The organism is Vreelandella sp. EE27 (assembly GCF_968206495.1).
Map to the genome: position 1 here is coordinate 3,108,997 of NZ_OZ309109.1, position 57,671 is coordinate 3,166,667.

At 54.3% G+C, this 57,671-nt stretch carries 46 protein-coding genes and 2 pseudogenes (2 of these 48 only partly in view); 5 read left to right on the forward strand and 43 right to left on the reverse strand.

What is annotated here, in order from left to right; all coding sequences use genetic code 11:
• The 39 genes and pseudogenes from ACWHVV_RS14525 to ACWHVV_RS14715 all read right to left on the reverse strand — a co-directional run.
• Positions 1-103, reverse strand: partial view of a hypothetical protein gene (locus ACWHVV_RS14525; protein WP_447926867.1) — the 5' portion only. The gene continues 299 nt to the left of window position 1, outside the view; 103 of the gene's 402 nt are visible here — the first part of the coding sequence; the start codon lies at positions 101-103; its stop codon lies beyond the left edge, outside the window.
• Between the two features lie 75 nt (positions 104-178).
• Complete coding sequence (locus ACWHVV_RS14530; RefSeq protein WP_447926868.1) at positions 179-1,309, reverse strand: hypothetical protein; 1,131 nt, start codon at positions 1,307-1,309, stop codon at positions 179-181.
• A 42-nt stretch (positions 1,310-1,351) separates the two neighbouring features.
• Positions 1,352-2,464, reverse strand: a complete 1,113-nt coding sequence (locus tag ACWHVV_RS14535; protein WP_447926869.1) for a hypothetical protein — start codon at positions 2,462-2,464, stop codon at positions 1,352-1,354.
• A 29-nt stretch (positions 2,465-2,493) separates the two neighbouring features.
• Entirely contained in the window at positions 2,494-3,855 is a 1,362-nt protein-coding gene (locus ACWHVV_RS14540; protein ID WP_447926870.1) for a hypothetical protein, read from the reverse strand.
• A 72-nt stretch (positions 3,856-3,927) separates the two neighbouring features.
• Entirely contained in the window at positions 3,928-4,920 is a 993-nt protein-coding gene (locus tag ACWHVV_RS14545) for a hypothetical protein (protein WP_447926871.1), read from the reverse strand.
• A complete protein-coding gene (locus ACWHVV_RS14550) occupies positions 4,913-5,755 on the reverse strand; it encodes a hypothetical protein (protein ID WP_447926872.1) in 843 nt (280 codons plus the stop codon). The genes ACWHVV_RS14545 and ACWHVV_RS14550 overlap by 8 nt, the downstream gene beginning before the upstream one ends.
• 329 nt (positions 5,756-6,084) lie before the next feature.
• On the reverse strand, positions 6,085-6,807 hold the full coding sequence (locus ACWHVV_RS14555) for a hypothetical protein (RefSeq protein WP_447926873.1): 723 nt from the start codon (positions 6,805-6,807) through the stop codon (positions 6,085-6,087).
• Between the two features lie 324 nt (positions 6,808-7,131).
• The gene (locus tag ACWHVV_RS14560) at positions 7,132-8,247 is read right to left on the reverse strand and encodes a hypothetical protein (RefSeq protein ID WP_447926874.1); all 1,116 of its coding nucleotides are present in this window, start codon (positions 8,245-8,247) and stop codon (positions 7,132-7,134) included.
• A 4-nt stretch (positions 8,248-8,251) separates the two neighbouring features.
• Complete coding sequence (locus tag ACWHVV_RS14565; RefSeq protein ID WP_447926875.1) at positions 8,252-9,367, reverse strand: hypothetical protein; 1,116 nt, start codon at positions 9,365-9,367, stop codon at positions 8,252-8,254.
• A 4-nt stretch (positions 9,368-9,371) separates the two neighbouring features.
• Positions 9,372-10,487 carry a hypothetical protein gene (locus ACWHVV_RS14570; RefSeq protein ID WP_447926876.1) on the reverse strand — a complete coding sequence of 372 codons (1,116 nt, stop codon included), beginning with the start codon at positions 10,485-10,487 and terminating at the stop codon, positions 9,372-9,374.
• Positions 10,488-10,491: 4 nt separating this feature from the next.
• Positions 10,492-11,607, reverse strand: coding sequence for a hypothetical protein (locus ACWHVV_RS14575; RefSeq protein WP_447926877.1), 1,116 nt, complete (start codon positions 11,605-11,607; stop codon positions 10,492-10,494).
• Positions 11,608-11,611: 4 nt separating this feature from the next.
• Positions 11,612-12,727, reverse strand: coding sequence for a hypothetical protein (locus ACWHVV_RS14580; RefSeq protein ID WP_447926878.1), 1,116 nt, complete (start codon positions 12,725-12,727; stop codon positions 11,612-11,614).
• A gap of 333 nt (positions 12,728-13,060) precedes the next feature.
• Positions 13,061-14,194, reverse strand: coding sequence for a hypothetical protein (locus tag ACWHVV_RS14585; protein WP_447926879.1), 1,134 nt, complete (start codon positions 14,192-14,194; stop codon positions 13,061-13,063).
• A gap of 645 nt (positions 14,195-14,839) precedes the next feature.
• The gene (locus ACWHVV_RS14590; RefSeq protein ID WP_447926880.1) at positions 14,840-14,965 is read right to left on the reverse strand and encodes a hypothetical protein; all 126 of its coding nucleotides are present in this window, start codon (positions 14,963-14,965) and stop codon (positions 14,840-14,842) included.
• Positions 14,966-15,027: 62 nt separating this feature from the next.
• Complete coding sequence (locus ACWHVV_RS14595) at positions 15,028-16,020, reverse strand: tetratricopeptide repeat protein (RefSeq protein ID WP_447926881.1); 993 nt, start codon at positions 16,018-16,020, stop codon at positions 15,028-15,030.
• Positions 16,020-17,042 carry a tetratricopeptide repeat protein gene (locus tag ACWHVV_RS14600; RefSeq protein ID WP_447926882.1) on the reverse strand — a complete coding sequence of 341 codons (1,023 nt, stop codon included), beginning with the start codon at positions 17,040-17,042 and terminating at the stop codon, positions 16,020-16,022. Before ACWHVV_RS14600 ends, ACWHVV_RS14595 begins: the two co-directional genes overlap by 1 nt.
• A 7-nt stretch (positions 17,043-17,049) precedes the next feature.
• Positions 17,050-20,370, reverse strand: coding sequence for a hypothetical protein (locus tag ACWHVV_RS14605; protein ID WP_447926883.1), 3,321 nt, complete (start codon positions 20,368-20,370; stop codon positions 17,050-17,052).
• Positions 20,367-21,179, reverse strand: a complete 813-nt coding sequence (locus tag ACWHVV_RS14610; protein ID WP_447926884.1) for a DUF4123 domain-containing protein — start codon at positions 21,177-21,179, stop codon at positions 20,367-20,369. Before ACWHVV_RS14610 ends, ACWHVV_RS14605 begins: the two co-directional genes overlap by 4 nt.
• A pseudogene (locus ACWHVV_RS14615) lies at positions 21,164-22,246 on the reverse strand (type VI secretion system Vgr family protein); the annotation flags it as partial. The gene ACWHVV_RS14610 and the pseudogene ACWHVV_RS14615, both read right to left, overlap by 16 nt.
• Positions 22,247-22,304: 58 nt before the next feature.
• Positions 22,305-23,297, reverse strand: coding sequence for a hypothetical protein (locus ACWHVV_RS14620; RefSeq protein ID WP_447926885.1), 993 nt, complete (start codon positions 23,295-23,297; stop codon positions 22,305-22,307).
• Positions 23,290-26,835: a hypothetical protein gene (locus ACWHVV_RS14625; protein ID WP_447926886.1), complete on the reverse strand. Its 3,546-nt coding sequence runs from the start codon at positions 26,833-26,835 to the stop codon at positions 23,290-23,292. The genes ACWHVV_RS14620 and ACWHVV_RS14625 overlap by 8 nt, the downstream gene beginning before the upstream one ends.
• Positions 26,832-27,626 (reverse strand): DUF4123 domain-containing protein, encoded by a 795-nt coding sequence (locus tag ACWHVV_RS14630; RefSeq protein WP_447926887.1) that lies wholly within the window; start codon positions 27,624-27,626, stop codon positions 26,832-26,834. Before ACWHVV_RS14630 ends, ACWHVV_RS14625 begins: the two co-directional genes overlap by 4 nt.
• Positions 27,602-28,675, reverse strand: a pseudogene (locus ACWHVV_RS14635) (type VI secretion system Vgr family protein); the annotation flags it as partial. The gene ACWHVV_RS14630 and the pseudogene ACWHVV_RS14635, both read right to left, overlap by 25 nt.
• A gap of 67 nt (positions 28,676-28,742) precedes the next feature.
• On the reverse strand, positions 28,743-29,738 hold the full coding sequence (locus tag ACWHVV_RS14640; RefSeq protein ID WP_447926888.1) for a hypothetical protein: 996 nt from the start codon (positions 29,736-29,738) through the stop codon (positions 28,743-28,745).
• Complete coding sequence (locus tag ACWHVV_RS14645; RefSeq protein ID WP_447926889.1) at positions 29,731-30,573, reverse strand: hypothetical protein; 843 nt, start codon at positions 30,571-30,573, stop codon at positions 29,731-29,733. Before ACWHVV_RS14645 ends, ACWHVV_RS14640 begins: the two co-directional genes overlap by 8 nt.
• A gap of 375 nt (positions 30,574-30,948) precedes the next feature.
• Positions 30,949-31,683: a hypothetical protein gene (locus ACWHVV_RS14650; protein ID WP_447926890.1), complete on the reverse strand. Its 735-nt coding sequence runs from the start codon at positions 31,681-31,683 to the stop codon at positions 30,949-30,951.
• Positions 31,684-32,009: 326 nt separating this feature from the next.
• Entirely contained in the window at positions 32,010-33,125 is a 1,116-nt protein-coding gene (locus ACWHVV_RS14655; protein WP_447926891.1) for a hypothetical protein, read from the reverse strand.
• 4 nt (positions 33,126-33,129) lie between these two features.
• A complete protein-coding gene (locus ACWHVV_RS14660) occupies positions 33,130-34,245 on the reverse strand; it encodes a hypothetical protein (RefSeq protein WP_447926892.1) in 1,116 nt (371 codons plus the stop codon).
• A gap of 537 nt (positions 34,246-34,782) precedes the next feature.
• Positions 34,783-35,775, reverse strand: a complete 993-nt coding sequence (locus ACWHVV_RS14665; RefSeq protein ID WP_447926893.1) for a tetratricopeptide repeat protein — start codon at positions 35,773-35,775, stop codon at positions 34,783-34,785.
• Positions 35,775-36,770, reverse strand: a complete 996-nt coding sequence (locus ACWHVV_RS14670; protein WP_447926894.1) for a tetratricopeptide repeat protein — start codon at positions 36,768-36,770, stop codon at positions 35,775-35,777. Before ACWHVV_RS14670 ends, ACWHVV_RS14665 begins: the two co-directional genes overlap by 1 nt.
• Entirely contained in the window at positions 36,770-37,855 is a 1,086-nt protein-coding gene (locus tag ACWHVV_RS14675) for a tetratricopeptide repeat protein (RefSeq protein WP_447926895.1), read from the reverse strand. Before ACWHVV_RS14675 ends, ACWHVV_RS14670 begins: the two co-directional genes overlap by 1 nt.
• The gene (locus ACWHVV_RS14680; protein ID WP_447929165.1) at positions 37,758-38,747 is read right to left on the reverse strand and encodes a tetratricopeptide repeat protein; all 990 of its coding nucleotides are present in this window, start codon (positions 38,745-38,747) and stop codon (positions 37,758-37,760) included. The genes ACWHVV_RS14675 and ACWHVV_RS14680 overlap by 98 nt, the downstream gene beginning before the upstream one ends.
• Positions 38,748-38,796: 49 nt before the next feature.
• Complete coding sequence (locus ACWHVV_RS14685) at positions 38,797-39,828, reverse strand: tetratricopeptide repeat protein (protein ID WP_447926896.1); 1,032 nt, start codon at positions 39,826-39,828, stop codon at positions 38,797-38,799.
• A gap of 1 nt (position 39,829) precedes the next feature.
• Entirely contained in the window at positions 39,830-43,144 is a 3,315-nt protein-coding gene (locus tag ACWHVV_RS14690) for a hypothetical protein (RefSeq protein WP_447926897.1), read from the reverse strand.
• Positions 43,144-43,962: a DUF4123 domain-containing protein gene (locus tag ACWHVV_RS14695; protein WP_447926898.1), complete on the reverse strand. Its 819-nt coding sequence runs from the start codon at positions 43,960-43,962 to the stop codon at positions 43,144-43,146. The genes ACWHVV_RS14690 and ACWHVV_RS14695 overlap by 1 nt, the downstream gene beginning before the upstream one ends.
• Positions 43,947-46,058, reverse strand: coding sequence for a type VI secretion system Vgr family protein (locus ACWHVV_RS14700; RefSeq protein ID WP_447926899.1), 2,112 nt, complete (start codon positions 46,056-46,058; stop codon positions 43,947-43,949). Before ACWHVV_RS14700 ends, ACWHVV_RS14695 begins: the two co-directional genes overlap by 16 nt.
• A gap of 142 nt (positions 46,059-46,200) precedes the next feature.
• Entirely contained in the window at positions 46,201-46,419 is a 219-nt protein-coding gene (locus tag ACWHVV_RS14705) for a DUF1653 domain-containing protein (RefSeq protein ID WP_447926900.1), read from the reverse strand.
• Positions 46,416-47,240, reverse strand: coding sequence for a tRNA cyclic N6-threonylcarbamoyladenosine(37) synthase TcdA (gene tcdA, locus ACWHVV_RS14710; protein WP_447926901.1), 825 nt, complete (start codon positions 47,238-47,240; stop codon positions 46,416-46,418). Before tcdA ends, ACWHVV_RS14705 begins: the two co-directional genes overlap by 4 nt.
• Positions 47,241-47,281: 41 nt before the next feature.
• The gene (locus tag ACWHVV_RS14715; RefSeq protein ID WP_447926902.1) at positions 47,282-48,058 is read right to left on the reverse strand and encodes a pseudouridine synthase; all 777 of its coding nucleotides are present in this window, start codon (positions 48,056-48,058) and stop codon (positions 47,282-47,284) included.
• 162 nt (positions 48,059-48,220) lie between these two features.
• On the opposite strand from ACWHVV_RS14715, the gene sodC reads away from it, so the two are divergent.
• From sodC to ACWHVV_RS14730, 3 genes are all read left to right on the forward strand, one after another.
• Positions 48,221-48,769 carry a superoxide dismutase [Cu-Zn] SodC gene (gene sodC / locus ACWHVV_RS14720; protein WP_447926903.1) on the forward strand — a complete coding sequence of 183 codons (549 nt, stop codon included), beginning with the start codon at positions 48,221-48,223 and terminating at the stop codon, positions 48,767-48,769.
• 208 nt (positions 48,770-48,977) lie between these two features.
• Positions 48,978-50,444: a carbon starvation CstA family protein gene (locus tag ACWHVV_RS14725; protein ID WP_447894207.1), complete on the forward strand. Its 1,467-nt coding sequence runs from the start codon at positions 48,978-48,980 to the stop codon at positions 50,442-50,444.
• A gap of 562 nt (positions 50,445-51,006) precedes the next feature.
• Complete coding sequence (locus ACWHVV_RS14730) at positions 51,007-51,843, forward strand: manganese catalase family protein (RefSeq protein ID WP_447926904.1); 837 nt, start codon at positions 51,007-51,009, stop codon at positions 51,841-51,843.
• Between the two features lie 60 nt (positions 51,844-51,903).
• On the opposite strand, the gene bfr is transcribed toward ACWHVV_RS14730, so the two are convergent.
• The 4 genes from bfr to lptF form a co-directional block, all read right to left on the reverse strand.
• Positions 51,904-52,389 (reverse strand): bacterioferritin, encoded by a 486-nt coding sequence (bfr, locus tag ACWHVV_RS14735; protein WP_447529779.1) that lies wholly within the window; start codon positions 52,387-52,389, stop codon positions 51,904-51,906.
• Between the two features lie 189 nt (positions 52,390-52,578).
• Positions 52,579-52,785, reverse strand: a complete 207-nt coding sequence (locus ACWHVV_RS14740) for a bacterioferritin-associated ferredoxin (protein ID WP_447529780.1) — start codon at positions 52,783-52,785, stop codon at positions 52,579-52,581.
• A gap of 210 nt (positions 52,786-52,995) precedes the next feature.
• Positions 52,996-54,075 carry an LPS export ABC transporter permease LptG gene (lptG, locus tag ACWHVV_RS14745; RefSeq protein ID WP_447926905.1) on the reverse strand — a complete coding sequence of 360 codons (1,080 nt, stop codon included), beginning with the start codon at positions 54,073-54,075 and terminating at the stop codon, positions 52,996-52,998.
• Entirely contained in the window at positions 54,075-55,154 is a 1,080-nt protein-coding gene (gene lptF, locus ACWHVV_RS14750; RefSeq protein WP_447529782.1) for an LPS export ABC transporter permease LptF, read from the reverse strand. Before lptF ends, lptG begins: the two co-directional genes overlap by 1 nt.
• A 121-nt stretch (positions 55,155-55,275) precedes the next feature.
• Here lptF and ACWHVV_RS14755 point away from each other — a divergent pair, with 121 nt between their 5' ends.
• Positions 55,276-56,796 (forward strand): leucyl aminopeptidase, encoded by a 1,521-nt coding sequence (locus tag ACWHVV_RS14755; protein ID WP_447926906.1) that lies wholly within the window; start codon positions 55,276-55,278, stop codon positions 56,794-56,796.
• A 136-nt stretch (positions 56,797-56,932) separates the two neighbouring features.
• Positions 56,933-57,671, forward strand: the 5' portion of a protein-coding gene (locus tag ACWHVV_RS14760) for a branched-chain amino acid aminotransferase (RefSeq protein WP_447926907.1). Its footprint extends 374 nt past the window's final position; 739 of the gene's 1,113 nt are visible here — the first part of the coding sequence; the start codon lies at positions 56,933-56,935; its stop codon lies beyond the right edge, outside the window.

The window sequence follows — 57,671 nt, forward strand, 5'->3', positions numbered from 1 at the left end:
ATTGCGATTCCTCACTGAAGCAAGAAGCACATGAGGGGCACTTAAAATCAATATTTTCGATTAAGACTTTTTCCTGTTGATCACTTACTACTTTTTCACTCACTTCTTTACTCTCCACTACTGGTTTATTGATATAGCGTTATGGAACTCGCTGACTGTAGTGTTAGCTACCATTGCCTCATGTTATGGGCAACGTTTCGTTTGCATAAACCTCGGCAAAGATAGCGGTAATAGGCCGATTCGGCTGCCGGTCATGGCGCTGTTTGACTTCTTTTGATAGCCGCGTTAGCTCTTCACTGGGCTTGGCCCACTGCTCTTCAGGCAGAGGTTGTGACCACTCATCAAGGCTCGTCGGTAGTGTCTTCTGACCTGCCTTCTGGATGGTGCGGATTTCCCATTCCGCAAGGTGAAAAGGTATCGTCCATAGGTCGATAATGTGCCACAGGTACCACATGGTGACCGTGAACAGGCCTATTTCGCCCTCGCGGTAGCGGCGGTGCAATCGGTGCCGGGCATTGTGGAAGGTGTGCACGCCCTCGTAGGGCGGATCGCCGGGGCGACGCAGTCCTTGTGGGTCTTGGAGCTCTTCGCGGGTGTTGACCTCGTATTCCATATAAGCCCGCACGGCTTCCCAAAGCCCCAACGCCAAGGGCATGCCCGGCTGTGATAATTCAAGAAAGTGCTGTTGTCCGGTTTCAGGCTCGATAAAGCCTATCCCCAAGCCATACTGGCGCTGTACACCGTATTGCGTTACCCCCTGCGCCTGCGTCACCCAGGCCGCCACGCTTTCCCAGGGTACAATGATGGGTGGCTTGCCATCCCCCGGCGCGAAGGCGACCTCGCGGCGTTGGCGATGAAAGCGAGTGGGGACAGCTTCTCGGAACTTGAAGTGGTAGTGGGCTTTAATGGACAAGGCCAAGGCAAGAGTCAGCCCACCTCCCCATGCTCCCATTGGGAATCCCGCTTCAAAGAAAAACATTTTAAATTCATTGGAGAACGAATATTCAGAATTCGACGTTATGATGACCGCAGAAAACGTTGGAAATACTAAAACCATTATCAAAAATCCAATAAAGGGTATCCCTAATGTGAACTGCCAAGTAAAAGGGGTGGGAAGGCTTCCCCCAAAGTCCAAGCAGGTATCATTTAACTCTCCAATCGCCTGATTGAAATCCAAGGGGGCCGCCCCTGTGGGCAAGGGGGCTGGCGACAGGTAAATAACCTTGCCACCTGGAAATGACTCAACATCTCCAGCCCGGTGGGGCTGGAGGATATCCGGGCGCGGCGTTGGGTTTTGTTTGGCCGACATAGGGCTGCCTTACATGAAAGATATATACTTGGGTAGCCGTTGTCAGGCCTCTATACCTAGATGACGATACGCCTCCGCGAAAACTTCTTCGATGGGCCGCTGTGGGTTGGCGTTACGAATCCGCCTGGCTTCTTCAGAAAGCCTTACCAACTCGTCGCTTGGCTTGGCCCACTGCTCTTCGGGCAGTGGTTTTGACCATTCGATCATCTCAGGCGGCAGCAGGTTAGGGCGCGCCTTGCTCAAGCGGCGGTTGTCCCACTCGGTCAAATAGCCCGGCAGATTCCAAAGCTGAATAATATCCATTGCGTACCAGGCGCCCCAGTAGAGCCAGCCGATCTCGCCGCTGGCACGGCGTTCATTCATTCGCTGGCGCGCCCGGCGCTGGGTATGTACGCCTTCCCAGGGGGGATCGTTTTCTTCGCGCGCGGTTAGCGGGTCCTGTATTTCGGCATGAGCGTTAACCTCATACTCCATGTAGGCACGCACAGCTTCCCATTGGCTGATCGCCAGCGGTTTGGCGACGGTCATGAACTCGATTTTTAGCCAATGCCCCGTTTCAGGATGCGCGTAGCCCATGCCCACACCAAACTGTTGCTGTACACCGTACTGAGTAACGCCGCGCGCCTCGACTACCCAGGCCATGAGGGACTCCCAGGGCACAATGACTGTTTCTTTTGTTTCTTCTACTACAAAGCAGACTTCGCGACGTTGGCGGTGCAAGCGAACGGGTGGCGTATTGCGTAAAAGCCTCAACGCCGAACTATGCCCCCAGAACATGGCCAAGGAACCGATTCCCCCCACCGTGATTCCAACCCAAAATCCAAATTTATAGTTACCTAAAATAAAATCAAATGAGGCCTCAGGTAGCAGCAGCCAAAAAATAGTTGGGAAAACTAACGAGGATAATAAAAAAAAACCAAAAGTCGCCCCGGTCAGTAGCTGCCAACCAAAAACATCCATGTATCCACCGCCTACATCCAGGCACGTCTCATTAAGGCTACTAATCGAACCATTTAAATCCAGCGCCTGATGGCCAGTGGGCAACGGTTTGGGAGAAAGATAGGTAATACGCCCCCCAGGGAGGGATTGGGTCTCTCCTGCCTGATGAGGTTGATTAGTATCTGGCTGTGGCAGATCCGGTGCCTTTAAACTCATTGTTCATATCCTGATTTTCCGCCATACCTTTATTTGTTCTGTCCTGGTCCAGCCAATCTCTTCATATCGCCTGCCTCGCGCCCGAAAGGAAACGTGGGATAAGGCGTTTGCTGAGGCACTTCAGACGTTATACCAAAGCGTTTTTCGATATCGCCCATCGTGCTGAACGTTTCGCCACGCCGGTAGGCGGCGCGTACGATGGTGCTGAGCTGGACCTGAGACGCCGAGGGGGTGGCCCGCTCTTCGGGCGGCAGGGGTTTGGACCATTCGGCAAGCCAGCCCCTGGGTACCGCCTGGGGCAGAATATGCTGCTCGCGATAGTCGGCATACCAGTGCGCAAAGCGGGCGAGCTCCCACCGTTTGCCGCGCCGAAAACGTCGCCACTTTTTCGGCTCGTTGGTACGCTCGAAATACGCCTTGGCCTGCGTCATCTCGTCGTTGTATTTTTCCGTCCAGGATTTGTCACTTCGGGCAGAGATGGAGCTGGGCCCCTCCTCCATAAAGCAACGTATATATTCCCACTGCGCCAACGCCCCCGGATAGCCGCCTACCCCGCACGAGATCCCGCCACCGGGCAGCGCATAGCCCGGGCGCTCGGGGTCGGGGGCCAGAAGCTCAAACTCCCAGCCAATGCCGGAGATACCATAGGCTGATAGATGTTGGCTGACCCCTGCCAGCGCCACCACGTCTTCCCAGGGAACAATGACCGTGCGGCGCTCGCGTTTGCACCAACGCGATACCGTGTCGTAAATGAAAGGGTAAACGAACATTAGCGCGACTATCGTTATATGTAGCAGCACCAGCCCAATAGGGAATTGTTCGGTTCTGCCATAGACCCATTTCTCAATCTCGATAATGGCTATTCCCACGCTAATGGCGGAAAGGATCGTAAATACGGACCACCACACCAAATTTTCCGGTGCTGGCATCCAAAAACGCCCCCTGGGCGCCACGACAAACGCCACTTCTCGGCGGTGGCGATTCAAGCGTACCGGCGGCGTTCTTCTAAGAGCGGTGTTCATGAAAGGGATAGCAAAATTACCTACTAACAAAAGAACCATATACGGGAGTAAAAATATGACTAAAAACACCGCTATATAGCTCCCCCCCTTCATCGCAGCAACCCATAACCCGAACAGAGACACGAAAATCATAACAATGCCCCCGCCTGTCACAAAAGTCCCAGCCATCATGGTTGCTTCCGGGCTTGACCCTGGGCGAAGATCCATCACGGCATCGTCGTGGTACACATCGACTTTGGTTACGTCGTGGGCAAGCTCACTATCGGTGGGCAGGGGTAGCGGGCTCAAGCAATACTGCACACTGCCGCCTTGTCGTGCCCACTGGCCCGCGCGCAGCGACGCGGGGCTGGTTGATTTATGTTGTTTCAATCAGGGTCTCCTGAGAATGAGAAGAAGGTTTCCTGAGCTATTGATAGCTCGTCATCACCTTATGGCGGCCTACTACCGGCGAATATTGCGGCGATACTTCTCTTCCTGGATCTGCTTCACCTCAGCTTCACTCATATCCCGCCAGTAGCGAGGGTTGCGGCCCTTGCGCTCATCCACTTCCGCCGTTTTAGGGTCGTTGGGTCGATGAATTTCCAGCGCAGGCACATCCGGCAAAGGCTGGGAGACATCCATATAGCGCTGGATAAACTGCCACGCGGCAATTATTTCGCCACGCATATTGCCGGGTGGAAATTGCGCATCCAGCGCCTGGCGAACACCCGCCTCGGGGTGGAAAAGCTGTAGCGAATAGGTCGAGCTGCCTTGAGTATCCGGTGAGCTGGTAAGATAGGCATCAAACTCGTAGAACGGTGCCGACACGCGCTCCTCCCAGGCTTTTTTGGGGCTATACACCGTAAACAGGCCGGTTTGACGGTTGAGCTGCCAGATAGGCGCCTTGCGCATATTGTAAAAGAATCGGGGGAATTTTTTTTCAATAAAGCGGCCTCCTTTCCAAACAATTAGCGACACTAAAAATGAAGGAGCGCAGAGGACACCTAAAGAATTTGCCCCATTTAAAACGTCCTTCCACCCCCAATCGTCGAAAGGAAAGTGAAAAATAGAAAGCAAAAAGAAGAGCAAATAAACTCCTGGAAAAAAATATGCCCCTCCTTTACCAAAGGCCATGCCGACAAAAAAAACCTGCGACATAAAACTATAATTGGGCGGCATAATAGAGCAGTGATTATAGATCACACGCATCACGTCAAAAATACTGTCGCCCGGTTTAACACGACTAGTTTTCTGTTCAGACCAGTTTTCCGAGACTATAATATTTATGTAACCATACTCTTCACTGTTAGCGTTATCCTGCGTGCGTTTGTACCAACTAAGTTCCGTTCCAGTGATATGCGTACGGTCGGCGTTGGATTGATCCCACTCAATACGTTTCTTGGGATCATAGGCCGTATTGGCATACACATTATCAGTAGCTTCAGAGTTAGACATACATCGACTCCGTTTTCCAAAAGTCTTTGTCCAGCGACTCTCTATTAAACACCTTATTCAAATCACTTGGCATTTCATCCAATGGTTCAGGGGCCGGGTAGAACTCGTCAACCTCAAACGGCACATGCACACTTTTACGAAACTGGACACTCACTTCCAGTCCATAACGTATAAAAGCAAGACCACTTAGATGATTCTCTGGAGTATGTATACAATAATTAACTTTATTAGCGAATAACTGGGTAAGCGCAGGAATAATATTTACGGGGCGGGTATTACTCCCGAGATTCGCATCACTCACGTGAGATTCGAACAAGCCTATCACTACCACATCCTGCAATTCACTCCCCATGCCTGGTAAGGCGCTTTGCACCTCGATGACGGTGTTGACACTACTTGCTTGGAGCTGCCTCTGCCAAAGTTCACCCATTAAAATTGATGATGGATTGGGTCTGTTATGGGTCACAGCTACATTAGCACTTAAAGCAGCTTGCTCTTGTGTGGTAAGGCGACGTGCGGTGATAGAAATATTGGCCAGCAAACTTTGAAGCCGATAGTAAGCCTCGTCAGGCTCCAGCAGCCAAGGGGCTGCCCCACGCTGCATGCCAAAGGGCCCGTTTTTGAGCCACTGCACAAAGGGGCCATCCGTTAATAGAGTGCCTATCGCGGCACCACCTACCAGCAGAGCAAGCCCAACCCAGCCCACCGGGCTGGAAAAAGCAAGCACAGTAAGTACGGCGCCTACCGCGGCAAAACCAAAAGCGATGGCGGCATCATTATTGCCACATTGATGACGCTCAACTGCCTCCAAGAACGTTGTTACTGCGGCGAGCACACCAGCTCCTTTGAAAGCCACTCTAGTCACTCGAACCAGTTTGGGGAAAAATCACGTTATCATATTAGTTTGACCATACTAACCTGAATCTATCGCCAAGCGCCCAAAATCCCTCTCGGCCGATCTCCGAGATACTAGCAGTATCCCCCGCTAGAGAAGCAGGAAAGGAGATTTGTAGCCACTAGCCATATGGAGTCTAGGCGACTACCGGCGCTGGCCACGCTTTTCTAACATATTCTCCAAAATGCTGCAGTGGCTCCATGAAGTAGTTTTAAAAAACGGCACGGCCGGTAAGGTAAGTTCGTGTTGCATCAGCAACCAAATCAGCATCACCAAAGATGAAACTTCTCTTCTACCACCTCAACATCTGGCAATCTTTCTTTAAAGAATCTAAACACTTCTTGTCGTTCGCCCTCTTTGCAATATATTGCGTTCATTCCATTAGGAATAATTGTTCTTTTTCCAGGGTGATACCAAGGAGTATTCAAACCTATAATATTTCTATCAGGATAAAGATAGATTTTATTGGTATCTTGCCAATAAAATGAATGATGTTTTCTACTCTCCTGCTTTGTCTGTCGAGACCCCGCTGTCAAGGCCATCAGCCCTATCCCCAAGGGGCCAATACCCGCTACTATCAAGGCTGGCTCAAATAATGCTAGTACGCCTACCACAGGTAGCAAAATAATCGCGGACCACTTCAAGAATGCGCTAGCTGCAGCATCCTGCGGCTTCCAGGAATGCACCTCTACTAACGTTTCAGTAAAACGGTAAACAAAGATGGTAGTGTAATGGGTTACACTTAAGCCAAGTAAAAAGAAAGGTAGAAACATACCAAATCCTAGCAAAAAAGAGGCTAACAACGACTCAACGAATAAAGACATTACATACCCCCCTCCCGATGCCATAATCACGAACACCATTAACTCCAAGCTACTCTTGGAAATATCATAGTTTCGTGCTCTGACTTGCCAGCTCATTACGGCATTTTCATTCGTATACCTCCAGGGTATTTCGGCAATGAAGTCCTGCTTGGGCTGAATAAACCACATATAAGTATCCTTAATTTTCTGGTGTTAGGGAAACCGTCAGGGCAAAGCGGGCAGGCACTGATACCCCGAGCCTTCTCACCATTGGGTTCGATCTCTTTTTTTCCTGCGGAAGCGTCAGACTTGTAAAAGGTGAAACGTAAGCAGTCTTCGCCTGGTGAGAGTAACGTTTCGGTGTACTCTACTCCTCATGCCGAACCTCATTGTGGCAATAACTCGCGCCCAGGCGGAAATGCGGGCAAGGGGGTTACCACAGCGCTTCGTGCGTGATGCCAAAGAGCTTTTCTATATCACCCATCTCACTGCACGTTTAGCCACGCTCGCAAGTCACCGCTGACATCTCATCCTCTTATAGGCGTCTGTAAATACCTCTTCGATGGGCCGCTGTGGGTCGGCTTTACGGATCCGCCAAACTTCTTTAGAGAGGCTTATCAGTTCCTTGCTTGGCTTGGCCCATTGCTCTTCAGGCAATGGTTTTGACCACTCCACCATCTCTGGAGGTAACGCTTTGGTACCCGAACGACGAACGAGTCTATTTGTCCATTCAGCCAAGTAACCTGGAAGTGTCCAGAAGGTGAGCAGGTGGTAGAGATACCAACCCAGAGTGTAGAACCAACCTACTTCCCTGTTGCGACGACGCCGATGAAGACGACAACGGGCATTACGGATGGTATGTGATCCTTCCCATGGAGGGTCGCCTTCTTCTCGAATGGCAAGGGGGCTCTGAATTTCATCCAGGGAGTTGATTTCATACTCCATGTAACCCCGCAAGGCTTCCCACTCGGCCAGGGCCAGCGGCAATCCAGACGTCATAAACTCGGTTTTCACCCATTGATCGGTGCCAGGCAGTACATAGCCGATCCCCATGCCGTACTGTTGTTGCACACCATATTGCGTAGCGCCACGAGTCTCGAAAATCCATACACGAAGCGACTCCCAAGGGATGAAAACCGGCTTTTCATGGCCATCACCTCTCTTCTTTTCCGGCACAAAACAAACTTCGCGGCGCTGGCGGTGAAAGCGTGTCGGGATAGCTTTTTTTCTGAGATGGACGTGTTTTATCGTCACTAATACTCCAAATATCAGAGCAATAGATGCCATATAGAGACCATTTCTTATAAAACCATCAGAGAGAGCATTAAATAGCCTTTGCGACATAAAAGGCGAGAGCAATATCGGTGCCACAACAGCCATAAAAAGAAAAGACCAAAATGACAAGGCTATAATCAGCTGGTTGCCAAACACTCCGAACCATCCGGCACCATAATCCAGCCAGGCATCGTTAAGCTCGCTAACCGCACCCTCGTTTAGCGCTGGCTCACCCGTGGGGAGGGGATGAGGTGCCAGAAATATAATCTTTCCGGCTGGTAGGCGCTCCACATTACCCGCTTGCTGCGGCTTGGTCGGGTCAGGCCCCATAAGGCCCTTATGTTTTTTGGCCATAAAATCAGGTTTCTAACCCCTGCCGCCGGTAAGTCTCAGCAAATACTTCTTCGATGGGCCGCTGTGGGTCAGCGTTACGAATCCGCCTGGCTTCTTCAGAGAGCCTTACCAACTCGTTGCTTGGCTTGGCCCACTGTTCTTCGGGCAATGGTTTCGACCACTCCACCATCTCAGCCGGCAGTGTCTTTTTACCAGAGCGCCTAAGTAGCCACGTCTCGAGCTCGGCCAGATACCCCGGAAGCGTCCAGAAAGTGAGCAGGTGATAGAGATACCAACCCAGCGTGTAGAACCAGCCAACTTCACCGTTGCGGCGGCGTCGATGCAAACGGCGGCGGGCATTACGGATGGTATGTGCCCCCTCCCAAGGCGGATCACCTTCTTCTCGAATGGCAAGGGGGCTCTGAACCTCATCCAGGGAGTTGATTTCATACTCCATGTAACCCCGCAAGACTTCCCACTCGGCCAGGGCCAGTGGTAATCCAGACGTCATAAACTCGGTTTTCACCCATTGATTGGTGCCAGGCAGCACATAGCCGATCCCCATGCCGTACTGTTGTTGCACACCATACTGCGTAGCACCACGAGTCTCAAAAACCCACACACGTAGTGACTCCCAGGATACAAACACGGGCGCTTCGTAACCGTTACCGTTTTTACTTTCCGGAACAAAGCACACTTCGCGGCGCTGACGATGGAAGCGCGTCGGTATAACTTTTTTGCGCTTGGAATATGAGGTTAAAACTGCATACAGACATATTAAAGCCACGAAAAAGGTGGTAATAGTAGTAGTTTTTAAAGCCTCATCAGAAATGGATCGATACAATGCACTGGAGATAAAGGGGGCAACAGATAACGGGAGCAGATAAGTCATTACTAAAAAAGAGACAAATATACCCCCTAAGACTAACTGATTACCAAATACGCTTGGCCATCCTGCACCATAGTCCAACCAAGTACCGTTAAGTTCGCTGACCGCTCCTTCGTTTAGTGCAAGCTCACCGGTTGGAAGGGGGTGAGGTGCCAGAAATACGATTTGCCCAGCTGGCAGGCGCTCTACATTACCCGCTTGCTGTGGTTTAGTTGGGTCTGGCCCTGTAAGGTCCTTATGTTTTTTGGCCATAAAATCAGGTTTCTAACCCCTGCCGCCGGTAAGTCTCAGCAAATACTTCTTCGATGGGCCGCTGTGGATCGGCGTTACGAACCCGCCTGGTTTCTTCAGAGAGCCTTACCAACTCGTCGCTTGGCTTGGCCCATTGCTCTTCAGGCAATGGTTTCGACCACTCCACCATCTCTGGAGGTAACGCTTTGGTACCCGAACGACGAACGAGTCTATTTGTCCATTCAGCCAAGTAACCTGGAAGTGTCCAGAAGGTGAGCAGGTGGTAGAGATACCAACCCAGCGTGTAGAACCAGCCAACCTCCCCGTTGCGACGGCGTCGATGCAAACGGCGGCAGGCATTACGGATGGTATGCGCCCCCTCCCAAGGCGGATCACCTTCTTCTCGAATGGCAAGGGGGCTCTGGACCTCATCCAAGGAGTTGATTTCATACTCCATATAACCGCGAAGCGCTTCCCACTCGGCCAGAGCCAACGGCAAAGCAGGGGTCATAAATTCGGTTTTCACCCATTGATCGGTGCCAGGCAGTACATAGCCGATCCCCATGCCGTACTGTTGTTGCACACCATATTGCGTAGCGCCACGAGTCTCGAAAATCCATACACGAAGCGACTCCCAGGGGATGAAAACCGGCTTTTCATGGCCATCGCCGCTCTTCTTTTCCGGCACAAAACAAACTTCGCGGCGCTGGCGGTGAAAGCGTGTCGGGATAGCTTTTTTTCGGATATAAAAGTGTTTCACTGTCAAAAAAAAGCCTAATGCTGATATTAATAATATTACCAACATAGTATTTCTTACGGCTTCATCTAAAAATTCTTGAAAGGCACGTTCTGACACGAAAGGATAAACAATTATTGGGAATAGAATTAGTATCATGAAAGACATTATCGATATGGCACTCAATAACAGCTGATTGCCAAACACTCCGAACCATCCATCACCATAGTCCAGCCAAGTATCATTAAGATCGCTGATCGCCCCTTCATTTAACGCTGGCTCACCTGTGGGTAGGGGATGAGGTGCCAGAAATATAATCTTTCCGGCTGGTAGGCGCTCCACATTACCCGCTTGCTGCGGCTTGGTCGGGTCAGGCCCCATAAGGCCCTTATGTTTTTTGGCCATAAAATCAGGTTTCTAACCCCTGCCGCCGGTAAGTCTCAGCAAATACTTCTTCGATGGGCCGCTGTAGGTCAGCGTTACGAATCCGCCTGGCTTCTTCAGAGAGCCTTATCAACTCATCGCTTGGTTTGGCCCACTGTTCTTCGGGCAATGGTTTCGACCACTCCACCATCTCAGCAGGCAGTGTCTTTTTACCAGAGCGTCTAAGTAGCCACGTCTCACACTCAGCCAGATAACCCGGCAGCGTCCAGAAGGTGAGCAGGTGATAGAGATACCAACCCAGCGTGTAGAACCAGCCAACTTCACCGTTGCGGCGGCGTCGATGCAAACGGCGGCAGGCATTACGGATGGTATGCGCTCCTTCCCAAGGCGGATCACCTTCTCCTCGAATGGCAAGGGGGCTCTGAACCTCATCCAGGGAGTTGATTTCATACTCCATGTAACCGCGAAGCGCTTCCCACTCGGCCAGAGCCAACGGCAAAGCAGGGGTCATAAATTCGGTTTTTACCCATTTATCAGTACCCGGCAGCACATAGCCGATCCCCATGCCGTACTGCTGTTGCACGCCATACTGGGTAGCGCCACGGGTCTCGAAAACCCATACCCGGAGTGATTCCCAAGGTACAAACACAGGGGCTTCGTAGCCATCACCATTTTTACTTTCCGGAACAAAGCATACTTCGCGACGTTGACGGTGAAAACGCGTTGGGATAACTTTTTTGCGTTTCGAGTACACAGAAAGCACTCCCCAAAGCCCAAAAAACAGTCCAACAGCTGCCATATAGAGGCCATTTCTTATAAAACCATCAGAAAGAGCGTTAAACATTCTTTGCGACATAAATGGCGAAAGTAATAGCGGCGCAACAACAGCCATGAAAAGGAAAGACCAAAATGACAAGGCTATGATTAGTTGATTACCAAACACACCAGGCCACCCAGCTCCATAGTCCAACCAAGTACCGTTAAGTTCGCTGACCGCTCCTTCGTTTAGTGCAAGCTCACCGGTTGGAAGGGGGTGAGGTGCCAGAAATACGATTTGCCCAGCTGGCAGGCGCTCCACATTACCTGCTTGCTGCGGTTTAGTTGGGTCTGGCCCCATAAGGCTCTTATGTTTTTTGGCCATAAAATCAGGTTTCTAACCCCTGCCGCCGGTAAGCCTCAGCAAATACTTCTTCGATGGGCCGCTGTGGGTAGGCGTTACGAATCCGTCTGGCTTCTTCAGAGAGCCTTACCAACTCGTTGCTTGGCTTGGCCCACTGTTCTTCGGGCAATGGTTTCGACCACTCCACCATCTCAGCCGGCAGTGTCTTTTTACCAGAGCGTCTAAGTAGCCACGTCTCGAGCTCGGCCAGATACCCTGGTAGCGTCCAGAAGGTGAGCAGGTGATAGAGATACCAACCCAGGGTGTAGAACCAGCCTACTTCCCTGTTGCGACGGCGCCGATGCAGACGGCGGTGAGCATTATGGATGGTATGCGCCCCCTCCCAAGGCGGATCACCTTCTTCTCGAATGGCAAGGGGGCTCTGAATCTCATCCAGGGAGTTGATTTCATACTCCATGTAACCCCGCAAGGCTTCCCACTCAGCCAAGGCCAGTGGTAATCCAGACGTCATAAACTCGGTTTTCACCCATTGGTCGGTGTCAGGCAGCACATAGCCGATCCCCATGCCGTACTGTTGTTGCACACCATACTGCGTAGCACCACGAGTCTCAAAAACCCACACACGTAGTGACTCCCAGGGTACAAACACCGGCGCTTCGTAGCCGTTACCGTTTTTACTTTCCGGAACAAAGCATACTTCACGACGTTGACGGTGAAAACGCGTCGGGATAACTTTTTTGCGTTTCGAGTGCACTGAAAGTACTCCCCATAGGCCAAAAAACAGCACAACAGCCGCTATATAAAGGCCATTTATAATAAATCCATCAGCGAGAGCATTGAACTGTCTTTGCGATATAAACGGAGAAAGCAATAGCGGCGCCACAACAGCAATCAGAAGAAACCCTTTAAACGCCCCCCCCAAAATTAGTTGATTACCAAACACACCAGGCCACCCAGCTCCATAATCCAGCCAAGTATCGTTAAGCTCGCTGATTGCCCCTTCGTTTAGTGCCGGCTCACCAGTTGGAAGAGGGTGAGGTGCCAGAAATACGATTTGCCCAGCTGGCAGGCGCTCTACATTACCCGCTTGCTGCGATTTGGTCGGTTCAGGCCCCGTGAGGCCTTTATGTTTCTTGGCCATTTAGGCTCCTGTTTACGGATTCATTACCATGGTGCCTAGATCAATAGCGTACCAGCCCCTTGGCTCAATCGGCGCGTTGACACTATCGGTTGGCTGGTAGTGTGATTCTGGCCCAGTACCCTGGGAGGGGTTCAAATAGACCACTTGGGTATCATTGGCATTGGCTTGATATTGCCCGGCTTCGTTCAAGCGTTCAAAACGTACGGCAACCGCATAGTGCTCTGGGGTAAACCTGTTTGATCTCGAAATGTAATGGTCAGTCAGCGTAAAGCGCGCGCCGGGCGTGAGCTCCGGCAAATCGCTTTGGGCACTGGCTGTGATGTTCTTGTCCCCTCAGGCAGAAAGAGGCGCTTCCTTGGCATAAACCTCGGCGAAGATGGCCGTAATTGGCCGGTTCGGCTGCCGAGCATGACGCTTTTTGACCTCGTTTGAGAGGCGCGTGAGTTCCTGGCTGGGCTTGGCCCATTGAGCTTCGGGCACGGGCTGCGACCATTCATCAAGACTGGCCGGGAGGCCCTGGCGCTCGGCCTTCTGGATAGTACGGATCTCCCATTCCGCCAAATAAAAAGGGATCGTCCAAAGGTCAATGATATGCCACAGGTACCACAGAGTAACCTTGAAAAGACCGATCTCACTCTCGCGGTAACGGCGGTGCAATCGGCGCCGGGCATTGTGGAACGTATGTACACCTTCATAGGGCGGGTCGCCAGGGCGATGCAAGCCGTGAGGATCTTGAATCTCTTCGCGGGTGTTGACCTCGTACTCCATAAAAGCCCGCACCGCTTCCCAAAGCCCCAATGCCAAGGGCATGCCGGGCTGTGATAATTCCAGGAAGTGCTGCTGCCCGGTTTCAGGCTCGATAAAGCCTATCCCCAGGCCATACTGGCGCTGTACACCGTATTGCGTTACCCCCTGCGCTTGAGTCACCCAGGCCGCCACGTTTTCCCAGGGTACAATGATGGGTGGCTTGCCACCCCCCGGCGCGAAGGCGACCTCGCGGCGTTGGCGGTGAAAGCGAGTAGGGACAGCTTCTCGGAACTTATAGTGATAATGAGCTTTAATGAACAAGGCCAATATTAATATCAAGAAACAGATTACTGAAGCCTGAGCAAATACTTCATTAAAAAGCCCGGCAATACCTGCGTAAAAAAGCTCGATATCCTTTCCAATAAACCACATTAGCCCTCCCCCAAGCACTGGAATAAGAAAAACCAGCATTAAAAAACCAATAAAGGGACCTCCTAGCGTAAATTGCCAAGTAAAAGGCGTAGGGAGGCTTCCCCCGAAGTCTAGGTAGGTATCGTTAACTTCCCCAATAGCCTGATTGAAATCCAGAGGAGCTGCTCCTGTAGGCAAGGGAGTAGGCGACAGGTAGATAACCTTACCACCTGAAAATGACTCAACATCTCCAGCCCGGTGGGGCTGGAGCATATCCGGGCGCGGCGTTGGGTTTTGTTTGGCCGACATGGAAGTGCCTTAATCAAATCAAAAGAAGAGGGTCGATATGTTGCCACGGGGCTTCTTGACCGCGAATAGCAACATCCGATGGCGTGTAATCTCCGCTGCCCTGAGGGCGATACATAAATATGGTAATCGTTGGCCTGATAATGGCCATCTTGGCCCAGCACTTCCAGCCGTACGGCAAAAACATTATGGTTGGGCCGCGCCGATATCAAATTCAGTGACTCGGGCCGAGGCAGGGCAAACGCGAGTGGCGCTTTATCCGCAAGGGACAAGCTTTCCACGATCTTATCGGTAGCCTTCACCCATTATTCAGGCTGATAATCTTGCCCCTGATTTTCCGGCTGCACTTGGTAGACACCGATGGAAAGACGCACCGGCGCCCTTCTGACAGACGGTGCCGCAAGGTCTCCAAGGCTAATTGGCAGAGAGGGTTTAAAATCAACTGACTCTGGCCCACTAACTTGCCGCCGCCACCAGCTGTCAGCCTCTTCAATAGTGATACCCATTTTGAGTGCTTGAGCAATCTCCTGTAACCGTGATTGATACGCTTCAAATGGACGATCGCTGACTTTAGAAGCACCTTAGCTCCAGGGGGTAGAGAGCAGCCACCCGTCATGTCGGCTAATACTGTAATAATTAGCAAGCCAGCTACCGCCCAGGTTCTGCTGCCGTTTTCAGGTACGGCTCGCTTTTCGAGCGTTGATAGGCGTTATAAAGCCGCATGCCTTCGTCCTTGGCGGCCTGGGTGTCCTCGTCGAACGAATAGGCAGGCATAGCCGCCGTTAGGGCAACGGCGGCGGCGAGGTAACATAGAGTGCGATAAAGCAGTGTTAACATTAATAACCAAATTTAGCGGGGAAGTAGGAAAGTGGAGGTTTCTGATTTAGCCATTCGGCTTTAATCTCATTGGCTTCTTCGCGCTGCTCATTACCAAGAGGAGCCGCTACATTATCTAGTAAAAATTGAACCTCCGTTTTATTAATCTCCTCTATCATGGCCTCGAGAATACCGGTCCCTGCTGCGGTATTCTGCTCATCGGAACAAATAGCATCGCGTTCAGGCTCTAAATAGCACCACGCAACACCTAACCTTGCATCAACTAAGCCAGCATTAGATGCGCTCATCAGCCATTCATAAGCTTCTTCTGTACGCTCCAAATGCAATAATACAGACGATAAGTGTTTCATGGAGGGCCCATAGCCATGCTCAGCCGCACGACGAAACCAAATTTCAGCAGCCTTAAAATCCTCGGTATCGTTATTGTATCCTTCGTGATCACTGATGATTTTTCGTCCTAGCCAATCCTGCGCATCGGTATTGTCTGCCTCGGCCGCTTCCAGCAGCCAGTGATTGGCGGCGTCCATATCTTCCAACGTGGCATAGATGGAATAGAGCGCCAGCATGGCATCGGTGTCGCCATCTTCGGCTTTAGGTAAGGTCTCTTCGAGCGCAGCGTCGCGCCAGTCGTCGCCGTTATCGGGGCAGACGTCGCCCAGCTTACAAGCGCCGCCTGAATGGAGGCGAAGCATGGCGTAGGGCTCGCCGTGCTGGGCAGCCTCGTAGTACCAGTCCATGGCATCGTTCGTTAATCCCATATGCCGTAAGCGATACACCTCGCCCAAGTAGTACATTGCCTCGACATCCCCCGCCTCTGCGGCCGTTTTCAGGTAAGGCTCGCTTTTAGAGCGTTGATAAGAGTTATACAGCCGCATGCCTTCGTCCTTGACGGCCTGGATGTCTTCGTCCAGTGAATAGGCGGGCATGGCCGCCGTTAAAGCAACTGCGGCGGTAGTGAGACTGCATAACGTCCGATAAAGCAGTTTTTTCATTAATAACCGAACTTGGGCGGGAAGTTTGAAAGCGGCTCTCTGTTTAGCCACTCCTCTTTCATGGCCTCGCCCTCTTCACGCTCTTCGGGAGAAACAATCTGGCGATATCTGTACCAGGTAGTCGATGAAAAAGTATTAGGCACTTCCTCATCGATAGCGGTTGCGATTGCCCATCCTTCTGCCGGGTTTGGAGAGGGTGCTTGGTTACACATATCTTTGTCCTCTGGTGTCATATTGCATATGACTAACCATTGTCGGCCATTCATATGCCCCGCATCAGAGGCTTTTTCCATCCATTCCCAGGCTTCATCGTAACGCTCCAGATTCGCCAATATCCCTGCCAGGTTGCTCATGGAAGGTGGGTAGCCCAGCTCGGCCGCCCGACGGAACCAAACCTCAGCCGCTTCCAGGCGCTCCGTATCGTTGACGTAACTACCGTAACTATCGTGTTCGCTGCGGACTCTTCGTCCCAACCAATCCTGCGCATACGTATTGTCTGCCTCGGCTGCTTCCAGCAGCCAGTGGTCGGCGGCCTCCATATCGCCTAACTTGGCATAAATGGAGTAGAGCGCCACCATGGCATCGGTATCGCCTTCCTCGGCCTTGGGCAGGGCCGCATCGAGGGCCGCTTCACGCCAGTCGTCGCCGTCCTCGGGGCAGACGTCGCCCAGCTTACAAGCGCCGCCTGAATTGAGGCGAAGCATGGCGTAGGGCTCGCCGTGCTGGGCGGCTTGGTAGTACCAGTCCATGGCCGCATTCGACAAGCCGCGGCTAAGCAGCCGGTTGGCTTCGCCCAAGTAGTACATCGCCTCGACATCGCCTGCTTCGGCGGCAATCTCAAGTGGGGGCTGCATGGTTTCCCACTGGTGGATGCCCCAGAGCCGCATACCTTCGTCCTTGGCAGCTTGGGTGTCTTCGTCGAGCGCCATTACCTTGACGCTGGATATCAGTACGCATATCAACAAAGTGAGCGTCGCTAACGGTTTCAACGTTAATTTTTGCATTTTTATCTCTTCATCCATGTCAGCATCATGATGTTTGACTACAGTCTACCGAACCAAGACGTATTACATTTGTTCTAAAGTCGACTTTAGCAATTTCGACTTGACCGCTGGAATCATTTGAATCTTTATCCATAAAAGCCTCCAAGCGCTCGCGCCCTATCTGGTAAGGCGTTTTTTCTTCGCGGTCAAAATACCCACTTACAATGGTGTTTTCACTTCCTTTTCGAGGCTCTGATAGCACAACTCGCTGACTGCTATCGTTCAGCTCTCCCCCAGCGGTCATGCGTGCTACAGCTTTGGTAAACAGGTATTGCGCCGGTTGGTCGGGCGTCGATGTCTGCGTATCAAAGCGGCAACTGCCGTACTGCCCGGTGGTCACGCCATCCACGATCCACTCCAGACATTTCGAAATAGCGATCTGCTGAACATCCTGTGCTTGTTCAGCGGATTTATCCTCACCTTCAGCCTTGAACGCTCGCGGCGTATTGGTGAGTACATGGAGTAGTGCACCTAATGCCTTAGGAGTTAATGCCTGAACCCAGCCAGACAATGTTTCTTGCCGAGGGTCATTAACCAACGCATACGCTATCGGCCCGGCATTCTGCCCGCCGGTTAACTCGGTAAATAAGTTATCGACCTGTTCCAGACCCCGCGCGGCCAGTAATCCACCGGTCAACAGCAAGGTGGCATACAGGAAGCTCATCTTGCCCAGCGTGCTTTCGGCCTCCGGGGTAATCCACGTTGGCGTTTCGTACTGGTTATCCTTGTAGGCGCGGTACAGCATCGCCAGCCATAAATCGAGATAGGCGGGGTCCAGTTCGAAACGGATCTTGCTGCCCATGCCCGTCAGGGCAACCAGCTTGGCAGATATGCGCAGTACAAATTTGCCGCCCTCTCTGCCCAGCTTGAAGTCGGCATTGGCGCCCGCCCCGGCGCTGCCTTCGATCTCGAAGCTGGCTTTCGCCAAGCTGCGCCAGTCATCCAGTGAACGCTCGCGCTGCCCACCCATTCCCAGCTCGTTCAGCGCTTGCCAGTGGGGCAATAGGTCTTTCAATTCCCTAGGGGGCTTCCAATCCAGAGCTTGCGATATCTCGCCGCCGGCCTTGACACCGGCAAACGCCCCTATGCCGGCGATGTTCGCCTCCTGGCTGCGCAGGTCCATCCCGATCAGCTTCAGGCCTTGGTCATCCAGCTCAACGCCGATTTTGTTGGACAAGGCTATATTGGCACCGGCAAATCCCTTCATCACGATTTCAATGGACATCCCATAACAGCCCAACGAGCGGGTTTTCTCTTCGCCTTCGTGCTGGCCCAATGCAACCTCGATCGGTTTGGCCTCGCTACGCTTGGGTAGTTCGATACGTTTAAAGGCAAGCTCCCCCTTGGCAAGGTTATAGGTTCCTTTGGATTCCAGCGACCACTGGTAGGAAGCACTGGGTTTTAAACCGCCCTTCCCCGCAGAAGCACGATCATTTTCATCCCCACTGCCCTCGGAACCTCTCCCGCTGGGGCCTCCCTCGCTTCCGGGTGCCGGCTGGTTGTAAAGCGCGCGTTCGTCAGTGCTGTTGGCACTGGCACCGAGGCTCCCACTACCTCCATTATAGTCGTTGCTCCAGCCCCCCTCATTGACCGAAATATTTTGCAGCTCAACACGATGCTCGGGGCCCTCCCCGCCTTCATCGGCTTCGTTGAGTTCATACGTCGCCATGCCCACCAGTCGGAGCATCTGCGCCTGGGCGCTGGCATCGAACAGCCGCAGCTTCTCGCGGCTGGGGCCGATAAAGAGGATCTTCTTGAGCGCTTCTCCCCAGCGCTCTTTCGCGCTCTCGTCGGCGAGCGAATCGACCTCGACACATTGCTCGTCGAGATACTGGAAGAAAGCCTCGGGATCAAAGTAGCCAAGCGGGTCTTCGTGCCAATCACTGCGGTGGGCGATTCGGTAACAGCCGTTATTACCAAGCCATTGACTGAGGGCGGTTTCCGGCGCTTCCCACAGCCGCGCGGGCAAAATTTCATCAGCCGTTAGCGCGGCCCTGATCTGATCCCCCTCGGTACTGCTCGCCTCGATGAGGATCTGCCACAGGCTCAAATGGCTTAACGACTTCTCACCCAGCGCAGAGCTGAACTCGCGCAATGGGAAGTCCCCCCGTACCAGCACATCCATGGCTCTTTTGGTGTAACCCAGCGAAGGGCGAGTGTCCTCCAGGTCGGTGTTCCAGATCAGCACGCGAAGCGGCTTGGTGTTGGCCACCGAAGTTTGAGCTCGTTCATGGATCGCATCGAGGCGCCTCATCAACGATTTGTAGGTCTCGCGCTCGTTTTCGAACAGGAAAGTGGGGAGTCTAGTATCACTGGCGGTGGCACTCTCCCAGGCAGACAATTTATCGCTGACCTCTTCATGCAGTTTGTGCAGTTCGGCCAATAGGCTACAGTACTCCCCGAAAGCGCCCGCCCCTTCGCCGATTTTTTGATAGCTAGCGCTGGCGCTCATATCGGCTAACGCCCACTCGGGCGTGGCAATACCCAGGGTTGCCAGCGCCAGAATACTGTCGTGATATGCCCTGACAGATGGCTCCAACCTGATGACGTAATTCTCTAACTGGTCTTTTAGGGCAGGATTACACGATGAATTGTGTGGCACATCAGACTCGCAATCCTCCAGCATCGAGCGATACTCGGCCAAGGCCTCGCTAAGCGGTTTTTTCCATTGCGACTCTTCATAGGATGGAAATTGCTCTTTCATATTGCGCCGGCATGTTCTGTAGGTTTCCAGCTCTCGCTCAATTGCGTCTTCCCAACCGCCATAAAAGTGATCGCCCGACAGGAGGTAGCCTTGCTCCCTTGCGATTTCCTTTCCTCTGGATTCAAGATCCGCCATTTCTTCTTCCAAAGAAGAGATCCTGGCAACCCAGCTACGCATGTCGTTGGTTAGCCGGATGTGGTCAGCCGGTGCATAATCCGCCGCATCCGGCTTTTCAGCTTCAAGCGCTTCTCGCTGATCGCGCAATTCACGATGCTTCTGTTGGCCCTCCTGGGGAAGAAAACTCACTGGGTCAGGAGGCATCATGCTATCCAGAATGCCGAATTCCCTTAGTTGCTCGAGGCGCGCTTGCACGTCTTCTTGTTGCATCGCACTCTGCAACTCTTCGGCGGCGCCCATCAGGATATCCGAGACGTCATGGGTCAATAACCAGAATGACCGGGTGCCGGGAATGTAGATGATATCGGCCCATTGTTGATCCTGTTCCAGGCACATATGGGTTTGTGATAGCGCGATCTGACGTTCTTGTGCGGCGGAAGGGGGTGCATCCGGGGCAAAACCACCCAAGGCCTGAAAGTTGCTCATGCCACGTTCTCCAAAGCGTTTGTCTTCTTGCGGGCCGGGGCGTCCATGGCCAGGGTCGCCTGCTCCTGCGGGGTCAGCGGGGCTTCCCGCTGGATGAGCGGCAGCAAGCGCAGCAGGTGACTGCCGCGAGTAATGCGGGCGCTGTTGAGGGCAGCCAGTCGTGCAAGCCAGTGGTCGGGCAACGCCTCCATGGGCGTGCCAGTGGCAGCGCTTAACCACCAGGCGCGGCTGCTCTCCTTGAGGGCCTGCTCCGTTACCCTGTCCAGACGAATCAAGGGTGGATCGCCCGCCAATTCTTCAGGCGCCGGCCACTTTCGCCAACTTCCTTCAGCCGTGGGGATGTAGAGCGCGCTGAACGGGGCAACAAGATGACGCCAGGTGACTGGATCAGCGCTGGCCAGCAGGGCTGTCCAGGCGGCGGGTTTTTGCAGGTTGATGAGCGACTGCCCGCCATGCGGGTCCGATAGAACAAAGAGTGTTCCGAGGTGGTCGGCCATGCTTTTCAGAGTGGCACCAGGTTTGGCCGTCGCTATCCATCCCAGTTGTCGATGACAAAACGCTTCAGCTTCCCGCGCCGCCGGGCTGCCAGGAACTACTTCTACCAGCCACGGGCTCGCTTCAATCAGCGGTGCCAGCGGCGTGCCGGCAAATAGCGTCATGAACTCGTTACGACCCGGTTGATTCAACCAGGCGGCACATCGCGCCGGATCACGGCGCTGATCGAGTATCAGCCACCACGTTTTTTCGCTTGTCGCGGGCCGCTTACATGGCTGGCTGCGCGCGGAAATCTCTTTTAGCCAGCTAGACATGGGCAGTCCTCACGCGTGCACTGGGTGTTGTGTATTTTGCCGCACAGCGGCATGAGCGCGGCATCGCTCATTTGGTAATCGTTCAACCTGGGTAACGACCCGGCTGGCAGCGATACGGGGGAAATCGCTTCGTGCGCCTCCGCTACCGCCCGCCCGGGCAATAGCGGGTCTTCCACCGCCTGTCCGGTCCCATTACCCGGGCTGCCCCCCGCATTCACCTTCACGGTCGGCCCGACGATGGTAATGCCACCGCCATCCAGCTTGATGAAGCTGCCGCCCGCGTTGAGGGTGATCTCGCTGCCCGCTTCCAGCACGACCTTGTGACCGGCCTTGATGTGGAGTTCGCGGCCGCTTTCGCTGAGCCAGGCCTGGCCGGCGTTGAGGTGCAGGCTGCCCTGCACGGTGAAGTGCTGATCGCCTTCGCCATGTTCGAAGCGGTCGCCGTGCACCGTGTGATGATCATCGTGATCGACCTCGCTGATACGGTCGTTTTTGACGTTCAGGAAGCTGTCGTTTTCGATCTCCTCGGTACGGTCGTTGAGCGTCAGAAGCTCCAGGTCTTTTTGGGCGTGGACCCAGATCTGTTCCTCGCCCGCTTCATCCTCGAAGCGCAGTTCGTTGAAGCCTTCGGCCTTGTGGCTTTGCGTGCGCAACACCGTGCGGGTCTTGTTCGCCGGTAAATCGTAGGGGGGCTGGTTGACCGCATGAAACGTGCGCCCGGTGACCAGCGGCTGGTCCGGGTCGCCTTCCAGGAAGGAAACGATCACCTCGTGGCCGATGCGTGGCAGTGCAATGCTGCCGTAGCCGCCGCCGGCCCAGCCCTGGGAGACGCGCACCCAGCAACTGGCGGTGTCATCCGGTTCGGCGTAGCGGTCCCAGGGGAACTGGACCTTCACCCGGCCGTGCTCGTCGCAGTGAATCTCTTCGCCTTCCGGGCCGACCACGAAAGCCACCTGGGGGCCGTCGACGCTTGGCTTGGGGTTGGGCGTGGCGCGCCAGGCGGCGTCGCCGGGCATCAGCGTGACCTGGTTGACGTAGCGGGTCATGCCGCCGGTGTCACGAAGGCCTGAAGCAATTTCGGGCAGGGCAAACTTTTTAGTGTCTGCCCTATTGTGCGCAATTGCCTTAGCGCAAACGAATGTTCTTCTGGTACTTCTCTTCCTGGATTTTCTCTACCTCGGCTTCGCTCATATCTCGCCAGTAACGCGGGTTGCGACCTTTGCGCTGGTCAGCGGCTGCCGTGGTAGGGTCTTTGTGGCGGTGTATTTCCAGAGCGGGGACATCTGGTAGCGGCTGGGAAACATCCATATAGCGTTGGATGAACTGCCATGCGGCCACCAACTCACCGGGCATATTGGTAGGCGGAAATTGAGCATCCATTTTCTGACGAAGGCCCGTTTCAGGGTGATAGAGCATCAGCGAATAAGTAGGGCTACCTTGGGCGTCCGGCGAGCTTTCAAGATAGGCATCAAATTCATAGACAGGTGCCGCTAAGCGCTCTTCCCAAGCTTTTTTTTGGTTATAGATTGTGAAAAAACCATTCTGACGGTTTAGTTGCCATAAGGGCGATTTCCGCATGCCATAAAAAAGTTCAGGAGAGAATTTCTCAAGCAATCTTCCCGCTTTCCAAAGAAAAAGCAAAAACAAAAAAACAGGTAAAACAAAAATAATTACAGCTTTAATATCATTTGAAATCTCTTCTAAATCGCCCATAAAAATTGACTTAAAAGAAAGACCCAAACACATAACAAAAAAAACCCACAAACTAAGAAAAGCCCCCCCCTTACCTATACCCATAGAGGTAAATAGTATTCTCGAAATTTTCTTATAACTAGGTGGAAGGATAGCCACATGGTCATAATGGACTCCAATTTCATTAAACACTTGAACCCCACCTGAACTACTACCAATTTTTTTAGACTCCCACCTTTCAGAAATTTCGATATTATTATATCCATACTCGTCCTTTGTGCCATTATCTTGAGTACGTCGATACCACGTTAAACGCGAACCGCTATTGAGTTGGCGAGCAGGATTAGCTTCCTCCCATGCTAACCGTTTCGCTGGTGTGTAGGCAGTATCAGCGTAGCAATCTTTTGGGCTAGCTTGATCAAACATTCAATGTTTCCTTTACCCAGTACTCACTATTAGATGAGGTGCTATCGAAGACTTCTGCTATTAAAGGTTCCGGCGCGGGATAGAACCGATCACTGGAGAGGAAAGGGACTTGCGATATTTCTCTAAACTGCACGCGCGCTTCCCAACGGTATCCGGTGCCCGTCTGGGTGCCCCAGGCATTCTTACCCTCTGGCGTATAAACAAAGTAGCGAATGGCATGCGTAGAAAGCTGAGTCAACAGTGGCGTAATTTGCGTCTCAGACTCTTTCACCCAACCGCTAAATACCGGCGTATTATAGGTTTTTCCTTCCAGCCGTTTAATGATTGCGATATCTTGTAGCTCAATCCCCATGCCCGGCAGACCGCTTTTAACTTCAATCACCGTGTTGATAGGTATCTGTTTGAGATACTCTTGCCACATTTGCCCCATTAGAAATGACGTCGGCGTAGAGCGGTTATGAGTATCGCCCAGTTGGTTCATTAGTGCATCGCATTCCTGTGGCGGCACCCGGCGGGCGGTAATAGTAATGTTGGCCAATATGCTTTGCAGGCGGTAGTAGGCCTCTTCGGGCTCTTCCAGCCACGGCGCTACGCCTCGCTGATCACCAAAGGGGCCATGCTTGACCCACTGTTCCAACGGACCATCGGTCAACATAATGCCAGTAACCGCGCCACCTACCAACAGTGCTAGCCCCACCCAGCCAACAGGCCCACTGAATACCAGTAGCATCGTAGCGCCTACTGCAGCCATGCCATACGCCACTGCAGCATCCATATCGCCTTCGTTAAATCGCTCTACGGCCTCCCACGTCATTGTAACTGCGGCTAAAAGTCCTGCCGCCTTAGAAACCACCCAATTGACTCGAATTAAATTGGGAAATAGGCGGCCAACAACATTATTCTGACCATTCTTTATTAGTACTTTCTGGCTAAAACCACTAGTTCTAGCAATAGGGGTGGGAGCTTGGTATCGCTTTGATATATAATCACTTAAATTAAGCAAAGCCAATGTTATATCTACTGTTGCTGCACCAAACGCTAAAACTGTCTTACCACTTTCTGTATTAAATGAAGATAAGCTTTGCTCTAAGTTCATCGCCTGAAAAACTACCATTAAATAAGGCAGTCGAGTGGCACTAATCGCTCGCTCAGTGAAACTAATTCGTTGACTCCCGCGTCTTACCATCTCCGCTGCATCCGAATCGATAGGAGCAAAAATAAAGCGCACCTCACGGGCTTCGCCGATATCTTTTATTGATGAGGGCAATCGGCGTTTGTTAGTACTCCCTAGCAATTCACCATTGGAAGTGCGGTGGACATCCCCATAAAACTGGGGGTGATTATTGCGTGCAATGTAGGCGCGATCGGCAGTATTCAGTCCAAATCCCTTTCCTGACTGGATATCTTCCACGCCGAGCAATGCAGCATTGCTCATATCCACATCACCCAACGGCTGGAAGGTTAAATCGCCCAATAGGGTATGTAGCGCAACCCGCGATGCGTTGAAAGCTGGCATATAAATTCTGGCTACCATGGCCGTTCGTTCGCCTTGCTCTGCCACTTGGCTAAGAACGCGCTTTCCGCTTTCCGCTATTCGTCCGAAGACGTTGTCCATCGCTCCAGACCAGCGGTTCAACTCGCCGATCGCATTTAATCGGGCGGCGGCAGCAAGCAATGAGACGTCTAAAGTTTGTAGGTTTTCTGCGTCGGGAGGATCCCTTCGCTTGCTTTCGTCTGCCAACGCTTTAGCACGAAAACGGCCTGTGCCATCATTGCTTTCCTCTTCAGGTAGCACAAAAGGCTGGTCGACCGGGTGGGTTTCTCTATCAGGGAAGCACATGGCATGCAGCGGTGCAGTGCTACCTTCTTCAAGTAGAGCAAGCAATGTGCGCTTAGCGGCTACATTGTTAGCGGTATGGAGCTGGGTTGGAGAATCTTCATTCGCTAATATATCGGCGCGCTTTGGATCAAGGCTCAGGGCAGTGAAGCACTGCTCTACTAGGCAAAAACCACTTAAATAGTCGCTCTCCTCCAAGCTAAAGTAATCTATCAGCGCCCGCTGATAGCTTGAACTTCCTATTAGCTCTGCTAAGCGTGTCTGGTGAAACTCCCAAAACCTATGGGCCATATCCCGCGCCAAGGTGGCCACGCTGGTATGGAACACACCTCCTAAATACTTGAGCGCTTGATCCGACGCCAAGCTGTGCAGCGGATTGCTTTCGCCTCCAATGTGTTCGGACATGATGCGCTTTTGCACCATAATGGCGCTGCGATAGTGGGGCTGTGCCGCACAGCGTTCAAGCAATAGCGATAAGTAATGTTGAGACAATTGCATTTGGCTCAGCGCATGGCGAAGCTCAAACAGAGGATCATCGATTATCAGCCCCGGAATACTGCGCTCACGGGCGTCGGCTAAAACATCTGTTCCTGAAGGTAGTCCCTGGCAGGCTTCAGCATTGGCCGTGTCGCCTTCTACGGTTTCAGAGCCGTCTGGGGCCCGTTCGCCACGGTATTGTTGATTGACCACTTCGACTGCGCTTGCGCGCAGCCCTACATCGTAACGCAGCGGCGAGTTTTCACGGTTGATGCCCCAGGCGTTATTTACTGCGTCGGAGCCGCCTTCCGCCAGGCTTTGCTGTTCGCTTAACGCCTCCTGATACACCGCCGACACATCATTGCCTGCCAAATCGTTTACCCATAGCGGCGGGTGAGCAATTTGGTACTCCAGGCAAGGAGTTCTTGCCCGCTGCTCGGGTAATACTTCCGGCAAGAGTAGTCGTCCTCTCGAGACACGTTCTTCGGGTCGATGCAATGAGACTGGCTGGAAGCGTTGATTCAGTGCGTCAGCGTCTTCCTCCAGCCGGTTTAATCGTGCCGCCGACCACTGGACATCAGAAAACGCCACCTTGACGGCACTGCTGAGCCACCCCATCGCTTGGCGAGCAGGTAGCCAGATTTCCTTTAGTTCCTGCCCGGTTGCCGGTCGCTGGTTCTCTTCCGTAAATATGCCGCTTCCATCGCGATACTGGGCCAGATTGACGTCCCGAAATAGCCATTCGTCATCATCCGTAATGGTCACCTCGATTTCCCGCCATAAAGAACTTCTATAGCTAATATAAAGGAAACCACTGCGGCAGGGCATTGCATGATGAGCGTCGTCGATAAGTGACTCCCAGAAGGCAAGGGGGACAACCGGCTGAACAACATAATGCTGGTAAGCTGTGGTGTACTCGCTCTCCTGCCAAGGAGTTTCATTCACGCCATTGAAAAGTGGCACTCGTATAGGACCACCCTCGCTGCTGTTGATTTCCAACCAGACATTACGCGTAGGTTCGTCCTCCCACTCCCAACTATGAATTCGACTGAGTGGGTCGGGCAGGTCTTCCTCTTCTACCGCTTCGGTCAGCGCAGAGATTTCTTGCTCATCCTGCTCATCATAAAAAACAAAGCGGTGAGCATCGGGATGATTGGTACCCAAGACTTGAATATAGAGTTTGGGCTCTTCACATGCCTTGTGACGACTTAATTCCTGGCTCATGAGTAGCTCCTTGCTGAACCGCTAGCGGTTTTATCCCGCCGATTATCATGGGTTAAATCCATAGCCAGCAATTGATTGGCTAATTCACTTTCAAGAAATCTTTTTCTAACCGCTGGATCATCGAATGACTCATGAGGCTTGCGATATTGCTGGAATACACTGGTAATTCTTATATAGCGCTCCAGTGCTTGTTCCTGTGACTTAGTCAGCGAAAGGGAGCACTCAGGTAAGTTCTCCTGGACCACCGTCTTTGTATTGCGTGTTACCGCCTGCCAGGGAAGTTTATCTCCAAGTGGCATATTAAGCTCAGCCCCTTGCCATACCCACCTATCGAGGGGACCGAACCACTGGTCACTGACTTCCGACATATTCGAAAAGAGCAAAGCGGCAACATCAGGATGATAAAAGCGCATCATTCCTTTGCGGTTGCCATAAAACTTAACACTTAAACACTTTCGCAAATGGTCAAGCACTTTTTGGCGAGGCTCACTGCTTCTGACCATCACACCAGGCGCGATAGCGGTTCTTGCATCAGAGGCAAACGCCTCAAGGATTTGCCGAGAATCCTGGTTGACGGGAAGCACGATAGGGCTTCTTTTGAGAAAGCCGGAGTAGCGCGTCTTCAGAAACAGAAGTTCATAGTCAATTATTCCGAAACGACTATATAACGACGCAAGCGTGTTGCCTGTCTCTTCCAGTATTAGCCAATACGTGCTTTGGTCGGAGCTACTCAGTAACTCTTTGAGTGAAAGAGCACTAATAATATTCATGACGCTGCCTTGTTCTTGCATGGGCAATCCGAGAGCGGACAGGAGTTGTTCTTTTGAAGCTGGCACAGCTCGACTAACGGTATGCCATCCGCCATCGCCTGATCCAAGCGTTTACCAAAAATGGGACCTATGGTGACGTCTGTATGCTCCTCCTCCCTGGTATGACCGGGCAGTAATGGGGGCTGCGCCGCCTGCCCGGCCCCATTACCCGGGCTGCCCCCCGCATTCACCTTCACGGTCGGCCCGACGATGGTAATGCCACCGCCATCCAGCTTGATGAAGCTGCCGCCCGCTTTGAGAGTGATCTCGCTGCCCGCTTCCAGCACGACCTTGTGACCGGCCTTGATGTGGAGTTCGCGGCCGCTTTCGCTGAGCCAGGCCTGGCCTGTGTTGAGGTGCAGGCTGCCCTGCACGGTGAAGTGCTGATCGCCTTCGCCATGTTCGAAGCGGTCGCCGTGCACCGTGTGGTGATCATCGTGATCGACCTCGCTGATACGGTCGTTTTTGACGTTCAGGAAGCTGTCGTTTTCGATCTCCTCGGTCCGGTCGTTGAGCGTTAAAAGCTCCAGGTCTTTTTGAGCGTGGACCCAGATCTGTTCTTCCCCCGCCTCGTCCTCGAAGCGCAGTTCGTTGAAGCCTTCGGCCTTGTGGCTTTGCGTGCGCAGCACCGTGCGGGTCTTGTTCGCCGGTAAATCGTAGGGCGGCTGGTTGACCGCGTGGTAGGTCCGCCCGGTGACCAGCGGCTGGTCCGGGTCGCCTTCCAGAAACGAAACGATGACCTCGTGGCCGATGCGTGGAATGGCGATACCGCCGTAGCCGCCGCCGGCCCAGCCCTGGGAGACACGGACCCAGCAGCTGGCGGTGTCATCGGGTTCGGCGTAGCGGTCCCAGGGGAACTGGACCTTGACCCGGCCGTGCTCGTCGCAGTGAATCTCTTCGCCTTCCGGGCCGACCACGAAGGCCACCTGGGGGCCGTCGACTCTTGGCTTGGGGTTGGGGGTGGCGCGCCAGGCGGCGTCGCCGGGCATCAGCGTGACCTGGTTGACGTAGCGGGTCATGCCGCCGGTGTCACGAAGGCCTGAAGCAAGTTCGGGCAGAGCACACTTTTTAGCGTCTGCCCTAGTGTGCGCAATTGCCTTAGCGCAAACGAATGTTCTTCTGGTACTTCTCTTCCTGGATTTTCTCTACCTCGGCTTCGCTCATATCTCGCCAGTAACGCGGGTTGCGACCTTTGCGCTGGTCAGCGGCTGCCGTGGTAGGGTCTTTGTGGCGGTGTATTTCCAGAGCGGGGACATCTGGTAGCGGCTGGGAAACATCCATATAGCGCTGGATAAACTGCCACGCGGCCACCAACTCACCGGGCATATTGGTAGGCGGAAACTGAGCATCCAGTTTCTGACGAAGGCCCGTCCCGGGGTGGAAAAGCTGCAGTGAATAGGTAGAGCTACCCTGAGTGTCCGGAGAACTCACGAGGTAGGCATCAAACTCATAGAAAGGTGCCGACACGCGCTCTTCCCAAGCTTTTTTGGGGTTATAGACCGTAAACAGACCAGTTTGGCGATTGAGCTGCCAGAGGGGAGCCTTGCGCATATGGTATAAAAATCGGGGGAATTTTTTCTCAAGAAGCCGGCCCCCTTTCCAAACAACTAGCGATGCTAAAGTTGTATAAAAGAAGATAACACCTACGGCCATTATCTGATTTAAAACATCATCCCAACCCCACCCACCAAATAAGAATTTTAAAAAAAATACTAATAAAAAAAAACAGTACGATGCAGGAAAAAAAAACGCTCCTCCTTTACCAAAAGCCATGCCCACAAAAAAAACCTGTGATATAAAACTGAAATTTGGTGGCATGATGGATTCATGGTTATAGATAACACGCATTACATTAAACAAACTACCACCATTCTTGAAACGCCGAGCTTTCTCCTTCACCCAGTTCTCCGATGCTTTAGCGCTAGCGCCGTTATACTCTTCACTGGGGGCGTTATCCTGCGTGCGTTTATACCATTCCCAAGGCGTCCCTATTATTTTTTCACGGTCGGTATTTTCATGCTCCCATTCTATGCGTTTCCTAGGAATATAAGCAGTGCCAGTATATACGTAATGGTCATCTATAGGATTAGACATATATCGACTCCGTTTTCCAATAATCTTTATTTAGAGACTCTCTATTAAATACATTATTCAAATTTCTCGGCATTTTATTCAATGGTTCAGGGGCCGGGTAGAACTCGTCAACCTCAAACGGCACATGCACGCTTTTACGAAACTGGATACTCACCTCCAGTCTATAACGAATGAAATCAAGGCTACTTGGGTGACTCTCTGGAGTTTGTATATAATATTTTATTTCATTAGCGGATAACTGGGTCAGCGTGGGGATAACATTTACGGGGCGCGTATTACTCCCGAGATTCGCATCACTCACGTGAGATTCGAACAAGCCTATCACTACCACATCCTGCAATTCACTCCCCATGCCTGGCAGGGCGCTTTGCACCTCGATGACGGTGTTGACACTACTTGCTTGGAGCTGCCTCTGCCAAAGTTCACCCATTAAAATTGATGATGGATTGGGTCTGTTATGGGTCACAGCTACATTAGCACGTAAAGCAGCTTGCTCTTGCATGGTAAGGCGACGTGCGGTGATAGAAATATTGGCCAGCAAACTTTGAAGCCGATAGTAAGCCTCTTCAGGCTCCAGCAGCCAAGGGGCTGCCCCACGCTGCATGCCAAAGGGCCCGTTTTTGAGCCACTGCACAAAGGGGCCATCCGTTAATAGAGTACCTATCACGGCACCGCCTACCAGCAGAGCAAGCCCGACCCAGCCCACCGGGCTGGAAAAAGCAAGCACAGTAAGTACAGCACCTACCGTGGCAAAACCAAACGCGATGGCGGCATCATTATCGCCACGTTGATGGCGCTCAATTGCCTCCAGAAACGTTGTTACTGCGGCGAGCACACCAGCTCCTTTGGAAACCACTCTAGTCACTCGAACCAGTTTGGGGAAAAATCACGTTATCATATTAGTTTGACCATACTAACCTGAATCTATCGCCAAGCGCCCAAAATCCCTCTCGGCCGATCTCCGAGATACTAGCAGTATCCCCCGCTAGAGAAGCAGGAAAGGAGATTTTTAGCCAGTAGCCATATTGAGTCTGGGCCAGCTATCGACACACTGTTACCAACGACACTTTGGTCGATAAAGCCATGAGATTACCAGCACTGATTCTTTTGCTTCTAACACACTGTTCAAACCGCTGAAGTAACCTAATGCAGCAGTTTTCAAAAACGATAAAGTCGCTAGGTTCATATGGAATCGGCAGCAAAGTCAGTATCATCGCAAATGAAAATCCTCTTCTACCACTTCAACATCTGGCAATTTAGCTTTAAAGAAATTTAAAACTTTTTCTCGCTCACCCTTTTTGCAATAGATCCTTCGAATGCCTTTAGGCATTATTTTACCCTCTTCAGGGTTATACCAAGGGACATTCATGCCGATGATATCTCTTCCAGGATAAAGATAGATTTTGTTGGCGTCTTGCCAATAAAACGAATGATGCTTAATGTTATCCTGCTTTGCCTGCTGCGATCCCGCTTGCAGAGCCATAAGCCCCATGCCCAAGGGGCCAATACCTGCAATTATCAAGGCTGGTTCAAACAACGCCAGTACGCCCACTACAGGTAGCAAAATAATCGCGGACCACTTCAGGAATGCCTTGCCCGATACCTGCCGCGGTTCCCATGAATGCACTTCCACTATCGTTTCAGTAAAACGATAGACAAAGATGGTCGTATAATGAGTAATAAATAGAGAAAGTGATATTGTAAACAAAAAAAACACTGCTCCTAGCAATAGTGGGAGTAAAAGTCCTTCACTACCAATAGAACCAAAATTGAATCCAAAAAAACCCATTCCAAGACTAACTAGCACCATTGGAATTAAAATAAAATTCATACCAGAGGTGTTATAATTGCGGGCTTTAATCTGCCAACTCATTACGGCATTTTCATTCGTATACCTCCAGGGCATTTCGGTAACGAAGTCCTGCTTGGGCTGAATAAACCACATATAAGTATCCTTACTCTTCTGGTGTTAGGGGAACCGTCAGGGCAAAGTGGGCAGGCCCGCTCATACCTCGAGCTTCCTCGCCATTGGGTTCGATGTCTTTTCCGATTGCGGAAGCATCAGACTTGTAAAAGGTGAAACGTAAGCGGTCTTCGCCTGGTGAGAGCAGCGTTTCGGTGTACTCTACTCCTCATGCCGAACCTCATTGTGGCAATAACTCGCGCCCAGACGGAAATGCGGGCAAGGGGGTTACCACAGCGCTTCGTGCGTGATGCCAAAGAGCTTTTCTATATCACCCATCTCACTGCACGTTTAGCCACGCTCGCAAGTCACCGCTGACATCTCATCCTCTTATAGGCGTCTGTAAATACCTCTTCGATGGGCCGCTGTGGGTCGGCGTTACGAATCCGCCTGGCTTCTTCAGAGAGGCTTACCAACTCGGCGCTTGGCTTGGCCCACTGTTCTTCGGGCAGTGGTTTTGACCACTCCACCATCTCAGCAGGCAGTGTCTTTTTACCAGAGCGTCTAAGTAGCCACGTCTCGAGCTCGGCCAGATACCCCGGAAGCGTCCAGAAGGTGAGCAGGTGGTAGAGATACCAACCCAGCGTGTAGAACCAGCCAACCTCCCCGTTGCGACGCCGCCGATGCAGACGGCGGCGGGCATTACGGATGGTATGCGTCCCCTCCCAAGGCGGGTCACCTTCTTCTCGAATGGCAAGGGGGCTCTGAATCTCATCCAGGGAGTTGATTTCATACTCCATGTAACCGCGAAGCACTTCCCACTCGGCCAGAGCTAACGGTAAAGCAGGTGTCATAAATTCGGTTTTTACCCATTTATCAGTACCCGGCAGCAAATAGCCTATTCCCATGCCGTACTGCTGTTGCACGCCATACTGGGTAGCGCCACGGGTCTCGAAAACCCATACCCGGAGTGATTCCCAAGGTACAAACACAGGTGCTTCGTAGCCATTACCGTTTTTACTTTCCGGAACAAAGCACACTTCGCGACGTTGACGGTGGAAACGCGTCGGGATAACTTTTTTGCGTTTCGAGTACACTGAAAGTACTCCCCATAGGCCAAAAAACAGCACAACAGCCGCTATATAAAGGCCATTTATAATAAATCCATCAGCGAGAGCATTGAACTGTCTTTGCGACATAAACGGAGAAAGCAATAGCGGCGCCACAACAGCAATCAGAAGAAACCCTTTAAACGCCCCCCCCAAAATTAGTTGATTACCAAACACACCAGGCCACCCAGCTCCATAATCCAGCCAAGTATCGTTAAGCTCGCTGATTGCCCCTTCGTTTAGTGCCGGCTCACCAGTTGGAAGAGGGTGAGGTGCCAGAAATATAATTTTTCCAGCAGACAGGCGCTCTACATTACCCGCTTGCTGCGGTTTAGTTGGGTCTGGCCCCGTAAGGTCCTTATGTTTTTTGGCCATAAAATCAGGTTTCTAACCCCTGCCGCCGGTAAGCCTCAGCAAATACTTCTTCGATGGGCCGCTGTGGGTCGGCGTTACGAATCCGCCTGGCTTCTTCAGAGAGCCTTACCAACTCGTCGCTTGGCTTGGCCCACTGTTCTTCGGGCAATGGTTTCGACCACTCCACCATCTCAGCAGGCAGTGTCTTTTTACCAGAGCGCCTAAGTAGCCACGTCTCGAGCTCGGCCAGATACCCTGGTAGCGTCCAGAAGGTGAGCAGGTGATAGAGATACCAACCCAGCGTGTAGAACCAGCCAACTTCACCGTTGCGGCGGCGTCGATGCAAACGGCGGCAGGCATTACGGATGGTATGCGCCCCCTCCCAAGGCGGATCACCTTCTTCTCGAATGGCAAGGGGGCTCTGAATCTCATCCAGGGAGTTGATTTCATACTCCATATAACCCCGCAAGGCTTCCCACTCGGCCAGGGCCAGTGGTAATCCAGACGTCATAAACTCGGTTTTCACCCATTGGTCGGTGCCAGGCAGCACATAGCCGATCCCCATGCCGTACTGTTGTTGCACACCATACTGCGTAGCACCACGGGCCTCGAAAACCCATACCCGGAGTGATTCCCAGGGTACAAACACAGGGGCTTCGTAGCCATCACCATTTTTACTTTCCGGAACAAAGCATACTTCACGACGTTGGCGGTGAAAACGCGTCGGGATAACTTTTTTGCGTTTCGAGTGCACAGAAAGTACTCCCCAAAGCCCAAAAAACAGTCCAACAGCCGCCATATAGAGGCCATTTCTTATAAAACCATCAGAAAGAGCGTTAAACATTCTTTGAGACATAAACGGCGAAAGTAATAGCGGCGCAACAACAGCCATGAAAAGGAAAGACCAAAATGACAAGGCTATGATTAGTTGATTACCAAACACACCAGGCCACCCAGCTCCATAATCCAGCCAAGTATCGTTAAGCTCGCTGATTGCCCCTTCGTTTAGTGCCGGCTCACCAGTTGGAAGGGGGTGAGGTGCCAGAAATATAATTTTTCCAGCCGGTAAGCGCTCCACCTTACCCGCTTGCTGCGATTTGGTCGGTTCAGGCCCCGTGAAGCCTTTATGTTTCTTGGCCATTTAGGCTCCTGTTTACGGATTCATTACCATGGTGCTTGGATCAATAGCGTACCAGCCCCTTGGCTCAATCGGCGCGTTGACACTATCGGTTGGCTGGTAGTGTGATTCTGGCCCAATACCCAGGGAGGGGTTCAGATAGATTACTTGGGTATCATTGGCATTGGCTTGATATTGCCCGGCTTCATTCAAGCGTTCAAAACGTACGGCAACCGCATAGTGCTCTGGGGTAAAGCTGTTTGGCCTCAAAGTGTAATGGTCAGTCAGCGTAAAGCGCGCGCCGGGCGTGAGCTCCGGCAAATCGCTTTGGGCACTGGCTGTGATGTTCTTGTCCCCTCAGGCAGAAAGAGGCGCTTCCTTGGCATAAACCTCGGCGAAGATGGCCGTAATTGGCCGGTTCGGCTGCCGAGCATGACGCTTTTTGACCTCGTTTAAGAGGCGCGTGAGTTCCTGGCTGGGCTTGGCCCATTGAGCTTCGGACACGGGCTGCGACCATTCATCAAGACTGGCCGGATAGAGAGGGATGAAGCAGCGTTGACATTAATAACCAAATTTAGCGGGAAAATGGGAAAGCGGTGGTTCGTGGTTAAGCCACTGGGCTTTAATCTCATTGGCTTCTTTGCGCTGACTCTCCGTCAGAGGAGTCTCAATATCGTTCACCAAGGTCAGATACGTATCTCTTTGAATCTCTTCTGTCATTGCTTCTATAATACCGACTCCAGCGACTATATTAGCTTCCTCAGGACAGATTGCATCGTGCTCTGGTTCCAAGTAACACCAACCGACTCCTAAGCGTGCATCAATGACGCCAGCTTCAGATGCCTTTACCATCCATTCATAAGACTCATCTTCCAGCCCGAGTTGGGCAAGAGTTGCAGATAAGTTTCTCATCGCAGGCGCATAACCCAGCTCGGCCGCACGACGAAACCAAGCCTCAGCCGCTTCCAGGCGCTCCGTATCGTTGGTGTAACTAGTGCCACTTTCACCATCGCGGATTCTTCGTCCCAACCAGTCTTGAGCATAGACGTTGTCTGCTTCGGCCGCTTCAAGCAGCCAGTGATTGGCGGCCTCCCTGTCCTCTACGGCGTAGATGGAGTAGAGCGCCATCATGGCCTCGGCATCGCCATCTTCGGCCTTGGGCAGGGTTTCTTCGAGGGCCGCTTCACGCCAGTCATCGCCGTTTTCGGGGCAAACGCCGCCCAACTTACAGGCGCCCCCTGAGTCGAGGCGCAGCATGGCATAGGGCTCACCTTTCTGGGCGGCCTGGTAGTACCAGTCCATGGCTGCATTGGACAAGCCGCGGCTAAGCAGCCGGTTGGCTTCACCGAGGTAGTACATCGACTCGACATCGCCTGCTTCTGCAGCAATTTCCAGTGGCGGCTGCATCGTTTCCCACTGGTGGATGCCCCAGAGCCGCATGCCTTCGCCCTTGGCGGCTTGGGTAGCGTCGTCGAACGAATAGGCGGGCATTGCCGCCGTCAGGGCAACGGCGGTGGTGAGGCAATATAGAGTGCGGTAAAGCAGTGTTAACATTAATAACCAAATTTAGCGGGGAAGTAGGAAAGTGAAGACTTATGATTTAGCCATTGGCTCTTCAATGAGTCAGCTTCAACTCTCTGCCTATTAGTTAAGGATGACTCGATCTTATTCAACACAAACTGACCATCATTATCCCCTGTTTCTTCTTCTATCGCTTCAAATATGCCGACTCCTGCAGGAATGTTTTGATCATTCAAACAACGCTCACTATGTTCAGGTTCTATGTAACACCAAGCCAAGTGTTGGCGCGCGTCCATAACTCCAGAATCTGAAGCTCTCTCTAACCATTCATAAGACTCTTCAAACATATTTAATTGCATTAAAGCCACTGACAATCTATTCATAGATGGCCCATAGCCCTGCTCGGCCGCCCGACGAAACCAAGCCTCAGCCGATTCCAAGCGCTCCGTATCGTTGGTGTAACTAGTGCCACTTTCACCATCGCGGATTCTTCTTCCCAACCAGTCTTGAGCATAGACGTTGTCTGCTTCGGCCGCTTCCAGCAGCCAGTGATTGGCGGCCTCACTGTCCTCTACGGCGTAGATGGAGTAGAGCGCCATCATGGCCTCCGGGTCGCCGTCTTCGGCCTTGGGCAGGGTCACCTCGAGGGCCGCGTCTCGCCAGTCATCGCCGTCCTCGGGGCAAACGCCGCCCAACTTGCAGGCGCCACCGGAGTCGAGACGCAGCATGGCATAGGGCTCGCCGTGCAGGGCGGCCTGGTAGTACCAGTCCATGGCTGCATTGGACAAGCCGCGGCTAAGCAGCCGGTTGGCTTCACCGAGGTAGTACATCGACTCGACATCGCCTGCTTCTGCAGCAATTTCCAGTGGCGGCTGCATCGTTTCCCACTGGTGGATGCCCCAAAGCCGCATGCCTTCGTCCTTGGCTGCTTGAGTGCCTTCGTCGATTGCATAGGTAGGCATCGCCAGCGTTAGGGCAGCAGCGACGGTAGCGAGACTGCATAACGCTCGATAAAGCGACTTTTTCATTAATAACCATACTTGGGCGGAAAATAGGAGAGTGGCGGCTCGTGATTAAGCCATTCGGCTTTAATCTCGTTGGCTTCTTCGCGTTGCTCATCTGTGAGTAGTTGTGCCACATTGTCCAGCAAGAATTGCACTTCGGTTTTATCAATCTCTTCTATCATGGCCTCAAGAATACCGGCCCCTGCTGCCGTATTTTGCTCATTAACACAAAGAGCATCGCGATCAGGATCTAAATAACACCATGCAATACCTAATCTTGCATCCACCAACCCAGCATTAGATGCCCTTGCCAGCCATTCATAAGCCTCTTCTGAACGCCCCAAATGCAATAATACGGACGATATGTTTTTCAAGGAAGGCCCGTAGCCCTGCTCTGCCGCACGACGAAACCATGCTTCGGCAGCCTCAAACCGCTCGGTGTCATTACTGTATCCTTCGTGATCACCAATGATTTGACGCCCCAGCCAGTCTTGCGCATAGGTATCACCCGCTTCCGCTGCTTCCAGCAGCCATTCATTGGCCGTCTCGCTATCGCCTAACTTGGCGTAGATGGAGTAGAGCGCGAGCATGGCATCGGTATCGCCCTCCTGGGCCTTGGGCAAGGTCTCTTCTAGAGCCGCCTCGCGCCAGTCGTCGCCTTCATCGGGGCAGACATCGCCAAGCTTGCAGGCACCACCCGAGTAAAGGCGCAGCATGGCATAGGGCTCGCCGTGCTGGGCGGCCTCGTAGTACCAATCCATGGCCGCATTCGACAAGCCGCGGCTAAGCAGCCGATTGGCTTCGCCCAGGTAATACATCGCCTCGACATCGCCTGCTTCAGCGGCAATTTCCAGTGGTGGCTGCATCGTTTCCCACTGGTGGATGCCCCAGAGCCGCATGCCTTCGTCCTTAGCGGCCTGGGCTTCTTCGCTAAGCGCCCAGCCACTTGAAGGCCACAGCATCAGCGCCAAGAGCAAACCAGGTAACAGCATTCTCAGAGCCATAAAGCTGTCAGTATCCAAACCTCGGTGGGAATTTTGAAATAGGCGGCTGGCGGCCAATCCACTCTTCTTCGGCGAGAACCTCAGCTTCTCGACGCTCTTCGTCACTTAACTTATCCTGATTCCGGTCCATAATGCTGCTAGGTGTATTATTACCTCCTAACACATCGTCCAAGGCATAAAGAATTGCCCAGCCTTTAACAGGATCCTCTTCATTGGGGCAAGGGTGCTCAGAAGAAAAATCTCTCTCTAGATAACACCAACCTATTCCTAAACGCCCCTCGTAACTCCCTTGACGGGATGCCTGTTCTAACCAGTACCAGCTTGCTTCGATATTACCCTGCTTTTTAAGAACACGTTCCATTTGCTCCATCGCTGGAACATCCCCCTGCTCTGCAGCACGCTCGAACCATTCTTCGGCAGCGGCCAGACGGCGGCTTTTAGTGAAATACCAGCCATGCCAGTCCATGATGCGATCGCCCCAAGTCGTTTGAGCTTCCGGTAGTCCTGCCTCAGCGGCGCGTTTTAGCCATTTAGTAGCACGGGTTGGGATGCTCAGCAGGGTAAGCCCTTTGTTTAGCCAGGAAGCGTTATCCAGACTGTCGTAGATATAAGCAAGTGCGAGCATGGCCTCCGGGTCACCCGCTTCGGCCTTGGGTAAGGTGGCGTCCAGTGCCGCTTCTCGCCAGTCATCACGCTCCTCGGGGCAGCGGTCACTGATCAGGCAGGCGCCGCCGTTGAACAGGCGCAGCATCGAGTAAGGGCCACCTTGCTCGGCGGCTTGCAAGTACCATTCCAAAGCGTCGCTACTTTGTCCACGGCCGAGTAAGCGCGTCGCTTCACCTAGGTAATACATGGATTCGACATCGCCTTCAACCGCCGCTTGTTCCAGGAAAGGCTGCATGTCTATCCATTGGTGAATGCCCCATAATCGCATGCCTTCATCTTTAGCGGCCTGAGCGCCTTCGCTAAGCGCCCAGCCATTCAAAGGCCACAGCATCAGCGCCAAGAGCAAACCGGTTAACCGAATTCTCAGAGCCATAAAACTGTCAGTATCCAAACCTCGGGGGGAATTTTGAAAGTGGCGGCTCACGGTCGACCCACTCTTCTTCGGCAAGCGCTTCGGCTTCTCGACGCTCTGCTTCGGTTAACTTGTCGCTGTTCCTGGACATAATATTTTTTGCACTGTTATCTTCTAATTCGGCTTTTAATGAGTAGAGTATTGCCCAACCTTGTATAGGGTCAGCTTCATTCACACATCGACCATCAGGGGAATAGGAAGGGTCCAGATAACACCACCCCAAGCCTAAACGGTTACTGACACTTCCTTCGCGGGAAGCACGCTCCATCCACTGCCAGCTTTCTTCAAAATCCTCCTGCTTTCTCTTAATAATTTCCATCCTCTCTATGGCAGGAACATAGCCTTGTTCTACGGCGCGCTCGGTCCATTTTTCAGCAGCGGTAAGTCGACGGCTTTTGGTAAAGTACCAGCCCTTCCGATTCATAATATGGTTACCGAGGGTCGTCTGGGCTTCGGGCAGCCCTGCCTCGGCGGCGCGTTCTAACCACTTGTTGGAGCCGGTGGGCATACCCAGCCAGTTAAATATGACATCCCACCACTCGTGATTCAGCGTATTGTATATATAGTGAAGCGCGAGCATTGCCTCTGGATCCCCTGCCTCGGCCTTGGGCAGCGTGACGTCCAGTGCCGCTTCTCGCCAGTCATCACCCTCCTCGGGGCAGCGGTCACTGATCAGGCAGGCGCCGCCGTTGAACAGGCGCAGCATCGAATAAGGGTCACCTTGCTCGGCGGCTTGCAAGTACCATCCCATGGCCTCGTTAGTAAATCCCAGCATGTGCTGGCGACGCTCTGCCTCACCCATGTAGTACATGGACTCTACATCACCGGCGTTAGCCGCTTGGCTCAAGTAGGTCATGGCTGTAGTCGATTGACCTATATTATAAAGGCGCATGCCTTCGTCTTTAGCAGCTTGAATATCCGCAGGTAGGGCCCAACTATTGAGAGACCATAAAAACAGCGCGGCAAGTGTGGCCTTTCTGAGCAACATTGTATTAATCATCCTATCTGCTGTCTGCGCTAGTAGTACGAATTTTTAAGCCATTATCAAAAACAGTCTCACTAAATTGCTTAGGATCACGTCCCAAGCGGCTTGCTATTTGGGAGTATTGCTCCCGCGCATCTTGGGCCGCTGGAATGTTTTCTCCCGTTTGCTCCATGAATGCGTCCAACAATTCTCGGTTAGCACAGTAAGCAACGATCCAGGAAGAGTAGTTATCAACCTCGCCTGTCTGGGTCATCCGTGCTACCGAACGTTCAAATAATTGACTCGCGGTCTCGCGATCAAAATGGCCGTCAGCAGTATAGCCCTGCTCTAGCCACTCAAGGCATTGCGCTATGGCTCTTTGCTGCTGGTCTATCGCCGCTCCTCTCCTGCCAGAGAAGTAACCCCATACACTGGGCGACGTTGTTAACGTATAAAGAAGGGGGCCTAACGCTTCGGGGGGAAGATGCTGAACCCAAGTTGCAAGTTCACGCTCCAATTTCAAGTTACCTGCAGTGTCTACTAAAGCGTCTGCAATCAATCCTGCTCGATCACCTTGGGTCATTAAATCATAAAGGCGATTAACCGTATCAAAGTCTCTAGCAGCTAGTAGCCCTATATCCAGCAAAGTCGTGGTTCCCACGTAGGCGAGCTTGCGATATAGATCAAATGCCTCTTTATCGATCCATTCCACAAAGCCATAGTCGTTATCGCGCAAAGCTTGGCTTAGCATCATAAACCAGATATTGAGCTGTTTAAGGTCTAGTTCAACGCCGAGCTGACCTTTTGCCCCGAGCCCAATAACCACTTGAGCGCGAAAATACGCCACAAATTTACCGTTCTTGATACCAAGACGCATGCCCAGCTCACCGCCATAGCCTGCATTTACGTCCCCACCGACCACCACGGTGCCGAGTGTTTGCCACTTGTCGAATGAGCTTCCCTGTACAGCTAGTGAGAGCCAGTCGCGATCTGCGAGCTGAGGAAGCTGTCGGGTCAGGTCTTCAGGCGGTTTCCAGCGTAGGCGGCTATTGAGCTTCATCCCTAAGGAAGCGCCTCCAAAGACTTTTACCTTCGCTACTTCAGCATCTCTGGACGCCCATTCCGTTCCTGTAATATTGAGCCCTTTATCATCAAAGGTGATGCCTGCCTGTGCGGATAGCTCAAGCGTGGCGCCTGCAAACCCCTTGGCTACCGCAGCAACTTGAAGTGAGTAACGGCCCAGGTCTCGTTCTTCTCCACCGTTTTGGTTCAATACCGCTATAATATTTTGAGCATCCGCCTCTTCAGGAAAATTGAATGGCCCCAGCGTTGCCTCGCCGCGAGCCAAACTCGCTGTTCGTTTCATCGAGAGTTCATAATTGGCACTTACGCTATTTTTATTCTCATCAAAATTTTTTCTACTGCTGGTGCTTTCCCGATTGTTTGAACCCGCTCCCCATACATCTAGCCTGTCTTCAGTGCCGCCCTGGCGCGAGCTACTTCTTAACGAGTTTTCACCCTCAATACCGCCGCTGCTACTGTCTTTGAAAAACTCGAGGGTAGCGCTGGAAGACATTAATGCGAGAGGGTCATCAATATCCAGCGCTTCGTTCAACTCGGCGCTGGACATGCTGACCAGACGAAACATCTGCGCTTGGGCACTAGCGTCAAACAGGCGCAGTTTCTGCTTGCCTGGGCCGGTAAAGAGAATCCTTTGTAAATTTTTACCCCAGCGTTCCTTGGCGCCGGCATCTGCCAACGACTCAACATGATTTTGTTCACTAGGATCACTAGACAAATAACTAAATAGCGCTTCAGGAATAAAACTGCCTATTCCATCCTCAAACCACTCAGACTTAGCTGAAATTCTTTTGCAGCCGCGCTGCTGAAACCAGTAAGAGAGCGCGGTTTCTCTTGATTCCCAAAGCGTAGCCGGAAGCACGCCATCACTTTCCAGGCATTGCTGTACTATATGTCGCTCGCCTTCGGTCATATCCTTCATCAGATTTTTCATGCTTATATGGCTAAGCGCTCGATCCAAAACAGGAGAGCTGAACTCCCTGAGAGGGAAATCACTTCGCACTAACGTATTAGTCTGTTGACGCTCGTAACCAAGGGCATAACGAGGATCATCTACATCAGACTGCCAAAAAAGGACTCGCTTAGGAGTCATCTGTTCGACCGAACTTTCTGCTAATGCATAAAGTGTATCCAATTGATCCGTTAATTCTTTAAAATCTCTGCGTTCACCTTCAAACAACTGAAGCGGCAGGGCAGTATTTCGTGCTGTCGCGGTAGCCCAGTCAGACAATTTGCGCTCTACCGAGTCCAAAATATCCACCGCTTTTTTGAGAACTTTATTATAAGTATTAAATGCATTTTCGCTTTCCTGCGGAGCTTGAGCATCTGTGCTCGGCATTGTCACATCAGCAAGCGCCCACTCAGGGGTCGCGATCCCCATCGCCGCCAAGGCCAGAATACTATCCTCATAAGCCCGAACATCATTAGAAAGTTCTTCCTCCTTTTCCAAGAAGTAGGTTTTAATGACATCACAGCGGGATGAGTCAACCGGGGACATGCTTTCGCAATCTGCCAGGAATTCGCTATATTCTTTAAGCGCTTCTCGAATGGACAAGGTACCGCCAGGATTATCCACCGATACCTGGTCTTTAATAACTTTGGAGCGGCACTGGCGATATGTTTCAATGGCTTCCTGTATCTCCTTTTCCCAGGCGCCGTAATAATTATCACCCTCTATCGTATAACCACCTTCTTTAGCCCTCCGCTCTCCCTCTTTATATAATTCGTTCAACTCAGAAATTAGCCGAGTTTCTTCTGGGCGCCTAAAGCGGTTCCAAGCGTAGTTAGCAGATACGGCAACAGGGTTGACCCAATACCATGCGTTTTCGAGTAATGGTTGATATTCTCTAACGCTCTCCGCTGCATCTATCTCATCATCTTCTTCTTGACGATTTTCGTTTAGAAGCTCTGACAAGCGATTCAGTTTCTCATACGCTAGCTGGCGCTCGCCTTCATCGAGAAAATTCTCAGGCCTGACGGCTAAAAAGCATTCTAACAGGCCTGCCTCGTCTGATAGCTTTTCGAACCTCTGTTCATGATCTTCAATGCTTGCCCATTCAGAAAGCTCCTCTGCAGCACTATGCAGCGATTCTGCCATCTTCTCAGTCAAGAGCCAGAAGTCCCCGGTTCCGGTAAGATAAATAATGTCGGCCCAATTTTTGACCGTGCACATCAAAGGCTCTGAATCTTCGACTTCCTCAGTTGCAGGCCCAAGGTTGAAGCTATTCAATCTCAATAAGATGCTGTTTTCATCATTCGGTTCGTTAAGCATCAGGTCATTCTCTCGATTAAATGAATACGCCGAACAGTAGTTAAGCTCTGACTTTTAATAATTCCCTCAACTTCAGACCACGCTTGCTCATCAGCTTGCTGTACCATGTAAAGCAACCTCTTTAGATAGCGGTCTTTTTTTATACCGCCCGCTACACATTGGCCTAATCTGTCTATCCAGCTCTGGGGCAACGCCTCCATGGGCGTGCTAGTGGCACCGCTTAGCCACCAGGCGCGGCTGCTCTCCTTGAGGGCCTGCTCCGTGACCCTGTCCAGACGAATCAAGGGTGGATCACCCGCCAATTCTTCAGGCGCCGGCCACTTTCGCCAACTTCCTTCAGGCGTGGGGATGTAGAGCGCGCTGAACGGGGCAACAAGATGACGCCAGGTGACTGGATCAGCGCTGGCCAGCAGGGCGGTCCAGGCGGCGGGTTTTTGCAGGTTGATGAGCGACTGCCCGCCATGCGGGTCCGATAGAACAAAGAGTGTTCCGAGGTGGTCGGCCATGCTTTTCAGAGTGGCACCAGGTTTGGCCGTCGCTATCCATCCCAGTTGTCGATGACAAAACGCTTCAGCTTCTAGCGCAGCCGGGCTGCCAGGAACTACTTCTACCAGCCACGGGCTCGCTTCAATCAGCGGTGCCAGCGGCGTGCCGGCAAATAGCGTCATGAACTCGTTACGACCCGGTTGATTCAACCAGGCGGCACATCGCGCCGGATCACGGCGCTGATCGAGTATCAACCACCACGTTTTTTCGCTTGTCGCGGGCCGCTTACATGGCTGGCTGCGCGCGGGAATCTCTTTTAGCCAGCTAGACATGGGCAGTCCTCACGCGTGCACTGGGTGTTGTGTATTTTGCCGCACAGCGGCATGAGCGCGGCATCGCTCATTTGGTAATCGTTCACCCTGGGTAACGACCCGGCTGGCAGCGATACGGGGGAAATCGCTTCGTGCGCCTCCGCCACCGCCCGCCCGGGCAATAGCGGGTCTTCCACAGCCTGCCCGGTCCCATTACCCGGGCTGCCCCCCGCATTCACCTTCACGGTCGGCCCGACGATGGTAATGCCACCGCCATCCAGCTTGATGAAGCTGCCGCCCGCGTTGAGGGTGATCTCGCTGCCCGCTTCCAGCACGACCTTGTGACCGGCCTTGATGTGGAGTTCGCGGCCGCTTTCGCTGAGCCAGGCCTGGCCGGCGTTGAGGTGCAGGCTGCCCTGCACGGTGAAGTGCTGATCGCCTTCGCCATGTTCGAAGCGGTCGCCGTGCACCGTGTGATGATCATCGTGATCGACCTCGCTGATACGGTCGTTTTTAACGTTCAGGAAGCTGTCGTTTTCGATCTCCTCGGTACGGTCGTTGAGCGTTAAAAGCTCCAGGTCCTTCTGGGCGTGGACCCAGATCTGCTCTTCCCCCGCCTCGTCCTCGAAGCGCAGTTCGTTGAAGCCTTCAGCCTTGTGGCTTTGCGTGCGCAGCACCGTGCGGGTCTTGTTCGCCGGTAAATCGTAGGGCGGCTGGTTGACTGCGTGATAGGTGCGCCCGGTGACCAGCGGCTGGTCCGGGTCGCCTTCCAGAAACGAGACGATGACCTCGTGGCCGATACGCGGGATGGCGATGCTGCCGTAGCCGCCTCCGGCCCAGCCCTGGGAGACGCGCACCCAGCAGCTGGCGGTGTCATCGGGCTCGGCGTAGCGGTCCCAGGGGAACTGGACCTTGACCCGGCCGTGCTCGTCGCAGTGAATCTCTTCGCCTTCCGGGCCGACCACGAAAGCCACCTGGGGGCCGTCGACCCGCGGTTTTGGGTTCGGCGTGGCGCGCCAGGCGGCGTCACCGGGCATCAGCGTGACCTGGTTGACGTAGCGGGTCATGCCGCCGGTGTCGCTGGCGCTGATGCTGTCCTCTTCCAGTGCCTGGGGCTGCTCGCCGGCGTGGTGCACCGCGACCACCTGCCAGTCCCGGTTGAGGCTCTCGGTGTCGTGATCGGTCAGCGTGAAGCGCGCGCCGGGGGCGAACTCGGGCAAATCGCTTTGGGCGCTGGCCGTGGTGGCGTTGCGGCGCAGGTGCTCCAGGCGGATGCGGGTGAAGGGCTTGCCGGAGGCGTCTTCCTTGTAGCGGCCGGGGTAGTCAAAGTGTTCGTAGTCGGTCTGCTGGCCGTGCTCGGCGACGTCATCGCCCATGTGATCGTGAAGCTGGGCGTAGGCCGGGTTCTTGAAGCTGTAGTCCTTGAGCTGGGCGCTGGCGGCGGCGACCCGGGCGGTGTGGCTCAGCTTGCGCACGTGGCGGGTAGGCGGCGTGCCGCCGGCGCGGCTGTGGTAGGTGCGCTCGCCCAGGTTCGTCAGCACCTGGGGGTCGTCGGAGAACACCAGCCGGTGGGCGCCGCCCTCGCTGTCCTCGCCTTTTTCATCAAACAGGTGAAAATAGAACAGTCCTTCCTCGGCGGCGAGGCGCTCGATGAAGGTGAGATCCGTTTCGCGGTACTGCACGCAGTATTCCCGCTCGAGGGGTTCGCGGCTGACGGCGAAGGCGACATCGGTAATACCACGCTCGTCCAGCAGGGTGTTGATGATGGTGAGCGGGTCGACCTTCTGGAAGATGCGCGAGTTCTGGCGCAGCGAGGTGCGCCAGAGCGCCGGGCGCAGCGTTAGTGAATAGAAGGTGCGCCGATGGCCGCGATCACCCCGGCCGAACTCGCTGATGATGCCGTGGACCCGGCGCAGCGGCTCGCCGTCCTGCCAGACGGTCAGCGTGGCTTCGCGGTCAAGAAGCTCGGAAGCCTCCAGGTCGCCTTCGCGGCTGGCGACGTTCAGCGTCAGCTCGAAGGGCTCGGAGAGCGCCTCGCGGTGGGTGAAGTCGATGACCGCGACGTCATCCACGCCCGCAAGCGTGAGAGTGAATTGAAGCCCTTTTCCTTTTGCCATTGCGCTGCTCCTTGCCTCTTAACCCGTCACTAGAGAATGACGAGAATAACGACCTGGGCGACAAGCGCAAACGTATCCGCTACAAGGAGCGAATCACTTACACAAATGTAAGAAATTGCTTACATAATCGAAGTAAACTTGACTAAAAAGGCGTCTCCAGAGCGAAGCGCGGTTGGTCGCGTCCTTCGATCAAGACGTGCTCATTGAACATCTCGAGCGGACGCACCCAGAGGCCGTACTCACCGTACAGCGCGCGATAAACGACCAGCTCTTCTTCGCTTTCGCTATGCCGAGCGGTGCCAAGCACCTCGTAAAGGGCGCCTTTATAGTGGCGGTAAATGCCGGGAACGGGGGCGGTCATTCGCTTTCCTTTTCAGTAACGGGGGTGACATCGCTCAGGTGGGCTTTTTTCGCCAGACGCTCCAGCACTTTGGAAGCCGCCACGAAGCCAAAGGTGCCGGTGACGAAGGTGGCGGCGCCAAAGCCGGAGGCGCAGTCCAGCCGGGTGGCATCCCCGCTGCCGGGCTTTTTTAGGCACACTTCGCCGTCCGCGCTTGGGTAGGCCAGCTGTTCGTCGGAGTAGACGCACTCGACCGAAAAGCGCCGCTTGGGGTTGCGCGAGAAGTGGTAGTCCCGACGCAGGCGCGAGCGCACTTTCGAAAGCAGCGGGTCGTGCTCGGTGCGGGTGAGATCCGCTACTTGAATGCGCGTGGGGTCGGTTTGCCCGCCGGCCGCGCCCGTCACGGTGATGGGGATCTTGCGCCGCTTGCACCAGGCGATCAGCGCGGCCTTGGCGATCACGCTGTCAATGGCGTCGACCACGTGGTCGGCATCATCGGGAATGCGATCAAACAGGTTCGTCGGGGTCACGAACGCGGTATCGGCGATGATCTCGATGTCAGGGTTGATCAAGCGGCAGCGCTCGGCCAGCACCGCGACCTTGGGCTGGCCGATGGTACCATCGAGGGCGTGAAGCTGGCGGTTGACGTTGGAGACGCAGACGTCGTCCAGGTCGATCAGCGTGAGCTTGCCAACTCCTGAGCGCGCCAGCGCCTCGACCGTCCAGCTGCCCACCCCGCCCACGCCGACCACCACCACGTGGGCGTGGCGAAAGGCATTGGCTGCGCGCTGGCCGTAAAGGCGGCGAATGCCGCCAAAGCGGAAGTCGTAGTCGGTCGACATGGCAAACTCTCTATCAATGTTCGGTTAGCGCGAATGTTGGGTTAACGTGCCGGGGTCGCGTCGGTATCCGGTGTTAGCGCCTCAAGACGGGCGCCATCCAGCGGCAGGTGCCCGGCCCAACCCAACTGCTCGAAAAGCGCGGTCATCACCGGGTCCAACGCGCAGCCGATGCTCAAGCGGGCCGACTGAAACGGGTGGTCGAAAGCCAAGTGGCTGGCCGCCAGCAATAGCCGTGGGGCGTCAAGCTGCTCGGCGAAAAAGCGATTGTGTACGCTTTTACCGTGTTTGGCATCGCCAATGATGGGATAGCCGCGGCGGGACAGGTGGCGGCGTATTTGATGGCGCCGCCCGGTCAGCGGGCGCGCCTCGACCAGCGAGTAGCGCGCCACCGGGTAGCGGTCGACCTGCACCGGCAGTTCCACGCTGTCCAGCCGTGTGATATCGGTACGCGCGGCTAGGGCGGGCATTTCCGCCTTGGGGCGGGTGCCGTCCTCTTCGCGCAGCGGGTAGTCGAGGGTCTCGGCGTCCGGGGCCTTGCCGCGCACCACCGCCAGGTAGCGTTTTTCCACCACGCGCTCGTTGAACGCTTGGCTTAGCTTGCTCGCGGCCTCGGAAGAGAGCGCCATGACCATCACCCCGGAGGTCGGCCGGTCCAGCCGATGAACCGGATAGACCCGCTGGCCCAGCTGGTCGCGCAGCATTTGCAGCAGGAAGGTGGTTTCTCCCCGGGCGAGTTTGGAGCGGTGCACCAAAAGCCCGGCGGGCTTGTGCAGCGCCACCAGGTGCTCGTCCTGATAAAGAATGCGTAACGCCGCCATGGCCTTCCCCGCAAAAAAAGTGGCGCTATTGTCGCGGCTTCGCCGGCGGTTGTCACCCGGCCAGGATAATAACCCCCGGCCACGTTGGCGCCACCGGCGCCAAGCAGCTACCTTGTAAAGGCACCCTTCGGGGCTTCCATGGAACAGGAAAGGAGAAACCACATGCGTTTAGCAACCCCTCTTACCGGTATTGCAGCGGCCCTTCTACTAGCAGGCGCTGCCCATGCCCAAACCAGCGACTCGCTGGAAGTAAACATGCACGAAGTCACCGCCGACGGCGTAGAAGAAGCGCTGGGCACCGTGACTATCGAAGAAAGCTCGGAGTTCGGCGGCGTGCTGCTGACGCCCTCCATTACCGACCTGGAGCCCGGCATTTACGGCTTCCACCTGCACCAGAACCCGAGCTGCGAACCCGCCGAGGATGACGACGGCGAAATGACCGCCGCCCAGGCCGCCGGTGGTCACTACGACCCGGAAGAAACCGACACCCACCAGGGCCCCTACGGCGAAGGCCACTTGGGTGACCTTCCGGTCCTCACGGTGAACGAAGACGGTGAAGCGAACCTTCCGGTACTCGCGCCGCGCTTGAGCATGGACGACATCACCGACCGCGCCTTGATCATTCATGAAGGCGGCGACACCTACGAAGACGAGCCGCATCTGGGCGGCGGCGGTGCCCGCATGCTGTGTGGCGTTACCCCCACGTCCTGATCTTCGCACTCGTGTGAATCGAAAACGGGCAGCCCATGGCTGCCCGTTTTGCGTTATAAAGCCCCGTGGCCCGGCAAGGGAAACTAAAGTCGTAGAGCGAATCCCGCCGCGAACAGATACATTCGCAGGCTTGGGCAGGCCAGCCGTGCCTAACGCCTGCTGCCCCCGCCCGTTCCCCCTTGCCACCGACCACCACCGGGTGCCCCCAATGATCACCTTCATCGCCTCGATACTGCTGCTAATAGTAGGGTACTTTACCTACGGCAAGTTCGTTGACCGCGTGTTCGTCGCCGACCGAAAGCGTCCGACACCGGCTTTTAGCATGCGCGACAACATCGACTACGTGCCGATGAACACCACGCGTAACTCACTCATTCAGCTTCTTAACATCGCGGGTGTGGGGCCTATTTTCGGGCCGATTCTGGGCGCGCTTTACGGCCCCGTGGCTTTTGTGTGGATCGTGATCGGCTGCATTTTTGCCGGTGCGGTGCACGACTACCTGACCGGCATGATCTCGATTCGTAACCACGGCGCCCACCTGCCGCAACTGGCGGGCAAGTTTTTGGGCAAGGCGATGAAACACGTGGTCAACGGCTTCGCGCTGTTGCTGCTGTTACTGGTGGGCACGGTATTCGTGACCTCCCCCGCTACGCTGTTGGCGAACATGACCTCGCTTTCGCTGGTGGGCATTACGCTTGCGATTTTTGCCTACTACCTGATCGCCACGCTGTTGCCGATCGATAAGGTGATCGGCCGGGTATATCCCTACTTTGGCGCGCTGTTGCTGTTTAGCGCCGCGGGTATTGGCATTGGCTTGATCGTGACCGGCGCGCCGATTCCGGAGCTTTCGTTTGCCAACATGCACCCGGAAGGCGCCCCCATCTTCCCGCTGCTGTTTTTGACGATCTCCTGCGGCGCGCTTTCCGGCTTTCACGCCACGCAAACACCGATCATCTCGCGCACCACGGAAAACGAATCCAACGGGCGGCGTATTTTCTACGGCATGATGATTACCGAAGGCGTGATCGCGATGATCTGGGCCGCCGCCGCCATGAGCCTATTCTACGGCGACCAGACGCTGTCTGACGTACTCGCCGCCGGTGGCCCCGCCGCCGTGGTGAGCGAAGTCTCGACCACCATGCTGGGCGCCGTGGGCGGTACGCTGGCCATCCTGGGCGTTATCGTGCTGCCGATCACCTCCGGTGACACCGCGTTTCGCAGTGCGCGCATGATCATTGCCGACTACCTAAAAATCGCCCAGAAACCGATCGCCAAGCGCATCATGATCGCCCTGCCGCTGTTCGTGATCTCCTACGCGCTGACCCACATGGACTTCACGCTGCTATGGCGCTACTTCTCCTGGGCTAACCAGACCACCGCGGTGATCGCCCTGTGGGTGGGCACCATGTATCTGGTGTTGTCACGTAAGCCCTACCTGATCACGGCGATTCCTGCGGTCTTCATGACCATGGCGACCTTTACCTACCTGGCCTTCGCGCCGATCGGGTTCGGCCTTCCGCTGCAGATGAGCTACGTAGTGGCCGCACTTGGCACGCTGGTGTGCATCGCGCTGTTCATGAAGCGCGTACGCCGCCTGAGCCGGGCGACCTTCTCCGTGGACGAGCCGGTCGCGGCGTTCGAAGGATCTGACGCCTTCGCAGCACAGAACCGCTAACCTCTTCCCCCAGCGTTAGATCCAGCTCCAGCCCGCTCGACGGTTAATACCGCCGGGCGGTTTTTTTAAAGCACTTTTAAAGAATACTTTTTAAAAGTACTGTTAGTGTCGTGCTCTCATCGCCAAGCCAGACTTCACGACATCGTCTAAAGCATCAAAAATAATTAACCTGTATTAACTTCTTAACATAAAAACAGCCAACTTAATTTAGACTAAAAGAGCAGCGCATTGATAGTTATAGACAATATTGAAACCAACTAACATTACTTAAAGACACCTAAACGCATAACATAAATCAAACTATAAAGATTATAAATATTTGATTTAAATTAAAAACCAACTACTCAAACAATAATAGCGATTAATACTCGAATATCTCTTCTTATGTGCCAGGCTGAGAAAGGCAGGAAGCACTACATTTTGACGAAACGTAAAAGCCAGTTACTCCACACTCGTTGTTCAATAGTAAACGTTCATTTTTATTGAACAATTTTTTACTGAACAAAGAGTTGCCGGAGTAATGACCAAGGAACCCCTTGGCAAATGACTAAGGAGAGTAATCATGTTTCATCATTCATCCAAACTTCAGTACCCGGTCAAGGTCGACAAGCCCAACCCCCAGTTCGCCATGCTACTGCAACAGGCGATTGGTGGTATCGAGGGCGAAATTCGCGTGGCCATGCAGTATTTCTTCCAGGCGATGGGCGCCCGCGGCGATGACCGTATTCGTGACATGCTGATGTCGACCGCCACCGAAGAGCTATCGCACATCGAGATGCTGGGCCATGCCGTTGCGCTCAACTTGGAAGGCGCGCCGGTTTCCTATCAGGAAGAAACCGCCAAGGACCCGGTGATGAACGCCATCCTGGGCGGCGCAAACCCGCGCCACCTGCTGTCATCGGGCCTTTCGGCCATGCCGGTCAACGCCAACGGCGTGCCTTTTGATATGAGCCACGTGTACGCCACCGGCAATATCGGCGCGGACATGATGGCCAACGTGGCGGCGGAATCCGGCGGGCGCGTTCTGGCCACGCGTCTTTATAACTGGACCGACGATCACGGCATGAAGGACTTCCTGTCGTTTTTGATCGCCCGGGATACCTATCACCAGCAGCAGTGGCTGGCCATCATCGAGGAGCTGGGTGGAATGGAAGCGCAGTTACCGATTCCCAACTCGACGCCGGAAGAGCACGAGGCGACCGAGCACTCCTACTACTACCTGAACACCTTGCTGGATAAAGACGCACCGAAAGGCCGCTGGGGCGAAGGACCTTCGCTTGACGGGCGCAGCCAGTACTCGATCAAGAATAAGCCCGAGCCGCTGGGTCAAGAGCCAAGCCTGGGGGGCGCCAAACCCAACTCCGGGGCGCAAACCGAGCAGGTCGACCCGTCCAAATAAAGGGTCGTCCATAAAAAAACCCCGAACCTGGTTCGGGGTTTTTTTGGGCTAAACGAAGGCTTATTCGTTTTCGCCGGCCATTTGCATCTGGCGCAGCATGTAATTCTGGACACCGACTTTATCGATCAGGCTGAGCTCGGTTTCGATGTGGTCGATGTGCTCTTCTTCATCGGCCAGCAAATCGCGCAGCATGTCGCGGGTCACGTAGTCTTTCACGCTTTCGCAGTAGGTGATGGCTTCGATGTAGTCGTTACGGCCGTCGTGTTCGATCTTGAGATCGCACTCGAGCATTTCCTTGACGTTTTCACCGATATGCAGCTTGCCCAGGTCCTGCAGGTTGGGCAGCCCTTCCAAAAACAGGATGCGCTCGATGATCTTGTCAGCGTGCTGCATCTCTTCGATGGATTCGTCGTATTCCCACTTGGCCAGCGCCTTTAGGCCCCAGTCCTTGTACATTTTGGCGTGCAAAAAGTACTGGTTGATCGCAACGAGTTCGTTACCCAGTGCGATATTGAGATGTTGAATAACCTTGGGATCGCCTTTCATATATCACCTTCTTTGTGCGTGCGCTCTTTTTGTCGTAAAAGGTTTTTCGGACAATCAAGCAGTTACGTCATTAAAGGAGCAGCGGCCCACAAGGCATACTCCCGGATGACTGAGAGTATAAAGGAGCAAGCTAAAAATTCAAACAAATCAGTTATTTGCTAAAAGTAACTTAAACAATAGTGATTCGCGTCATACGGCGTAAGCGAGACCCATATCGGCTTGCTGGCGCTCGTCGTAAATTGCTTCACGGGTAATGGATTTGGCAAGGCAGGCACACTTGCCGCACTGGGTCGCGCAGCCGGTGGCTTCTCGCACGTCGCGAAAGCTACGCGCGCCGTCGCTCACCTGCTGACGGATTTGATGGTCGGTCACACCCTTGCACATGCACACGTACATGACATCACCTCATAAAATGCATAAACCGAATGTAAATGATTCGCATACATCTTATCAAGTAAAAATCAGTCGCTTTTGTTAAGCGTTTTTAGTTACCTCGCATTTTATAAAACCAATACAGTACGTTAGCGCCCAGGCCCTGGATTGAAAAAATCGCACAAAAAAGCCGGGCCACTTTTGGGTACCCGGCTTTTCGGATCTTTTAAGCGGTTAGCCGTTTCGGTGCAGGAAGTAGCCCCCCACAACAGCACACGCCAACGTAGGCACCAGCACCGCCCATACCGGCGAGAAACCAAAGATACTGGAAGCCGGCGCCAGCAGATCCTGCACGTACTTGAAAACGAGCCCGGTAACGACCCCGTAGAAAACCCGGGTGCCGGCGGCTACGGTGCGCAGCGGCCCGAAAACGAACGAGGCGGCAATCAAGACCAAAGAGGCCATGGTCAGCGGCATCAGCACCTTCTGCCAGAAGTAGAGCAACGGTTGCTCGGCGCTAAGCCCTTGGCTTTGCAGGAAGTTAGCATAGGCCCACAGCTCGCTGGGCGCCTGGCTTTCGATATCGCGTAAAAGCCGCTCCAGCTGGGTGGGTGTTAGCGCGGTTTCCCACATCGCCTGGGGCACGTACTCGGACTCGGTGTGGTCGTCATAAATGCGCGTGGTGTTCACGTCCTCCAACTGCCACACGCCCTCTTCCCAGTAAGCGCGCTCAGCACGGGTCGCTTCGACCAGGCGGCGCTCTTCGAAACGGTAGCGCGTCAAATCGAGCACCACGTTGTCGGCGCGAATGGCGCCAAAACGGTACACGCTGTCGCCCTCGAACTGCCAGCCGCTGCGGCTTGTGAGCATGGTGCCTTCCCCCTGGCGCTGCTCCAGCCGCCAGGCTTCGGCGAACTGCTCGGTTCGGGGGCTGACGAACTCCGCCACCAGCAGCACCACCGCTACCACTAACAGCACCGGCTTCATCACGCCCCAGACGATACGCGCAAGCGAGCGCCCGGCCGCGCGCATCACGGTCAGCTCGTTGCTGGAGGCCATGGTGCCCAGGCCGATCAGTGCGCCGATCAGCACCGCCACCGGGGCGTATTGATAAAACCGCCAGGGCAGGCGCATGCCAAGATACAAAAGCACGTCTAGTGCCGAGTAATTCCCCTGGGTGTCGCCCAGGTCGCCAATGTAGGCCAGGGTTATATCCAGACCCAGCAGCACGATCTGTACGATGACGATAGCGCCCAGTATGTTGCGGGCGATGTAGCGGTCCAAACGATCCGCCGGCGTTAAAAAACCGAGCATTAGCGCATTCCTTTACGTTGCGAGCGCCAAATCAGCAGACACCCGAGCCCCAAAAAGAGCCCATGTACCGGCCACACCCCTACCGTGGTGGCGAGAGTACCGCTGCCGATGGCATCCACGGCGGCCAGCAGCAGGCTTAAATAGGCGACGTACAAAAAGACTGCCGGCAAGAGCTTGGCGAACCGCCCTTGGCGCGGGTTGACCTGGGAGAGCGGCTGGGCCAGCAGCGCCAGCACGAACACCATCAGCGGAAGCCCGGCCCGCCACTGAAACTGCGCCTGGGCGCGCGGCCCGGGCTCGCGCCATAGATCCGCCGTGGTGGCATATTCCAGCGAATCGAGTTCCTGGCGTTCGCGGCTGAGCCCCAACCGCAGCGTGTAGCGATCGAAAACCAGCCGTTCGGCGGCCTGGCGCCCGGGGGTGACGCCGTAGCGTTCGCCCTCCTCCAGCACCAGAAAGCGGCTGCCGGTCTCCATTCGGGTCTCCTGATGGCCCGCGCGCGCCCGGGTGATGTAGCTGTGCGGACTGTCGCTATCCGGGTTGGCCTGCTCGTGCACCAGCACTTCCTGCATTTCGGTGCCGTCGCTGTTGAAATCGCTGATATACGCCGTGCGCCCGCCGCCAAAGGACTGAAAGCGCCCGGGGGCGAGCACCGAGACATCCAAACGGCTGCGCTGCTCCTCGATGGTGGCGTCGGTTAAAAGCGCCCCGGCCGGGGTGAGCCACAGGCTGCAAAGCCCCACCAGCACGGCCACGACCGAAGCCGGCAGCAGCGTTACCCGCAAAAGGCGCGTGGGGCTCATGCCGCAGGCGACCATCACGGTGATTTCGCTATTCATATAGAGCTGGCCGTAGGCGAGCAGAATGCCGAGAAAAAACGCCAGCGGCAGAATCAGCTCCATGAACCCGGGCAGGTGATAAAACATCAAACTGCCCAGAATGGTGACGGGAAAATCGCCCTCGGCGGCATCGGCGAAGTAGCGAATGAAGCGGCTACCCATGATGACCAGCAACAAAATGCCGGCCACCGCCGACATGGTGAGTAACACTTCACGAGTCAAGTACCGAAATAAAATCAACGCGCTCTCCGGCTAAGCCTGCAGGTGACCATGCAATGCGTTCATGGCTTGGGTACACTAATACAACGTACGATCGCGGTATTATCGCGAATCACTTGATGCTTGTCTTGTTGGAGACGTCATGGAATTTTCCGTTCAGACGGCCAATCCCGCCAAATCCGAAACGGCGTGCCTTGTTCTGCCCGTCTATAAAGATAGCGAGTTGCTGCCCGCGGTGGCGAAATTGGACGACGCGAGCGAGCGGCTGATCGGCCAATTACTCGAGCGCGGCGATTTCGACGCAGCCCTGGGCAACGTTCAGCTGATCCCCTTCGCCCCCGGGCTTGGCGCGCAGCGGCTTCTGCTGGTCGGCCTTGGCGAGCGCGAAAAGTGCCGGGAAGCGGCGGTCATCAAAGCGATGGAGGCCGCCATGACGGCGCTGGTGAAACTGCCCATCGACGAAGCCAGCACCGCCTTCACCGATATCCCGCTGGAAGGGCGCGACACCGCCTGGAAGGCGCGCAAGACCCTGGAGGCCGCCGAGCGCGCGCTCTACCGTTTCGACCAGTTCAAATCCGCTCCGGCCCCCACGCCTACGCTTGCCAAACTGCACCTGATCGTCAGTGAAAACGGCGAGGTGCAAAACGCCCAGTACGGCGCCAAAATCGGCTGTGCGATCGGCCAGGGCGTCAACTTTACGCGCACGCTGGCCAACCTGCCCGGCAATGTTTGCACGCCGCGCTACCTGGCCGAACAGGCGCAAAAGCTGGGTAAGGAGTCGCGCGGCGCCCTCGACGTGGAAATTCTGGACGAAGAGGCGCTCGAAGCGTTGGGCGCGGGCTCGCTTTTATCGGTCGGCCGCGGCAGCGTCGAGCCTTCACGGCTGATCGTCATGAAGTACCAGGGCGCCGACGACCCGGATGAAGCCCCCCACGTACTGATCGGCAAGGGTATCACCTTCGATACCGGCGGCATCTCGCTCAAACCTGGCGACGGCATGGACGAGATGAAGTTCGACATGGGTGGCGCGGCTGGCGTGTTCGGCACGGTCAAGGCGGTACTCGAGATCAAGCCCAGGCTCAACGCGGTATTCATCGTGGCCGCCGCCGAAAACATGCCCGACGGCGCAGCGACCAAGCCTGGTGACATCATCAAGACCCTCAAGGGCTTGACCGTCGAGGTGCTCAACACCGACGCCGAGGGCCGGCTGGTACTGTGCGATGCGCTCACCTACGCCGAGCGTTTCACCCCAGCCAGCGTCATCGATATCGCCACGCTCACCGGGGCGGTCATCGTCGGCCTTGGCCATCACGCCACCGGGCTTTTGTCCAACGACGACGACCTGGCCCTCGACGTACTGGAAGCCGGCGAAACCGCCTGGGATCGCACCTGGCAGTTGCCGCTTTGGGACGAATACCAGGAGCAGCTGGACTCCAACTTCGCGGACCTTGCCAATATCGGCGGGCGCCCGGCGGGTACGATCACCGCGGCGTGCTTTCTGTCACGTTTTGCCGATCATTTCCCCTGGGCGCACCTGGATATCGCCGGCACGGCCTGGCACTCGGGTAAGCAAAAAGGCGCTACCGGCCGCCCAGTGGGGCTTTTGACCCAGTATTTGCTAGACCGCGAAACCGACGCCCAGGTCGATACCGAGACAAAATAAGCGCTTATGGCGCGTAACGGTTGCCTTTCACCGCCACAACCGTTAAACCTGAAACATCAAGGCGCCCAGCCGACCGGGCGCCTTCCCCATTTTTGATGCTTACCCCCGCGGGGGTGCTTTGCGGAGACGATACGCCGTGCCCACTGCAAGTTCAGCAACTCGTTTTGAAATTCTGCCCTCCAATCAGGCAGCGCCGGACAACCTTCGCGAAAGCGTGCTGGCAAACCCAGGCTTTGGCAAACACTTCACCGACCACATGGCGCACGTGCGCTGGACGGTCGACGCCGATTGGCACGGCCACCAGGTGCGCCCCTACGGGCCGCTGACCCTGGACCCGGCCGCCGCGGTGCTGCACTACGGCCAGGAAATCTTCGAGGGCATCAAGGCCTACCGCCACGCGGACGGCTCGGTCTGGACCTTCCGCCCGGAGAAAAACGCCGAGCGCCTGCGCCGTAGCGCCCGCCGCCTGGCACTCCCCGAGCTTTCCGATGAGGACTTCCTGGGCTCGATCAAAGCCTTGCTGGCCCAGGACCACACCTGGGTGCCCACCCCGCAAAGCGATGCCGACGAGTGCAGCTTGTACCTGCGCCCGTTCATGATCGCCTCAGAAGCCTTTTTGGGCGTTCGCCCGGCCCACGAAGTGGACTACTACGTGATCGCCTCCCCCGCGGCCTCCTACTTCAAGGGCGGCGTGAACCCGGTCTCGATCTGGCTTTCGTCCACCTACAAGCGCGCCGCCGCTGGCGGCACCGGCTTTGCCAAGTGCGGCGGCAACTACGCAGCCTCCTTGGCCGCGCAGAAAGAGGCCGAAGGCCACGGCTGCGGCCAGGTCGCGTTTTTGGACGCGGCGGAGAACAAGTGGATCGAAGAGCTCG

What these genes read in the sequence shown, in the direction of transcription:
- ACWHVV_RS14695 (WP_447926898.1), bottom strand. Translation starts at nt 43,962, where the DNA reads ATGTCTAGCTGGCTAAAAGAGATTCCCGCGCGCAGCCAGCCATGTAAG.
- ACWHVV_RS14700 (WP_447926899.1), bottom strand. Translation starts at nt 46,058, where the DNA reads ATGGCAAAAGGAAAAGGGCTTCAATTCACTCTCACGCTTGCGGGCGTG.
- ACWHVV_RS14655 (WP_447926891.1), bottom strand. Translation starts at nt 33,125, where the DNA reads ATGGCCAAAAAACATAAGGACCTTACGGGGCCAGACCCAACTAAACCG.
- sodC (WP_447926903.1), top strand. Translation starts at nt 48,221, where the DNA reads ATGCGTTTAGCAACCCCTCTTACCGGTATTGCAGCGGCCCTTCTACTA.
- ACWHVV_RS14680 (WP_447929165.1), bottom strand. Translation starts at nt 38,747, where the DNA reads ATGCTGTGGCCTTTGAATGGCTGGGCGCTTAGCGAAGGCGCTCAGGCC.
- ACWHVV_RS14560 (WP_447926874.1), bottom strand. Translation starts at nt 8,247, where the DNA reads ATGGCCAAAAAACATAAGGGCCTTATGGGGCCTGACCCGACCAAGCCG.
- ACWHVV_RS14605 (WP_447926883.1), bottom strand. Translation starts at nt 20,370, where the DNA reads ATGAGCAACTTTCAGGCCTTGGGTGGTTTTGCCCCGGATGCACCCCCT.
- ACWHVV_RS14685 (WP_447926896.1), bottom strand. Translation starts at nt 39,828, where the DNA reads ATGATTAATACAATGTTGCTCAGAAAGGCCACACTTGCCGCGCTGTTT.
- ACWHVV_RS14590 (WP_447926880.1), bottom strand. Translation starts at nt 14,965, where the DNA reads ATGCCTGCCTATTCGTTCGACGAGGACACCCAGGCCGCCAAGGACGAA.
- ACWHVV_RS14625 (WP_447926886.1), bottom strand. Translation starts at nt 26,835, where the DNA reads ATGAGCCAGGAATTAAGTCGTCACAAGGCATGTGAAGAGCCCAAACTC.
- tcdA (WP_447926901.1), bottom strand. Translation starts at nt 47,240, where the DNA reads ATGTCGACCGACTACGACTTCCGCTTTGGCGGCATTCGCCGCCTTTAC.
- ACWHVV_RS14570 (WP_447926876.1), bottom strand. Translation starts at nt 10,487, where the DNA reads ATGGCCAAAAAACATAAGGGCCTTATGGGGCCTGACCCGACCAAGCCG.
- ACWHVV_RS14705 (WP_447926900.1), bottom strand. Translation starts at nt 46,419, where the DNA reads ATGACCGCCCCCGTTCCCGGCATTTACCGCCACTATAAAGGCGCCCTT.
- ACWHVV_RS14530 (WP_447926868.1), bottom strand. Translation starts at nt 1,309, where the DNA reads ATGTCGGCCAAACAAAACCCAACGCCGCGCCCGGATATCCTCCAGCCC.
- ACWHVV_RS14555 (WP_447926873.1), bottom strand. Translation starts at nt 6,807, where the DNA reads ATGTGGTTTATTCAGCCCAAGCAGGACTTCATTGCCGAAATACCCTGG.
- ACWHVV_RS14755 (WP_447926906.1), top strand. Translation starts at nt 55,276, where the DNA reads ATGGAATTTTCCGTTCAGACGGCCAATCCCGCCAAATCCGAAACGGCG.
- ACWHVV_RS14580 (WP_447926878.1), bottom strand. Translation starts at nt 12,727, where the DNA reads ATGGCCAAGAAACATAAAGGCCTCACGGGGCCTGAACCGACCAAATCG.
- ACWHVV_RS14665 (WP_447926893.1), bottom strand. Translation starts at nt 35,775, where the DNA reads ATGTTAACACTGCTTTACCGCACTCTATATTGCCTCACCACCGCCGTT.
- ACWHVV_RS14740 (WP_447529780.1), bottom strand. Translation starts at nt 52,785, where the DNA reads ATGTACGTGTGCATGTGCAAGGGTGTGACCGACCATCAAATCCGTCAG.
- ACWHVV_RS14545 (WP_447926871.1), bottom strand. Translation starts at nt 4,920, where the DNA reads ATGTCTAACTCTGAAGCTACTGATAATGTGTATGCCAATACGGCCTAT.
- bfr (WP_447529779.1), bottom strand. Translation starts at nt 52,389, where the DNA reads ATGAAAGGCGATCCCAAGGTTATTCAACATCTCAATATCGCACTGGGT.
- ACWHVV_RS14620 (WP_447926885.1), bottom strand. Translation starts at nt 23,297, where the DNA reads ATGTTTGATCAAGCTAGCCCAAAAGATTGCTACGCTGATACTGCCTAC.
- lptG (WP_447926905.1), bottom strand. Translation starts at nt 54,075, where the DNA reads ATGCTCGGTTTTTTAACGCCGGCGGATCGTTTGGACCGCTACATCGCC.
- ACWHVV_RS14585 (WP_447926879.1), bottom strand. Translation starts at nt 14,194, where the DNA reads ATGTCGGCCAAACAAAACCCAACGCCGCGCCCGGATATGCTCCAGCCC.
- ACWHVV_RS14725 (WP_447894207.1), top strand. Translation starts at nt 48,978, where the DNA reads ATGATCACCTTCATCGCCTCGATACTGCTGCTAATAGTAGGGTACTTT.
- ACWHVV_RS14670 (WP_447926894.1), bottom strand. Translation starts at nt 36,770, where the DNA reads ATGAAAAAGTCGCTTTATCGAGCGTTATGCAGTCTCGCTACCGTCGCT.
- ACWHVV_RS14640 (WP_447926888.1), bottom strand. Translation starts at nt 29,738, where the DNA reads ATGTCTAATCCTATAGATGACCATTACGTATATACTGGCACTGCTTAT.
- ACWHVV_RS14730 (WP_447926904.1), top strand. Translation starts at nt 51,007, where the DNA reads ATGTTTCATCATTCATCCAAACTTCAGTACCCGGTCAAGGTCGACAAG.
- ACWHVV_RS14600 (WP_447926882.1), bottom strand. Translation starts at nt 17,042, where the DNA reads ATGGATGAAGAGATAAAAATGCAAAAATTAACGTTGAAACCGTTAGCG.
- ACWHVV_RS14650 (WP_447926890.1), bottom strand. Translation starts at nt 31,683, where the DNA reads ATGTGGTTTATTCAGCCCAAGCAGGACTTCGTTACCGAAATGCCCTGG.
- ACWHVV_RS14690 (WP_447926897.1), bottom strand. Translation starts at nt 43,144, where the DNA reads ATGCTTAACGAACCGAATGATGAAAACAGCATCTTATTGAGATTGAAT.
- ACWHVV_RS14595 (WP_447926881.1), bottom strand. Translation starts at nt 16,020, where the DNA reads ATGAAAAAACTGCTTTATCGGACGTTATGCAGTCTCACTACCGCCGCA.
- ACWHVV_RS14715 (WP_447926902.1), bottom strand. Translation starts at nt 48,058, where the DNA reads ATGGCGGCGTTACGCATTCTTTATCAGGACGAGCACCTGGTGGCGCTG.
- ACWHVV_RS14610 (WP_447926884.1), bottom strand. Translation starts at nt 21,179, where the DNA reads ATGTCTAGCTGGCTAAAAGAGATTTCCGCGCGCAGCCAGCCATGTAAG.
- ACWHVV_RS14575 (WP_447926877.1), bottom strand. Translation starts at nt 11,607, where the DNA reads ATGGCCAAAAAACATAAGAGCCTTATGGGGCCAGACCCAACTAAACCG.
- ACWHVV_RS14660 (WP_447926892.1), bottom strand. Translation starts at nt 34,245, where the DNA reads ATGGCCAAGAAACATAAAGGCTTCACGGGGCCTGAACCGACCAAATCG.
- ACWHVV_RS14535 (WP_447926869.1), bottom strand. Translation starts at nt 2,464, where the DNA reads ATGAGTTTAAAGGCACCGGATCTGCCACAGCCAGATACTAATCAACCT.
- ACWHVV_RS14630 (WP_447926887.1), bottom strand. Translation starts at nt 27,626, where the DNA reads ATGCAAGAACAAGGCAGCGTCATGAATATTATTAGTGCTCTTTCACTC.
- ACWHVV_RS14565 (WP_447926875.1), bottom strand. Translation starts at nt 9,367, where the DNA reads ATGGCCAAAAAACATAAGGACCTTACAGGGCCAGACCCAACTAAACCA.